Here is a 57,119-nt window from a genome sequence, read left to right on the forward strand (position 1 = left end):
GGGCGCGTCCTGGGCATCGTCGGCTGCGGCCGGATCGGCCAGGCGACCGCGCGGCGGGCGCTGGGGTTCGGGATGCGAGTCGTCTATCACAACTCGCGCCCGCTGCCGCCGGAGGTCGCCGAGCCCCTGGGCGCCACCTGGCGGTCGTTCGACGACCTGCTCGCCGAGTCCGACGTCGTCTCGGTGCACTGCCCGCTCACGCCCGACACCCGCCACCTCTTCGGGGCCGAGGCGTTCGCCCGCATGAAGTCCTCCGCGGTGCTGGTGAACACCTCGCGGGGTCCGGTCGTGGACGAGCTCGCGCTGGCCCAGGCGCTGCGGGCGGGGGAGATCTTCGCCGCCGGGCTCGACGTGTTCGAGCGGGAGCCCGAGGTCGAGGCCGAACTGCTCGACCTGGACTCGGTCACGCTCCTGCCGCACCTGGGCAGCGCGACCGTGGGCACCCGCGAGGCGATGGGCCTGCTGGCCGTGCAGAACCTGGCAGCAGGACTGGCAGGCGCCCGGCCGCGCAACCTGCTCAACCCGGAGGCCTTCACCGGCTGACCGGCGACCGGCCCGGGGCCGGGCCCGCACGGCCTGCCCCGGCCGGACGCCCGCCGGATGGCTCAGCGGGCGCGCGGCGGTGCTTGGCAGACATGCACGCCCGGATGCTGGCGATGCGCGCTGGGCGGCCACGGCTGCGACACCGGGTCGATTGCCTGGTGGCAGAACCCCAGGCTGACTGACCTGTCCGGTCGTCGCCGCGGCGGCTGGTGGCGCTGTTGGTGAGGTTCCCCAGGAGGTGACCGCGGACCGCCGATCGTGCTGGCTACCGCTGCCGGCCTGCTGGCCACCAGCAGGCTGATCCCGACAGTCAGCCCCTATCAGACACCGGTCATCGACAGATCAGCCGACAGCGGTCACGTGAGCCCGCTGACCGGCGGGCGGCGTCCGGTGGCGTCCGGTGGGGTGGACACCCCATCGGACGCCACCCAGTCGTCTACGCCGCCAACCGCCGGGACACGCTGATCCAGCGGTCCAGGAGGGCAGCGGCCGCGCCGGTGTCGATGGCCTCGGCCGCGCGCCCGTGCGCTGCCTCGAGGTCCGCGTGCAGGTCGTCCGACAGGCCGGTGAACGCCGCGATGGCGCCCGCGGCGTTGAGCACCACGGCCTCGCGCACCGGGCCCGGCTTGCCCGCCACCAGGTCGCGGACGACCGCGGCGTTGAACTCCGCGTCGCCGCCGCGCAGGTCCTCCGGCGCGGCCGGGGTGATGGCCAGGCGGGCCGGGTCGATGACGTCCTCGCGGACCGTCCCGCCCGAGACGGCCCACACCTTCGTGGTGGTCGTGGTGGTGATCTCGTCGAGGTTGTCGTCGCCGCGGACCACGAGCACGCTCGCGCCGCGCCCGGCGAAGACGCCCGCGATGACGGGGGCCAGGCGGGCGTTGGCGCAGCCGATGAGGCCCGCGCGGGGCTGGGCTGGGTTGGTCAGCGGGCCCAGGATGTTGAACGCCGTGGGGATGCCCAGCTGGGCCCGGGTCGGACCGGCGAAGCGCAGGGCGGGGTGGAAGGCGGCGGCGAAGCAGAAGCCGATGCCGACCTCGCGCACGCATTCCGACACCGCGGCCGGGCTCAGCTCGATCGCCACGCCCAGCGTCTCCAGGACGTCCGCTGTGCCGCACTTGGACGACGCCGCCCGGTTGCCGTGCTTGACCACCGGGACCCCGGCGGCGGCCGTGACCAGGGCGCTCATCGTGGAGATGTTCACAGTGTGGGCTTGATCGCCACCCGTGCCGACCACGTCGACGGCGTCGGGCACGTCCTCCACCCGGCGCGCGTGGGCGAGCATGCCCTCGGCCATGCCCGCGATCTCGGCGGGCGTCTCGCCCTTGGCGCGCAGCGCCACGGCGAAGCCCGCGATCTGCGAGGGGGTGGCCTCCCCGGACATGATCTGGTCCATCGCCCAGGTCGTGTCCTCGGCGGCGAGGTCCTCCCGGTCGATCAGGCGGCCGAGCAGGCCGGGCCAGGTCCTGGTCACCGAGCTCACCCCCGCAGGGCGGGCAGGCGCTTGGTGCGCAGGACGTCGGCGACGGTCTCGGCGGCGGTCAGCGGGTCGAGCGGGTGCACCACGACCGCGTCGGCCTGCGACCAGGTGGCCAGCCAGCGGTCGTCCTTGCGGCGCACCGCGATGACGATCGGCGGGCAGTCGGTGATCTCGTTCTTGAGCTGGCGGGACAGGCCGATGCCGCCGGTGGGCTGGGCCTCCCCGTCGAGGATGGCCAGGTCGATCTCGCCGGAGTCCATCGCCATCAGGACCTCGGCGACCGTGCCGACCTCGACGTACACCACCCGGCCGATGTCGGCGGCCGGACGGCGCCCGACGGCTGTGACGATCGTCTCGCGCACCTCGGGACGGTGGCTGAACACCAGGATCTTCAGGGGCTGCGCGGTCATGGCGTCCTCCACTTGGCAGGTCGGGCGTGCCGATGTTATCGGGCTCACCATGACCCGAACCAAGCCCTCCCGCCCCTCATTCCGTGCTTATTAACCACTCGGCCAAGCGGTCGGGAATCCCCAGTTCGGCACCCATTAGGTGATCAACAGCAGTGTGACCGGATGCACGCACGACCCGACCGGGCGCAGTACCTACCCGCAGGACATAATGCGTCGCGTGACAGCAGCAGCCCCCTCCATCGGACAGCGCATCCACTCGCTGAACCGGCCAAACATGGTCAGCGTCGGCACCATCGTGTGGCTGTCGAGCGAGCTGATGTTCTTCGCCGGACTGTTCGCGATGTTCTTCACGGTCAAGGCGCAGAACACCAGCGGTGTGTGGCCGCCGATCCTGGAGTCGACCGGCGAGCCGATCCACCTGAACCTGCCGTACGCGCTGCCGTTCACGATCATCCTGGTCGCGTCGTCGTTCACCTGCCAGCTCGGCGTGTTCGCCGCCGAGCGGGGCGACGTGTTCGGCCTGCGCCGGTGGTACATCCTGACGCTGGTCATGGGGGCGATCTTCGTCGGCGGGCAGGCGTACGAGTACGTGCAGCTGGTGCAGGAGGGCGTGACGATCCCGTCCGGGGCCTACGGCACGGTCTTCTACCTGACCACCGGCTTCCACGGTCTGCACGTGATCGGCGGGCTCGTCGCGTTCGTGTACCTGCTCATCCGCACGCGGCTGAGCAAGTTCACCCCCGCGCAGGCCACCTCGGCGATCGTCGTGTCGTACTACTGGCACTTCGTCGACATCGTCTGGATCGGTCTGTTCGCGGTCATCTACCTGGTGCCGTGATGACCCCGCGCTCCCACCACAGCTTCGCCGAACTGACAGCAAGGGTTGCCGCTAAATGATCAACAAACTCCGCAGCCGGACGAAGCTGCACAGGCGGGTGGCGGGCTTCCTCGCCCTGTCCTTCGCCCTGTTGTCGGTCGGGCTGCTCTACACCGCGCTGGCGCCCGAGCCCCCGGTCGCGCAGGCGCAGGCGGACCCCGCGCTGCTGCGCAAGGGCGAGCTGATCTACAACCGCACCTGCATCTCCTGCCACGGCGCGAACCTCGAGGGCGTCGAGGACCGCGGTCCCGCGCTGATCGGCATCGGCGAGGCGGCGGTGTACTTCCAGACCTCCACCGGCCGCATGCCGATGGTGCGCCAGGAGGCCCAGGCCGAGCGCAAGCCCCCGAAGCTGTCGCCGGACGAGATCGACGCGCTGATGGCGTTCGTGCAGTCCAAGGGCGGCGGGGTCGTCATGCCCGAGGGCGTCGGCGCCCAGCTGGTCGGCGACAACCCCGCGCGCGGCGGCGACCTGTTCCGGCTGAACTGCGCCTCCTGTCACAACTTCACCGGCCGCGGCGGCGCGCTGTCCTCGGGCAAGTACGCCCCGACGCTGGACGGCGTCACCGAGGAGCAGATCTACGCGGCCATGCTGACCGGCCCGCAGAACATGCCCAAGTTCTCCGACCGGCAGCTCTCGCCCGAGGAGAAGAAGGACATCATCGCCTTCGTCAAGTCGGTCACCGACGGCAACAACAACCCCGGCGGCAACGCGCTCGGCGGTCTTGGCCCCCAGTCCGAGGGTCTGATCGCGTTCATCGTGGGCATCGCCGCGCTGGTGGGCATCACCCTGTGGATTGGGGCGAAAGCATGAGCGCCAAGAACCCCGACGAGCTGCCTTCCGAGGCCGACCTCGCCGAGATGTCCCGCGACGACCTGGTCCGCCTCGGCGCCAAGCTCGACGGCGTCGAGCTCGTCGAGTACCCGGACCCGTGGCCGGTCAAGGGCACCCGCGCGGAGAAGCGGGCCGAGCGGCTGGTCGCGCTCTGGTTCGGCATCGCCGCGCTCGCGGGCCTGGCCTTCGTCGCCGTGTACCTCTTCTGGCCCGCCGAGTACGCCGCGTACAACGAGCCCGGCCACACGATGTACCTGCTCTACACGCCGATGCTGGGCGCCACCCTGGGCCTGTGCATCCTGGGCATCGGCGTGGGCGTGCTGATGTACACCAAGAAGTTCATCCCGCACGAGCTCGCGGTGCAGCAGCGCCACGACGGCGGCTCGTCCGAGCTGGACAAGGCCACGATCGTGGCCGAGCTGGCCGACGCCGGGAACCGCAGCACCATCACCCGCCGCCCGATGATCAAGGCGACGCTCGGCGCAGGCGCCGGGGTCATGGGCCTCGGCCTCGGCGTGTTCGCCATCGGCGGCCTGGTCCGCGACCCGTGGGCCGACAGCGACGGCAAGGAGTCGCTGTGGCACACCGGCTGGCAGGAGACCAACGGCGAGCGGGTCTACCTGCGCCGCGCCACCGGCAACCCGCACGAGGTCGTCCTGGTGCAGCCCGGTGACCTCGACGCGGGCGCGATGGAGACGGTCTTCCCGTTCCGCGAGTCCGAGCGCGACGACCACCACGCGCTGTCCATGGCGCTCAAGCGCTCGGACAACCCGGTCATGCTGATCCGCCTGCGGCCCGAGGACGCCGCCAAGGTGGTCAAGCACAAGGGCCAGGAAGACTTCAACTACGGCGACTTCTACGCCTACTCGAAGATCTGCAGCCACCTGGGATGCCCGACGTCGCTCTACGAGCAGCGCACCAACCGCATCCTGTGCCCGTGCCACCAGTCGCAGTTCGACGCGCTGCAGTACGCCAAGCCGATCTTCGGCCCGGCCACCCGCAAGCTGGCGCAGCTGCCCATCGCCCTCGATGAGGAGACGGGCTACCTTTACGCCAAGAGCGATTTCATCGAGCCCATCGGGCCCGCGTTCTGGGAGCGGAAGTCATGAGTGCGATCACAACTCCCACGAAGCCCCGGTCGATGGCCGCCCGCGCCGCGGGCGGGGCAGCCAAGTGGGCCGACGACCGGTACCACATGGCGGGCGGCCTGCGCCGCCAGATGAACAAGGTCTTCCCGACGCACTGGTCCTTCCTGCTCGGCGAGATCGCGCTCTACAGCTTCATCGTGCTGCTGCTGACGGGCACCTACCTGGCGCTGTTCTTCGACCCGTCCATGGTCGAGGTCGTCTACCAGGGCGAGTTCGTCCCGCTGCGCGGCCTGGAGATGTCGCGGGCGTACGAGTCCGCGCTGCAGATCACCTTCGAGGTGCGCGGCGGCCTGTTCGCCCGCCAGATGCACCACTGGTCGGCGCTGCTGTTCATGGCCGCGCTGGTCACGCACATGTTCCGGGTGTTCTTCACCGGCGCGTTCCGGCGCCCGCGCGAGGTCAACTGGGTCATCGGCGTCCTGCTGTTCATGCTCGGCGCGCTGGAGGGCTTCTCCGGCTACTCGCTGCCCGACGACCTGCTCTCCGGCGCCGGTCTGCGGATCATGTCCGGCCTGATCCTGACGATCCCGGTCATCGGCACCTGGACGCACTGGCTGCTGTTCGGCTCGGAGTTCCCGGGCACCGAGATCGTCCCGCGCCTCTACACGCTGCACATCCTGCTGCTGCCGGGCATCATCCTGGCGCTGATCGGTGTGCACCTGGCGCTGGTCTGGTACCAGAAGCACACGCAGTTCCCGGGCGTGGGCCGCAAGGAGACCAACGTCGTCGGCGTGCGGATCATGCCGGTGTTCGCGGTCAAGGCTGGCGGCTTCTTCGCCGTCGTCGTCGCGGTCTGCGCGCTGCTGGGCGGGCTGTTCCAGATCAACCCCATCTGGAACTTCGGCCCGTTCAACGCCGCGCACATCTCCGCTGGCACCGTGCCCGACTGGTACATGGGCTGGACGGACGGCCTCATCCGGCTCTGGCCAGCGTGGGAGGTCTACCTCGGGAACTACACGATCCCGGCGTCGTTCTTCCCGTTCATGCTGGGCCTGCCCCTGCTGACCGGTGTCGCGGCGGTCTACCCGTGGATCGAGCGCAGGTTCACCAAGGACTACGCGCACCACAACCTGCTGCAGCGCCCGCGTGACGTCCCCGTCCGCACGAGCCTCGGCGTCATGGCGATCACCTACTTCATGGTGTCGCTGCTGTCGGCGGCCAACGACGTGCTGGCGGAGAAGTTCTTCATCTCGCTGAACGCGACCACCTGGATGGGCCGCATCGGCCTGCTGGTGCTGCCGCCGCTGGCGTACTACATCACCTACCGCATCTGCCTGGGCCTGCAGCGCTCGGACCGCGAGGTGCTGGAGCACGGCGTGGAGACCGGCATCATCAAGCGCCTCCCGCACGGCGAGTTCATCGAGGTGCACCAGCCGCTCGGCCCGGTGGACGACCACGGCCACCCGATCCCGCTGGAGTACCAGGGCGCCCCGGTGCCCAAGAAGATGAACAAGCTGGGCTCGGCTGGCGAGCCGGTGCAGGGCTCGTGGCTCACCCCGGACCCGCCGGAGGAGACCGCGGCCCTGGCCAGGGCCCGCGCGGCCCAGCTGGGCCACGGCGCCTCCGGTGAGCTGGAGGCAGGCCAGACGGAGACCGGTAGGCACACCGCGCCGACCAGGGACCCGAGCAAGGAACTCTGATCGCCACGAGGGGCGGCACCCGACCCGGGTGCCGCCCCTCGCCGCGATAGCGTGTCCGGCGTGATGAGACGGGCCTGGGCGGCGGCGCTGGTGCTGCTGACCGCCTGTGGAACCACCCCGTCGACCCCTGTGGAGGCTCCCGCAGTGCAGAGCGCAGAGGCCTGTCCGTACCCCGAGTCGGGGTTCGACTGCGACTTCCAGCGGCGCTTCGACCAGGCCAGGCGCTACGCCGCCGACCGGCCGGGCGCGACGGCGCTGGTGGTGCGCGACCGCGAGCGGGACGTCGTGTGGCGCAACGAGCACGCGGGCGACATGGTCTGGACGGCGTCGACGATCAAGCTGGCGATGGCGGCCGACCTGCTGGTCCGGCACCGGTCCGGGGAGATCGAGCTCACCGCCGCCGACCGGGCCGACATGGACGCCATGCTGTTCGACTCCGACGACAAGGCCGCCACCGACCTGTGGATGCGGTACTCCGGGGACGACCACAGGCTGTTCAACGCCCACTTCCCCGGCCTGGGGCTGGCGACGCTGCGGCCGCAGCCGGGGTACGGGCGGGTGTTCCCGTACTGGGGCTTCCAGAAGTGCACCGCCGACGACCTCGACCGGCTGCTGGCGCACGTCCTGGGCGGGCTGGCGGCGGAGGACCGGGCGTACCTGGTCGACCGGATGCGGACGGTGGCGCCCAACCAGCAGTGGGGCGTGTGGGCCGCGGGCCCGGGCGCGCGGCCGGGGGCCAAGAACGGCTGGGCCGAGGAGGACACCGGCTGGGTGATGAACAGCATCGGCTTCGTCGGGCCCGCCGAGCGCTACACCGTCGTGATCCTCAACGACCTGCGCGGCGAGGGCGCCTACGACGAGGGCCGGGAGACGACGTCCGAGGTGGCGCGGCTGCTGTTCGCCGGTCGGTTCTAGCTCACCGCCGGTCGCCGATCACCACTTGTCCTCGTCGAAGACGCGGGTGGTCTCGCTGTAGTCCTCGGACTCCGGCGCCTTCGGGGCGGCGGGCGGCTTCTCCTCGGGCTCGTCGTCCACGCGCTGCACGATGGCGCGGTCCCCGCCCAGCGGGACGAAGGCCTCGGCGACGGTCGTCGCGGCGGCCTGGCGGGCCTTGCGCGCGGTGCGCAGGATCTCCGCGGCCAGCTCGGCGGCGGGCTTGGCGGTCGCGGCGTCGTCGAGCCGCAGGTCCAGCAGCGCGCCGTTGGGGGCGACGGTGACGGTGACGGTGCGGTCCTCGGAGGTCTGCGTGCTGCCCGCGGACTCCAGGTCCCGCTTGAACTCGGTGGCCTTCTGCTGGAGGTCGGCGACCTTGCGCTCGAAGTCGGCGAGCCACTCGTCCGGGGTCTGCACGCGCACAGGGTAGCGGGGTTTAGGGTTGTCGGACCGAGACTTTGGAGGACCGAGCCCATGATCACGGCGATCGTGCTCATCTACGCCGCCACGGACCGCATCCCCGAGACGGCCCAGGCGATCGCCGACATCGACGGGGTGACCGAGGTCTACTCCTGCGCAGGCGACGTCGACCTGATCGCCATGGTCCGCGTCAGCGACCACGAGACCCTGGCCGAGCTGGTGCCGGGCCGGATCGGGCGGGTGCAGGGCGTGCTCGACACCGACACCCACATCGCCTTCCGCTCGTACTCCAGCCGCGACACCGAGGCCGCCTTCGCCATCGGCGACGACTAGCCGCCGCTCACTTCCCCCAGTGGCCGAGCCGGGAGCGGGCGTGGTCGGCGCGTTCCAGCCAGTGCCGCCAGCTCGCGGCGGCGTGGGCGGGTTCCGACCACGGGGTGGACGTGCGGACCAGGCGGGTGCCCGGGCGGTCCAGCCAGCGCAGGATCACCGCGACCTCCTCGGGGGGCGCGCCGTGCAGGGGGCCGTCGCCGGTGAAGACCGTCTCGGCGCTGGCCACCAGCTGCTCGACCACGGGCATCGGCGGAACCCCGCGCTGGGCGACGCCCGCTGAGGCCAGTCGGCCGTGGCGGACGACCGCGAACTCCCAGCCGCCCGCGCCGTCCGGGCGGGCGGCGACCAGCTCGGCGATCCGCGCCAGGGCCGCGAGGCGCTGGCCGCGGTCCAGGGCGCGGATGAGGGTGCTCATGCGGTCGCGGTCGGTGCGCGCCTCCTCGTAGCGCTGGGCGGCCGAGAGGTCGAGCAGGCGGGTCTCCAGCAGCCGCAGCGGGTCGGTGAGCGCGCCCGCGACCAGGCCGGTGACGCCCGCGACGGCCGGGGCGTACTGGGCGGCGGTCTGCGCGCCTGAGCAGGGCGCGCCGCAGCGGCCGAGCTCGGCCAGCGCGCACGGGGTCGCCGAGGGGGAGCGGGCCGGGATGCGGACCGTGCAGGGGCGGATGCCGGTGGCCTGCTGCAGGGCGTGCATGGCGTCCTCGGCCAGCGCGCGGCTGCGCAGGGGCCCCAGCGCGCCGTCCCGGGGCCCGCGGACCAGGGACAGCCGGGGGAACGGCTCGTCGGTCAGCGCGACCCACCAGCCGTTGTGGGGGTTCTTGGAGCGGCGGTTGTACGCGGGCTTGTGCGCGGAGATCAGCCGCAGCTCGCGCACCTCGGCCTCCAGCGAGTGCGCGCACGTCACGTGGTCCACCCGGACCGCGAGGGCCACCATCTCGCGCAGGCGGCGGCGCGTCTCGCCCGCGGTGAAGTACTGCCGGACCCGGCGGCGCAGGTCGACGGCTGTGCCGACGTACAGCACCTCCTCCGAGGGACCGCGGAACAGGTACACGCCGGGCTCGTGCGGCAGGTCCTCGGCCAGCGTGCGCTTGCGGCGCTGGGCGTCGGTGACCTCCGGCAGGTAGCCCAGCAGCTCCTCCAGCGACTGCACGCCCAGCGACCCGACCCGCTCCAGCAGGCCGTGCAGGACGTCGACGGTCGCGCGCGCGTCGGCGAGGGCGCGGTGGATCGGGACGGTCTCGGCCCGGAACAGCGTGGCCAGGGCGGACAGCCTGCAGCTCGGCGCCTCCTCCCGGCTCAGCACCCGCCTGCCGAGCTTCACCGTGCACACCACGGTCGGCTTGGGCCACGGGTAGCCGAGGCGGGCGCACGCGGCCTTGACGAAGCCCACGTCGAACCCCGCGTTGTGCGCGACCAGGACCGACCCGGCGGCGAACTCCAGGAACGCGGGCAGCACCGTGTCGAGCCGGGGCGCCGCGGAGACCATGACCTCGGTGATGCCGGTCAGCGCGACGACCTCCGGCGGGATGCCGCGCTCGGGGTCGACCAGGGTGGCGAACTCGCCGAGCACCTCGCCGCCGCGGACCTTGACCGCGCCGAACTCGGTGATGGCGTCGGTCTCGTGGCTGCCGCCGGTGGTCTCCAGGTCGAACACCACGAACGTGGTCTCGCGCAGCGGCGTGCCCAGCTCGTCGAAGGTCAGCTGCCCAGTCATCGGCTCGAAGCTAGATCACGGCACTGACAGAAACGGCATGGTGCGCACACTGCGTCGTTACCGGCCCAGACTAATCTGGAGAAATGGCTCCGCCCGCCGACCCGCAGGCCAGCGCGGACCCCGACGCCGGGGTCCGCGGCTCCACTGTGGACTGGACCGGGCTGCCGGAGCCGGTCAGGGGCAGGCTGGCCGAGATCGCCGCGGAGGCGGTCGGCGCGCTGCCCGCCGTGGACGTCCCGCAGTCGCTGCGCGCGGTGGCCCGGTTCGCGCCCGCCAAGCGGGCCCGGTTGGGCGCGGGCGCGCTCATCGCCGCCCTGCGCGACCTGCCCGCCTTCCGCACGGCGGTGGTCAACTGGGCCAGGGAGCACCGGCCCGCCGCGCTCGACGTCGGCGGCGCCGACCCGGTGGCCGCGGCGGCGGCGGCCGTGCTGCTCGGCGAGGACTCCGCGGTGCACTACGTCGAGCTGATCGGCCGCCGCGTCACCGACTCCGCCCTGCGCACCGAGCGCGACGCGGCCGTGGCGAAGCTGCGCAAGGCCGAGGCCGAGCTGGCCCGCGTGCAGGCGCTGCTCGACGACTCGGCCGGGGCGGCCGACCGGGTCAGGGCCGAGAGCGAGGCCGAGCTGGAGCGGCTGCGCAAGCGCCTGCGCGAGCAGGGCGTCAAGCTGCGCGAGGCCAAGGACGCCGCCGCGGCCGCCGATGCCGAGATGGCGCGGCTGCGCGCCCGGGTCGATGCCGAGCTGGCCGCCGTGGTCGAGCAGCGCGACCGCGAGCGCGAGCGGGTCGAGCACGAGCGGGCCCGCGCCGAGCGCGCCGAGGCCGACGCCGAGATCGCCCGGCAGTCCGCGCGCGAGGCCCGCCAGGCCGACGAGGTGCGGCTGGCGCTGCTGGTCGACACCCTCGACGGGGCCGTCACCGGCCTGCGCCGCGAGCTGGCCCTGGGCGGCGGCGGCCCGCGCCCGGCCGACCTCGTGCGCGGCGCGACGGCGGCGCAGGGCGTCGCCGGGCGGGTGGAGGACCCGGCCGCGCTGGACCGGCTGCTGGCGCTGCCGTCGGTGCACCTGGTCGTCGACGGCTACAACGTCACCAAGACCGGCTATCCCGAGCTGTCCCTCGCCGACCAGCGCGACCGGCTCGTGCGCCAGCTCGCCGCGCTGGCCGCGCGCACGTCCGCCGAGGTGACGCTGGTCTTCGACGGCGCGGGCGTGGTCGCCGTCCCGGTCGCGGCGCCCCGGGGCGTGCGGGTGCTGTTCAGCGATCCCGGCGTGCTCGCCGACGACGTGATCCGCGCGCTGGTCACCGCGGAGCCGGAGGGCCGCCCGGTCGTGGTCGCCACGTCCGACCGCGCGGTGGCGGACTCGGTGCGCAGGCGCGGCGCCCATCCGGTGCCGTCCGCGGTGCTGCTGGCCCGGCTCGGCCGCATCTGAGCGGCGGACCCCGTCGTTGTCCAGGTCGATGTCGTTGTCCAGGTCGATGCTGTTCCGGGTGCTGGCCGCGCTGGTCGCGGTGTCGTCGTTGCTGATGCAGCCGGTGGCGGCCGCGCAGCAGAGCGAGCCGCCGCGGCCGGAGGCCGGGACCGGGCCGGGCGCGCCGGTGCCCGACCCGCGCCCGGGCGAGGCGTTCGCCGATCCGGCAGTGGCCGCCCTCCAACGCACCGCGACGGACGTGCAGCGCGAGCTCGCCGACCTGTCCGGGCTGGTCGAGGCGGCCGCGGTCGAGCTGGGCACGGCGACGCGGGCCGCCGACGCCGCCCGCGCCGAGCGCGCCGCGGCCGACGAGGTCGTGGCCGCCCGGCAGGCCGAGGTCGACGAGTTCGCCGCCGCCCTGCTGGCCACGCAGGCGCGCCCCGGCGGGCTGCACGTGCTGCTGACCGTCGACGGGCCCGCCGACTTCCTGCAGGGCAGCGCCATGGTCGAGCGGATGCGCGCGGACACCGACGCCACGCTCACCGCGGCGCTCGACCGCCAGGAGGCGGCGGCCGCCGCCGAGCGCGCCGCGGCCGACGCCCAGGACACCGCCGCCCAGCGCAAGGCCGACCTGGACCGCCGCACGGCCGACGCCACGAACCGGGCGGCCGCGGTGTCGAGCGAGATGCGCGGGCGCATCGCCGAGACCGACGCCGCCGTGGTCGCCGCGCAGCGCGCGCAGCGGGAGCGCAACGAGCGCACCGCGGCGAACTGGCGCGCCTACACCGCCCGGCTCGCCGAGGCGGGCATCACGCCGCCGCCCGCCGCCGCGCTGCGCGACCCCGCCCGGCTGCCGCCCGGCCTGCGCGCGCTGCCGGGTCGGGACGGACCGCAGGCGGGAGTCGCGGAGACGGTGCTGACCGGCGGTGAGCGGCTGCTCGTGCTGCCCGCGGAGACGATCGCCGCCGTGGACACCGCGATCGGCGCGCTCGGCAAGCCGTACGTGCCCGCCAAGGGGGAGGGGCCGGTCGCCTACTCCTGCGACGGGCTCGTCAAGGCGGCGTTCGGGTCGGTGCCCTCGGCGATCGGCGAGCAGTTCGCCACCCTCGCCCCGGTGCCCGCCGCCGACGCCCAGCCCGGCGACGTCGTGTTCATCGGGCCGACCCGGCTCGGCGTTCAGTCCGTCGGCGTCGTGCTGGACGGGCGCACGATGCTCGCCGCGGACGCGCGCCTCGCCGGGGTCGTGGTCACCGACCTGCCCGGCCCTGACACCGTCGTGGGCGTGGCCCGGCCCGCGCTCGGGCCGCGTCCGGCCCGGCCGGTGCCCTCGGCCGAGCCCGGCGGGCTCGCCTGGCGCTGCGGCAGCGTCCAGCTCCCGCCGCGCGGTCCGGGGGAGGCCGCTGGCGCGTGGGGCGGCTACCCGAACGGGCTGATCCCGCCCGCCGCGCTGTGTCGGATCGGGGTGGGCGCGCACGCGTTGCGGTGCGACGCGGCGATGTCCTACCGGGCCATGGCCGAGGCGTTCTCCGCCGCCTTCGGCAGGCCGCTGTGCATCACCGACTCCTATCGCACTTTTGCCGCGCAAGTGCGTCTCTACGGCGAGAAACCCGCGCTCGCCGCCGTGCCGGGGACCAGTAATCACGGCTGGGGACTCGCGGTCGATCTCTGCGGCGGAATCCAGTCCTTCACCTCGCCGGAATACCGCTGGCTCGCCGCCAACGGCCCCCGCTTCGGCTGGTCGAATCCGGCGTGGGCGCGGCCGGGCGGCGGCCGCGAGGAGCCCTGGCACTGGGAATACACCGGCTGAATTGTCGGTGGTCCGCTCTAGCGTGATCTTCGACGAGCGGGAAAGGGGTGTAATCGTGATCATCGACTGTGATCGGTGCGTCGCCCGCGTCGAGGACGCGTGCGGCGACTGCGTGGTCAGCGTGTTGCTGGGCGTTCCGCCCAGCGTCGAATTCGATCAGGTCGAGCGCGCGGCGATCGCGGCGTTGGCGGCCGCGGGCATGATCCCCCGGCTGCGGCTGGCGCTGGTGGAGAAGTCCGCCTGAATCCCGACACGCCCGGGTGAATTCCACGCCGCGCCGAGCGGTCGTGGTCGATCGGTGAGCGGTTCACCGATCGGGTGAACAGGGCTGTTGCGCTCATCACAGTGTGGAGTCGGCACTGCTCTGATGGGGGTTCGGCGCGAATCTCCCGGCGTTCACGGCACGGTCGGTGGACGCCATGGCTCACGTTTCGTAACCTGTCCGAGATTTCGCGGCTTCCCGTCACCAACCCCGAGGCGACGACGCGGAATCGCCGCCCCGCTCGACCCCACGAGGGTCGGACCGGTCCCCCGCGGTCGGCGCCAGCCGGCGTGGCGGTCAGAGGACGAAGGAGTACGCGCGACGTGGCGTCGCATCGACTCAAGAGAGCCCTGAAGGGCGCCATGGGCGTCACGGCTGTCGTCGCGGTGGTGAGCTTCTCCCCCTCACCGGCCATGGCACAGCCCCCCACAACCGCATCCGAGGCCGTCGAGCAGTACAAGAAGCTCAGCGAGCAGGCCGCGACCGTCAACGAGGACCTGCTCAAGGCCCAGGACGACCTCAAGGCCAGGAAGGCCGACTACGACAAGGCCACCAAGGACGTCGCCGCCGCCAAGGAGCTGGAGAAGAAGGCGCGCGCCCAGGAGGAGGCCTTCCGCGGCCAGGTCGACGACCTCGCCAGCGCCTCGTTCCAGGGCGCCCGGTTCAACAAGATCTCCGCCCTGCTGACCGGCGACTCGCCCGACGACTTCCTGGAGCGCGCCTCCGCGCTCTCGGTGCTCGCCGCCGACAGCGAGCAGGCCCTCTCGGCCTACACCTCCGCGGTCACCACCGCGGAGGAGGCCCGCAGGCAGGCCGAGGACGGCCAGAAGCGCGCCGCCAAGGCCAAGGCCGACGCCGAGAAGCTCACCGCGGACATCACCAAGAAGCGCGACGAGCTGCAGAAGCAGATCGAGGAGGTCGACGCCGCCCGCCAGCGGCTGACCGCCGAGGAGAACGCCGAGCTGCGCGGCCCCGCGGACACCGGCGTCTACATCGCCCCGCCCGGCGCGGCGGGCATCGCGATGAACACCGCCCTCGCCCAGCGCGGCGACATGTACGAGTGGGGCGCCGAGGGCCCGAACACCTTCGACTGCTCCGGCCTGATGGTGTACGCCTACCGCGAGGCGGGCGTGTCCCTGCCGCGGTCCAGCCGCGCCCAGTTCGGCGTCGGCGTGCCCGTCTCCCGCAGCGAGCTCAAGGCGGGCGACCTGGTCTTCTACGGCAGCAGCGCGGGCAGCATCCACCACGTCGCCATGTACATCGGCGGCGGCCGGATCGTCCACGCGTCGACCTTCGGCGTGCCGGTGAAGACCGACACGATCGACGGCGGCGGCAGCGACTACTTCGGCGCGCGCCGGGTCGCGGGCTGACAAGCGCGATCACGGGCCCGTAGCCGGTTGGCTACGGGCCCGTCGTCGTGTTCCCCTACGATTCCCGAATGGCCTCCAGGGCACGGGTACGCGCGTGGCTAGGCGCGATCGTGGCGGTGATCGCCGCCGCCGGTGTCGCCCTGGTGTCGCTGCCCGGGGACGAGTCGGGCCCGCTCGGCCAGTCCGGCCAGGGTCGGCCGATGGGCGCGGTGCCGCCCGCCGAGCCCTCCGCCGTCGACGTCCTGCGCGGCGACGCCGTGTCCGCCCTGCTGGAGCGCCGCGCGTCGGCCGTGCGCGACCGCGACCGGCAGGCCTTCCTCGCCACCGTCGACCCGCAGGCCGAGCCGTGGTTCCGCGAGGCGCAGCAGGACCTGTTCGACAACCTCGACGGCGTCCCGCTCGCCCACTGGTCCTACGCCGTCGACCCGGCCGACGTGCTCGACCTGGCGGGCCTGCCCGACGCCGACCGGACCGCCACCGAGCTGTGGGCGCCCGGCGTCGAGCTGCACTACGCCCTGCGCGGGGTCGACACCGTGCCCACCGCCCGCGACATGGGCTACCTCTTCGCCCGCCGCGGCGACGCCTGGTACCTGCACTCCGACACCGCGCTGTCCGAGCTGGGCAGGCGCACGTGGCGCGGGCCGTGGGACTTCGCGCCCTGCCAGGTCGTGGCCACCGACGCGGGCCTGGTGCTGGCGCACCCGGGCAGCCAGCCGATGGTCGACCGGCTGGTCCGCGAGCTGGACCCGGCCGTGCGCGCGGTCGCCGACGTGTGGGGCGCTGACTGGTCGGGCAAGGTCGCGCTGATCCTGCCGGACAGCCCGGCGGAGATGCGCGCGCTGGTCGGCCCCGACTTCCCGGTGGAGTCGGTGGTCGCCGTGGCCACCGCGGACCGGGTGGACACCGCGGCGAACCTGGCCGTCGGCCAGCGCGTCGTGCTCAGCCCGGTGGGCGCGCGGGCGCTGTCCGTCGCCTCGCTCAAGGTCGTCCTGCGGCACGAGATCACCCACGTCGCCGCGCGCGGGCGCACGGTGGACGGTTCGCCGATGTGGCTGCTGGAGGGCTTCGCCGACTACGTCGGCTACCGCGACAGCGGCCTCACCCTGGCCCAGGGCGCGCCCGACCTGGCCGCGCTGGTCCGCGACACGGGCGCGCCGCCCGGCCTGCCCGACGACCGGTCCTTCCGCGCCCGGGACAAGGAGCTGGACCTGGCCTACCAGCAGGCCTGGTCGATCGCCCGGTTCCTCGCCGAGCGCTTCGGCGAGCGCGAGCTGGTCGAGCTGTACCGGTCGGTGGCGGGCGCGGGCCCGGTCTCCGCGGCCGAGACCGACTCGCTGCTGCTGGCGGCCGTCGGCCTGGACCGGGCCGCCCTGCTGGACGAGTGGCGCGGCCACCTCAAAGAGGTGCTGGGCTAGTTTGGGCTGATGCGTCGGACCCTGCTGGTGACCAACGACTTCCCGCCCCGACCGGGCGGCATCCAGGCCTATCTGCACTCGTTCGCGACCCGCCTGTCCGATCTGGTGGTGTACGCCCCGGCATGGGAGGGCGCTGCCGAGTTCGACGCCCGCCAGCCGTTCCCGGTCGTGCGCCACCCCGGCTCGCTGATGCTGCCCACCCCGTCGGTCGCGCGGCGGGCCCGCGAGATCGTCCGGGCCGAGGGCTGCGGGACCGTCTGGTACGGCGCGGCGGCCCCGCTGGCCCTGCTGGGGCCGCTGGGCGCGGAGCGGACGGTGGCCAGCACGCACGGGCACGAGGTTGGCTGGTCGATGCTGCCCGTCGCCCGGCAGGCGCTGCGCCGGATCGGCTCGACGACCGACGTGATCACCTACGTCAGCCAGTACACCCGAAGCCGCTTCGCCGCCGCGTTCGGCCCGCGCGCGGCGCTGGAACTGCTGCCCTCGGGCGTCGACACGGACCTCTACAAGCCCGACGACGCCGCGCGCGCGGAGATCAGGGCCCGGCACGGCCTCGGCGACCGGCCGGTGGTGGTGTGCGTGTCCCGGCTGATGCCGCGCAAGGGCCAGGACGTGCTGATCCGCGCGCTCCCGCGCATCCGGGAGCGGGTCCGCGACGCGGCCCTGCTGCTGGTCGGCGGCGGCCCGTACCGCTCGTCGCTGGGGTCGCTGGCGGCCCAGGAGGGCGTGTCCGACCACGTCGTGTTCACCGGCTCGGTCCCGTGGTCGGAGCTGCCCGCGCACTACGCGGCGGGCGACGTGTTCGCCATGCCCTGCCGCACGCACGGCCGGGGCCTGGACGTCGAGGGACTGGGCATCGTCTTCCTCGAGGCCGCCGCGACGGGCCTCCCGGTCGTCGCAGGCGACTCCGGCGGCGCCCCGGAGACCGTCGACGACGGCCACACCGGGCACGTGATCGACGGCCGGTCCGTCGCCGACGTGGCCGACCGGGTGGGCGCGCTGCTCGCCGACCCCGTCCGCGCGCGGTCCATGGGCGCGGCGGGCCGCGAGTGGATGCGCAGGGCGTGGTCGTGGCGCGACCGCACCGCCCGTCTGGAGCGACTGCTGTCGGGGGAGACGGTCTACCGGCGCTCGTAGATGGCGGCGATGGTGTCGCCGTAGGTCTTGAGGATGGTGTCGCGGCGGAGCTTGAGGCTGGGGGTGACCTCGCCCGCCTCCTCGGTGAAGTCGCGGGGCAGGACCACGAAAGCCCGGATGGACTCCGCCTGCGAGACCGCCTTGTTGGCCTCGTCGACCGCGGTCTGGATCTCCGCGCGCAGCTCGGCGTCCTCGGCCAGCGCGTCGGGGGACTTGCCGCGCTCGGCCGCCCACGCGGTGGTGAAGTCGGGGTCCAGGGTGACCAGGGCGGCGATGAACGGCCTGCGGTCGCCCACCACCAGGCACTGGCTGACCAGCGGGTGCCTGCGGACCCGGTCCTCCAGCACCGCGGGGGCGACGTTCTTGCCGCCCGCGGTCACGATGAGCTCCTTCTTGCGGCCGGTGATGCGCAGGTAGCCGTCGGCGTCGAGGTCGCCGAGGTCGCCGGTGGCGAACCACTCGCCGGTGCGGTCACCGCGCCAGTAGCCCGCGGAGACCATCGGGCCGCGCAGCAGGATCTCGCCGTCCTCCGCGATCGCCACCCGCGCGCCCGCCACCGGGCGGCCGACCGTGCCCACGCGGAACGCGGCCTGGGTGTTGACGCACACCGCCGCTGCCGTCTCGGTGAGGCCGTAGCCCTCGTACACCGGCACGCCGACGCCGCGGAAGAAGTGGGCGAGGTGCTCGCCCAGCGGCGCGCTGCCGGAGATCGCCGCGACGCAGCGGCCGCCGAGGACCGCGCGCAGCCGGGAGTACACCAGCCTGCCCGCGAGCGCGTGCCTGATCCGCAGGCCCAGCGGGACCGGGCCCCTGTCGACGGCCTGGCTGTACTCCACGGCCAGCGCCTCGGCGATGTCGAAGACCTGCTCGCGGCCGGCGGCGCGCGCGCTCTGCCGGGCGCTGTTGTAGACCTTCTCGAAGACCCTCGGCACCGCGACCACGAACGTCGGCCGGAACGTCGACAGGTCCGCGACGAGCGTCTTCACGTCCGGCAGGTGGCCGAGCGTGGTGCGCGCGTACACGCAGCACAGCGCGATCGCGCGGGCGAAGACGTGCGCCAGCGGCAGGAACACCAGCATCGAGTTGCCCGGCCGCAGCAGGTGCGGGAACGCGGCGATGTCGGCGCGGATCTCGGCCAGCAGGTTGGCGTGGGTCAGCTCGACGCCCTTGGGCCGCCCGGTCGTGCCGGAGGTGTAGACCAGGGTGGCCAGGTCGGCCGAGCCGACGGCCCGGCGGCGGCGGTGCGCGTCCTCGTCGGGGAGGTCCGCGCCGAGCGCGGTCAGCTCCTCGATCGCGCAGTCGTGCCCCGGCTCGATCTGCCAGATCCGCACGACCTCGCCCAGCCGGTCGACGACGCTCTCGACGGTCCGCCGGTGCGTGTCGTCCTCCACGACGACCGCGCGCGCCCCGGAGTCGGCGAGGATCCAGGCCACCTGTTCGGCCGACGACGTCTCGTACACCGGCACGGTCACCCCGCCCGCGGCCCACACCGCGAAGTCGACCAGCGTCCACTCGTAGCGGGTGCGCGACATCAGGGCGACCCGGTCGCCGGGCCGCACGCCCGCCGCGATCAGGCCCTTGGCGACGGCCAGCACCTCGGCGGCGAACTCGCGGGTGGTGACGTCGATCCAGGTGCCGTCGACCCGCCTGCGGAAGGCGACGGCGTCGGCGAAGCGCTCGGCGTTGGCCCACACCATGTCGGTCAGGCTCTCGTCGGGCGCGACGGTGCTGATCGCGGGCACGCCGTATTCGCGCACGGGACCCCTCCGTGGATTCGGTGAGTTACCCAAGCAAGGTAGTCCGGGGTGTGCGGCCGGTGCGCGGCGGTCTGGCATCCTGCACCCCGTGCCGCAAGTGGATGTGGTTGACGAGACGTTCGTGGTGGCCCCGCCGGGCGCGGTGGCCGCCGTCTTCGCCGACCCCGCCGCCTGGCGGGGGTTCTGGCCCGACCTGCGGCCGAAGGTCTACGCCGACCGCGGCGACGAGGGCATGCGCTGGACCGTGACCGGGGCGCTGACCGGCACGATGGAGGTCTGGCTCGAGCCGGTGCTCGACGGCACACTCCTGCACTACTTCCTCCGCGCCGACCTGCCCGGCTCGCCGTCGCCGCGCAGGCTGCACCGGGAGAAGACCCGCCGCCAGCTCGCCGCCAAGGCCCTGGCGTTCCGGCTCAAGACGATCTTGGAGGACGGCCGGGCGCCCGGCTGCGCACCGTAAACTCGATCTGTGCGGGTTCATGTCGTCTCCGACGTGCACGGCAACGTCGAGGCACTCAAACGGGCGGGCGACGGCGCGGACGCGCTGGTCGTGCTGGGTGACCTGATCGATTTCGTCGACTACCACGACCACGGGGCGGGGATCTTCGGGCGCGTGTTCGGCCCGGACGCGGTGGGCGTGTTCGCCCGGCTGCGCCGCGACGGCAAGCCCGGCGAGGCGGGCGCCTACGCGCGGACGCTGTGGTCCGGGCTGTCCGACGCGCGCGTGACGGTCGAGGAGGCCGTGCGCGAGCAGTACGCGGCCCTGTTCGCCGCGCTGCCCGCGCCCACCTACGCCACGCCGGGCAACGTCGACCTGCCCGCGCTGTGGCCGGAGTTCGCAGGCGACGGCGTCCAGGTGCTCGACGGCGCGGTCGCCGAGATCGGCGGGCTGCGGTTCGGCTTCGTCGGCGGCGCGGTGCTGCCTCCCGGGATGCGGCCGCCCCCGCGCACCGCCGTGTTCCGCGCCTACCTGCGCGAGCCCGAGGAGTACGACGCCGCGGTGGCCGCGCTGCCGCCGGTCGACGTGCTGTGCAGCCACGCGCCGCCGGACCTGCCGGAGCTGACCTACGACGTCGTCGCCCGGCGCGTCGAGCACGGCTCGGCGGGCCTGGTCGCGCGGATCCTGGCCGACCGGCCGAGGTGGGCGCTGTTCGGGCACGTCCACCAGCCGCTGTGCCGCAGGCTGCGGTTCGCGGCGACCGAGTGCGCCAACGTCGGGCACTTCAAGCGCGCCGAGACCCCGTACGTGCTGCGCTGGTGACCGGGTAGCCTCTGGCCTCATGGCCGACGAGTCCACCCAGTCCATCGTCGTCGACGCGCCCGCGGCGCGGATCATGGCGGTGATCGCGGACTTCCCGGCGTATCCGGAGTGGGCGAACGCGGTGAAGTCGACCGAGGTGCTGTCGACCGACGCCGACGGCCGGGCCGAGCAGGTCACGTTCACCCTGGACGCGGGCGTGTTCAAGGACGTCTACACGCTGGCATACACCTGGGCCGACGACGGGCTCTCGGTGGACTGGGAGCTGGTCAAGGGCCAGATGCAGCGGTCCCAGCACGGCCGCTACCGGCTCGTCGAGCGGGACGGGCGCACCGAGGTCACCTACACCCTGTCGGTGCAGCTGGCCGTGCCGATGATCGGGCTGTTCCGGCGCAAGGCCGAGAAGATGATCATGGATATCGCGCTCAAGGAGCTCAAGCGCCGGGCCGAACAGGACTGATGCGCCTCCTGCTGTTCACCGGGAAGGGCGGGGTGGGCAAGACCACCCTGGCCGCGGCGACGGCCGTCCGGGTCGCCGACTCCGGCGACAAGGTCCTCGTGGTCTCCACCGACCCCGCGCACTCCCTCGCCGACGCCTTCGGGGCCAGGCTCGGGGGCGAGCCGTCCGAAGTGGACAAGCAGCTGTGGGCTGCGCACGTCGACGCGCGGGCGCTGGCCGACCGGCAGTGGTCCGGCCTGCGGTCCCAGGCGCGGTTGCTGTTCGCCCGGCTCGGGCTCGACGCGGTCGACGCGGAGGAGCTGGCGGTCCTGCCGGGCGTGGACGACCTGCTGGCGTTGTCCGAGGTCGTCCGGCTGGCGTCGGCGGGCCCGTGGAAGGCGGTCGTGGTCGACTGCGGGCCGACGGCGGAGACCCTGCGCCTGCTCGCCCTGCCGGAGGCCGCGTCCGGCTTCCTCGCCCGGTTCGGGGAGCTGCGCAAGCTGGCGGCCGAACTGGCCCGCCTGCGCTCCATCCTCGCCGACCCGACCGCGACCGGCGTCCGCCTGGTCCTGACCCCGGAACGCCTGGTGGTCGCCGAGACCCGCCGCACCATGACGGCCCTGGCGCTGCGCGGCATCCGCGTGGACGCCCTGATCGTCAACCGCCTGGTGCCCCGGGCGCGTCACTGGCCCGGCCCGGCGGCGGCCTGGCTGCGCACCCGCCGGTCCGAACAGGACGCGGTGCTGTCCTCTTTGGACTCAGCACTGCCGGTCAGCGTGGTCGAACACCGCGCGGCGGAGCCCGTCGGCGTCCCCGCCCTGCGCTCCCTGGCCGACGAGCTCTACGGCCCGGCGGACCCCCTGGACACCGGCCCCGCCGCCGACCGCCTCCTGTCCATCACAACCGACGGCGATGACCACCTCCTGACCATCGCGTTCCCCATAACCGACGACGCCACCCTCACCCTCGCCCGAATCGACGACGACCTCTCCATCACGGTCGACGGCGTGCGCAAACTCATCGCCCTCCCCCTGATCCTCCGCCACCACACCGTCACCGACGCCACAGCAAGCGCCACGGGCCTGGTCCTACGCTTCACCCCACCGACCGCCTAACGGGCGCCGACGGTGCTTGTGCAGAAAGCCGAGGGCTGGGGGAGCCTGCGCTGCTACTCACCTCCGACGGATCACGCCTGTCCCTGACCCAGTCGACCGTGGTCGATGGTCCCTGGCACGCCCTTGACCGCCGCCGACAGCCAGCGGTCCATCCTGCGCTGATCAAAGCCGCACCGCTCTAACCGGCAGTGCCCATGGCACCACCCAAGCGGCACCCACGGCACCACCCGCCGCCGACAGCCAGCGGTACATCCTGCGCTGATGAAAGCCGCACCGCCCTAACCGGCAGTGCCCATGGCCCCCGCTCAAGCGGCATCCACGGCACCACCCGCCGCCACTACCCGCCGCCCACCCTGCGCCCCAGGGCGCTACGCGCGCCATCCACCCCCGCCGCGCCACCATGCGCCGCCAAGGCGCTACCTGCCCCGCGCCATCTGCCGCCGCGCCACCATCCACTTCGGTTATGGACCGCCCCGGCGGTGGCGCAATGGTCGGGTCGGTCCAGGTGTTGGCCTCTGGCTGCGGTGGGCGGCCTCCCTGCGAACGGACGCGGGTGCGCGAGGGCGGGGTGCGTGGGGCAGGATGGGCGGGTTCCGGTGAGGTCGGGGAGGAGTGCGCGTGTCGTCTGACCCCGGCAGTAGGTTGGCCGAGGAGTTGTCGCTGTTGTTCGCCGCCGTCGCCGAGCAGGCGGGGCCGTGGCTGGATCGGGTGGCCGCGAGCGAGCATGAACCGGCGGCGTGTGACTGGTGTCCGCTGTGCGGGGTGATCGCCCTGATGCGGGGTGAGCCGTCGGTGTTGGCGGCGCAGAGTCTGGAGCGGATGGCCGATCTCGTCGCCCTGTTCCGCGCCGTGCTGGCCGATCGGTGGGCGCCGGAGGAGGGGCCGCACATGCCGGGGTTCACGCCGCCGCCCAAGCCGCCGCCGGAGTCGGGGCGGGTTCAGCGCATTCCCGTGCGGCGCACGTGAGGACGGTCGGGGTCGACGTCGGCGGCACCAGCGTGCGCGCGGGCGTGGTCGACTCCACCGGGCAGATCATCGACACCGCACGAGGGCAGACGCCGCCGGGGGAGCGCGCGCTCGAGGACGTCATCTGCGCGGTGGTCGGCACGCTTGTGGAACGCCACGACGTCAGCGCGGTCGGCCTCGCCGTCGCCGGGTTCGTCGGCGCGGACCGGGCGACGGTGCTGTTCGCCCCGCACCTGCCCTGGCGCGCCGCGCCCGTCGCCGACCGGGTGGCCGCCCGGCTGGGCCTGCCGGTGGTGCTGGAGCACGACGCCAACGCCGCCGCCGTCGGCGAACACCGCTACGGCGCCCTGCGCGGCGCCCGGGTCGGCCTGCTGGTCGCGCTGGGCACCGGCATCGGCGGCGCCCTCCTCCTCGACGGCGCCGTCTTCCGCGGCGCGCACGGCGTCGCCCCCGAACTGGGCCACCTGCGCTTGGTCCCGGACGGCAGACCGTGCGGGTGCGGCAAGTCCGGGTGCTGGGAGCGCTACTGCAGCGGCACGGCACTGGCCGCCACCGCCCTCGACCTCCTCGCCGCCGACCCCTCCGCCGCCCCGCTCCTGGCCCGCGAGGTCGCCGCCGACCCCGGCGCCCTCACCGGCCGCAAGGTGGCGGCCGCCGCCCGCGAAGGCGACCCGGTCGCCCAGCGCGCCGTCGCCGATCTCGCGCACTGGCTGGGCGAGGGCCTGGCCCTGGCCGCCGACGTGTACGACCCGGAGGTCATCGTCATCGGCGGCGGCGTCTCCGAATCCGCCGAACTCTTCCTCGACGACGCCCGCGCCCACTACACCCGCGCCCTCACCGGCGCGGGCCACCGCCCCCTGGCCCGCATCCGCCCCGCCCAACTAGGCGACGACGCGGGCCTGGTCGGCGCAGCCGCCCTGGCAACGGAATCCCACCGTTCCGCCTGACCCGGATGATCTCATCATCTCAGACTCGGATGATGAGATCATCCGAGCTACCGAGATGATCTGAACATCTCGATCAGATGGCGCGACCATCCGAATGCTGAGGGCGCGCGCAGGGATGATGTGCCCATGTGAAACCGAGATGACGACATCATCGGAAATGCAGATGACGTGACCATTTTAAAATTTGGGATGGTCAGATCATCTGCGTTCAAAATGGTCTGATCATCTGAGTGGTCAAGCTATTTGAGATGCTCAGAACATCTGGACGGGGCGGCTTTTCGGATGGTCAGAACATCTGAGGGGACGGCCGCCGGGGATTTCAGATGATCGCATCATCTGGGCGGGCGGACGCGGGGTCAGACCTCGGCGCCGTTGTCGCCGGGGTCCAGGCGGGAGGTGGGGCGGGCGCGGAGGAGGAGCAGGCCGATTCCAGCGCCCAAGCAGACCAGGCCGACGGGGGTGGCGAAGCGGCCGTCCATGGCGGTGATCACGGGCAGGAGCAGCAAGACCACGCCCACCACCAGCATCCCGATCGCCACCAGGGTCGGCCAGCGCAGGCGGGGCAGCGGCGGGGGCTCGGGCGGCTCGTAGTGCTCGTCAACGTTGTCGTCGAAGGCGTCGTACTCGTCCTGGTATCCGCGCCACGACTCGCCGGGGCTCACCGGCACGGCGGGTGCGGGCTCCGGCTCCGGCTCGGGCGCGGGCGGGTCGTCGGGGAGGGCGCGGCCGACGCCCTCGCGTTCCAGGTCGGCGACGATCTGGGCGAACGCCGCGTCGATGTCCTCGGGGCTGTCGCCCCGGCCGTCCCCCAGTCGTCCGCTCACGGCCCCTCCTCGCAGGCTCCGGGCCGCCGCTCGTGGCGCGTCGGCAGGCTCACACCCGGTCACCCGCCCCCAGGCGCCGCGCGAAGGCGATGCTGCGGTCGAAGATCAGGTCGGCGTCGTGGTCGAGCGTGGCGACGTGGCGGCTGTTCTCCAGCACGACCTCGGTGACGTCGGTACTGCTCACCTCGGCCAACACCACCTTCGAGTTCTCCGGCTCCACCACGTTGTCCACCGCCGAGTGCAGCAGCAGCAAGGGCTGCGTCACCGCGGGCAGGTCGGCGCGGACCGTAGCCCACAGCTTGGTCAGGCTGGCCAGCGCGCGCAATGGGGTGCGGGGGTATGCGTGCTCGGTCACGCCCGGCTTGGCGATGTCGTCGCTGATCGGCCGCACCGACGGCACCAGCCGCGCGAGCGCGGACACCAGCCGGATGTCGCGGCGCAGCGACAGCACCGACGGGTTCACCAGCACCAATCCCGCCACGTCGGACCCGTGCGTCTGCGCCAGCCGCAGGCACAGCGTCCCGCCCATCGACAGGCCGAAGGCGAACACCGTCGCGCACCGCTCGCGCAGCTCGAGGAACGACGACTCGACCTCGCCGTACCACTGCGGCCAGGTGGTGCGGTTCATGTCCTGCCAGCGGGTGCCGTGCCCGGGCAGCAGCGGCAGCCGCACGCTGAAGCCCTCGGCCACCAGCCGGTCGGCCCACGGCCGCAGGCTGAACGGCGAGCCGGTGAACCCGTGGCTGAGCAGCACGCCGATCTCGGTGGACCCGTCGTGCGCGAACCGCTCCGCGCCTGCGATGCCTGGCACCCGTCCTCACCTTCGACACGTCGTCGGACATGTCATGGTCGCACGAACAATGCTGGGGTTGACCGGACCATCTCCGCGATGCGGACCCGCGTTACCCGACGCAGTACCCTTGATCGCTGCTGAGGACGGAGGCCCGCGTGTACTGGCTGATGAAGCACATCCTGCTCGGCCCGCTGCTGCGGCTGTTCTTCCGCCCGAAGATCGAGGGCGCGGAGAACATCCCCGCCGCGGGGGGTGCGCTGCTGGCCAGCAATCACCTCGCCGTCTCCGACTCGTTCTTCCTCCCGCTCATGGTCGACCGCAGGGTGACCTTCCCCGCCAAGATCGAGTACTTCACCGAGCCGGGGATCAAGGGCCGGTTCAAGAAGTGGTTCTTCACCGGCGTCGGCCAGATCCCCATCGACCGCTCCGGGGCGAGCGCCGCCCAGGCCGCCCTCGACACCGCGGTCCGGTTGCTGCGCGAGGGCAAGCTGATGGGCATCTACCCGGAGGGCACCCGCTCCCCGGACGGCCGCCTCTACCGGGGCAAGACCGGCGTGGCCCGCATCGCCCTGCAGGCGGGCGTCCCGGTGATCCCGGTCGCGATGTTCGGCACCGACAAGGCGAACCCCATCGGCTCGAAGATGTGGCGGCCGTACCCGATCCGGATCAAGGTGGGCAAGCCGCTGGACTTCTCCCGCTACGAGGGCCTCGACGGCGACCGCTTCATCGAGCGCTCCATCACCGACGAGATCATGTACGCGCTGATGGAGCTGTCCGGCCAGGAGTACGTCGACATGTACGCCGCGAAGGCGAAGGAGGCCGTCCCGGACCGCCTCCCCGACGCGAAAGCGAGCTGACCTAGAGTCTCGACGTGCGGTTTTTCTACGACACCGAATTCATCGAGGACGGAACGACCATCGACCTGGTGTCGATCGGTGTCGTCGACGAGCAGGGCAGGGAGTTCTACGCGGTCTCCACGGAGTTCAACCCGGACAAGGCCGGGCCGTGGGTGCGCGACAACGTGCTCGACAAGCTCCCGCCCCCCAGCGACAAGGCGTGGCGGGACCGGGCGGCGATCCGCCGTGACCTGATGGCGTTCCTGACCGCGGGCAAGGGGCGGGTCGAGCTGTGGGCGTGGTTCGGCGCCTACGACCACGTCGCCCTCGGCCAGCTGTGGGGCGCGATGCCCGCCATGCCGAGGGAACTGCCGCGCTTCACCAGGGAGCTGCGCCAGCGCTGGGAGGACGCGGGCAAGCCCACGCTGCCCGCCCCGCCTGCCGACGCCCACGACGCGCTGGCCGACGCCCGGCACAACCTCGTGCGGTGGCGGGTCATCGACGAGCACTGGCGGCGGCGCACCGCCCGATGAGGTCCACCCCGTGGACCCCCTGGTTGCTATACCGATTCAGTCGATGGCAGGCTAGCCGGTGACGGCTGTCACTGAATCGAATTGCAATCGGAGGGATTCCCCATGCGGGTCGGCGTGCTCACCGGTGGCGGTGACTGTCCCGGTCTCAACGCGGTCATCCGGGCTGTGGTGCGCAAGGGCATCGAGGTCCACGGCTGGGAGGTCGTCGGGTTCCGCAACGGCTGGCGGGGACCGGTGGAGGGGATCAGCAAGCCCATCGGCCTCGACGACGTCGAGGACATCCTCACCAGGGGCGGCACGATCCTCGGCTCGTCGCGCACCAACCCCTACAAGGTCGACGGCGGCGTCGACAAGATCAAGGCCGTGCTCGCCGACCAGGGCGTGGACGCGCTGATCGCCATCGGCGGCGAGGACACCCTCGGCGTGGCCAAGAAGCTGACCGACGACGGTGTGGGCGTCGTCGGCGTGCCGAAGACCATCGACAACGACCTCGGCGCCACCGACTACACCTTCGGCTTCGACACCGCGGTGCACATCGCCACCGAGTCGATCGACCGGCTGCGCACGACCGCCGAGTCGCACCACCGCGCGCTCGTGGTGGAGGTCATGGGCCGCCACGCTGGCTGGATCGCGCTGCACTCGGGCCTGGCGGGCGGCGCGAACGTGATCCTGGTGCCCGAGCGGCCGTTCAGCGTCGACAAGGTCGTCGAGTGGGTCGAGCGGCGCTTCGAGCGCGAGTACGCCCCGATCATCGTCGTGGCCGAGGGCGCGCTGCCCGAGGGCGGCGACGAGGTGCTGCTGACCGGCGAGAAGGACGCCTTCGGCCACGTCCGGCTCGGCGGCATCGGCACCTGGCTGGCCGAGGAGATCGCCGAGCGCACCGGCAAGGAGTCGCGCGCGGTCGTGCTGGGCCACACCCAGCGCGGCGGCACGCCGACCGCGTACGACCGGGTGCTGGCCACCCGCTTCGGCCTGCACGCGGTGGACGCGGTCGCCGACGGCGACTTCGGCGTCATGGTCGCCCTGCGCGGCACCGACATCGTCCGGGTCAAGCTCGCCGAGGCGACCGCGGAGCTGAAGACTGTGCCGCTGGAGCGCTACGCCGAGGCCGAGGTCTTCTTCGGCTGATCGAACGTGCTCGCGCGCCCGCCTCCGTGATCACCTGGGGGCGGGCGCACTAGTGTCTGCGCCCATGGAACTGCTCTGGGCGGGGGCGGACGCGCAGGCGCGGGCGCTGCGGGCGGGATCGGTGCGGGCGCCGGAGCTGCTCGACGCGGTGCTGGCGCGGCTGCGCGAGGTCGATCCGGTGATCAACGCCTTCCGCGCGGTCGACGAGTCGGCGCGGGCGGCGGCGGAGGCAGCCCAGGCGCGGCTGGACGCGGGGGAGTCCACGCCGCTGCTGGGCGTGCCGATCGCGGTCAAGGACGACATCGACGTCGCGGGTGACGTGACCGCCGCAGGCGGGCGGCCGCAGTTCCCCCCGGCGACGGCCGACAGCGCCGCGGTGGCCCGGTTGCGCGCAGCGGGCGCGGTGATCGTCGGCCGGACCCTGACGCCGGACCGCTGCCTGTGGCCGTTCACCGAGAGCCTGACCTACGGCTCGACGCGCAACCCGTGGCACCTCGACCACACGCCGGGCGGCTCGTCCGGCGGGAGCGCGGCGGCCGTCGCCGCCGGGATCGTCGGCGTGGCGACCGGGTCCGACGGCGGCGGCTCGGTCCGGATGCCGTCCTGCGCCTCCGGGGTGTTCGGCCTCAAGACGAGCCGCGGGCTGATCCCGCTGGCCCCGCTCGGCGAGATCTGGCACGGGCTGGCAGGCCTCGGCGCGCTCGGCCGGGGCGTGGCGGACGCGGCCGCGATGATCGAGGTGCTGGCCGGGGAGCCCGGCTACCGGGCCGCGGTGGACAAGCCGCCAGCGCCGCTGCGGATCGCGCTGGCCTGGAACACGCCGGTCGGCCGTCCGCCGATGTCGGCGGAGTACCGCAGGGCGGTGGCCGACACCGCCGACCGGCTGCGCGACCTCGGCCACCGGGTGACCGAGGCGGACGTGCCGCTGGGCGCCCGGCCCGGCCCGCAGTTCATGGTCCGCTACCTGCGCGGTGTCGCCGACGACGTGGCCGGGCTGCCGCACCCGGAGTGGCTGGAGCCGCGCACGCGCATGCTGGCCCGCGCGGGCGCCCGCCTGCCCGACCGCGCCCTGGCCTGGGCGCGCACCGCGGAGGCGGGCCTGCAGGCGCGGATGGCGGGCTTCTTCACCGAGCACGACCTGATCCTGCAGCCGGGCTGGGTGCGCAGGCCGCCGCGCGTCGGGCGCTACCACGGCAGCGGGGCATCGATGACCCTCGCCGCCGTCGGCGCGCTCATCCCGTACTTCCCGACCTGGAACGTCCTGGGCTACCCGGTGGCCGCGCTGCCGGTGGGGCTGGACGACGGGGGCGTGCCGATCGGCGTGCAGGTGATCGGGCCGATGGGCAGCGAGCACCTGCTGCTGTCGCTGTCGGGCCAGTACGAGCGCGCCCACCCGTGGACCGACCGGCGGCCCGCGCTGTGAACCTGGCCGAGGTGGAGTGGCGGATGACCCGCCGGTACGGCGCCGGGATCGCCGACTGGCTCGCCCGTCTGCCCGCGCTGCTCGACCGCGTGGCCGCCGACTGGGGACTCGTGCTGGGCGAGCCGTTCGGCGGCGGCAACTCCGGGGCGACGGTGCGCGCGTGGCGCGACGGCGTGCCGGTGGTGCTCAAGGTGTTCCCGGAGCAGGCGACCGCCGCGCGGGGGCAGGCCGGGGTATTGCGCGCGTTCGGGCCGAGCGGACGCGTGCCGAGGCTGCTGGCCGCCGAGGACGGCGCGCTGCTCATGGCGCACGTCGACGGCGTCCCCGGCTGGCCGGAGCCCGCCGAGTTCGCCGCCCTGCTGGCCGACCTGCACGCGGTCGCGCCGATCGACCGCCCGGACCTGGTGGCCGGGACGACCGGGTTCCTGGGCCGGGCCCGCCCGGAAGGCCCGGTCACCGCCGACGACCTGGCCGCTGCCCGGACCGCGTGCGCGGCGATGGCCGCGACCGTCGACCGCGCCGTGCTCCTGCACGGCGACCTGCACCGGGACAACCTGCTGATCGGCGCGCGCCCGGTCGTCATCGACCCCTTCGGCACCCTCGGCGAGCCGGAGTTCGACGCCGTCGACTACGTCCTCGACGGCCCCGCGATCGAGGACCGCCGGGACGCGCTGCTGGCGGTGTCGGACCTGCGCCCGGACCGGCTGGACGGCTGGTGCCGGGCGGTGGCCGCCGTGGTGGCGATCGGCGCCTTCCGCAAGGGCATGCCGACCGACGAGCTGATGGACTACGCCCGCAGCGCGCCCAGGTCCAGGTAGGCGGCGAAGGTGCCGAGCCAGTGCTCGGCGGCGTAGCCGTAGCCGAAGACGTAGCGCAGGCCCGCCTCCCGGTGCGCCGCGGCGGCGTCGCGGGCGAGGTCGGCGTGCCGGTGGCCGTCGGGCAGCGCCTCGGCGATGCCGCGCCAGCACCACGCCCGGGACAGCGCCAGGCCGGACAGGTGCGAGCCGTACGGGTCGGCCGGGTCGTCCACCTCGACCGGGACGCGCAGGGCCGCCCAGCGGGGGCCGTCCAGGTCGGGGATGAACGCGGCCAGCCACTCGGCGAACGCCTCCGGCGCGCGGACGCGGCGCAGCAGGTCGGCCTCGACGAGGGCGGGGGAGAGGAAGTCGGCGGCGCTGGGCTCGAAGCCGCCGTAGCCCTGGTCGGCGCCGTAGAACCGCTCGGCGGCGTCGACGCACGCCTCGGCCAGCTCGGTGTCCCCGGTGGACCGGGCGGCGTCCAGGGCGAGGCCGATGGCGAACGCGCTGTTGGTGTGCGTGCCGACGCGGATGGGCAGGCGGGCGCCCTTGAGCCAGTCGAGCCAGCGGGACCGGAGCACGTCGGTCAGCGGGGCCAGCGCGGTGGACCACCGCTCGCCTTCCGGCCAGGCCCGCAGCTCGGCGTCCAGCGTCAGCAGCCACGCCCAGCCGTACGGCCGCTCCCAGAACGCGCCCTCCGGGCTGGCGAAGAAGTCGGCCTCGGTCCGCGCGCCGTCGGGGGTGACCAGCTCGTCGAGCGCGGCGCGGGCGGCGTCCGCGCCGGTCAGCCCGGGTAAGACGCGCAGCAGCCGGACGATCAGCCAGGTCTGGTGGACGCAGGAGTGCCAGTCGTAGGAGCCTGCGAACACCGGGTGCAACTCCCGTTGCGTCTTCAGGTCGTCCGGCGAGTCGATCAGGTGCATCCAGTGGACGGGGTAGTCCCTGCGGATGTTGGCGACGGCGGTGGCGAGAAGGCGTTCGGCGGTGGCCGAATCCAGGTCCGGGGTCACCACGGCCATGTTGCCGGGCGACCGTGGACGCGGACCAGTGGTGTACCAACCTGCAAGCGGTTGCGTCCACTTAATGGGACAGGTGTCCCGGTGTGCGGGCGATTCCGGCGACCTCCTACTCTGGACACCGTGAACTGGACCGTGGACGTGCCGGTGGACACGCTTCCCGAGCTCCCACCGCTCCCGCCTGACCTGCGCGCCCGTCTCGACGAGGCCCTCGCCCGCCCGGCCGCCCAGCAGCCGGAGTGGCCCGACGCCGAGCAGGTGCGCCAGGTGCGCACCGTGCTGGAGAGCGTGCCGCCCATCACCGTGCCCGCCGAGATCGACCGGCTGCACCGTCGGCTGGCCGAGGTCGCGCAGGGCCGCGCGTTCCTGCTCCAGGGCGGGGACTGCGCCGAGACCTTCGCCGACAACACCGAGCCGCACTTGCGCGGCAACATCCGCACCCTGCTGCAGATGGCCGTCGTGCTCACCTACGGCGCCAGCCTGCCGGTCGTCAAGGTCGGCCGCATCGCGGGCCAGTACGCCAAGCCCCGCTCGGCGGCCACCGACGCGCTCGGCCTGCCGGTCTACCGCGGCGACATCGTCAACTCGCTGGTCGCCACGCCCGAGGCCCGGGTGCCGGACCCGTCGCGGATGATCCGCGCCTACGCCAACTCCAGCGCCGCGATGAACCTCGTCCGCGCGCTGACCGGCGCGGGCATGGCCGACCTGGCCCAGGTCCACGACTGGAACCGCGACTTCGTCCGCACCTCGCCCGCTGGCGAGCGGTACGAGGCGCTGGCCACCGAGATCGACCGCGGTCTGCGCTTCATGCGCGCCTGCGGCGTCGAGGACACCTCCCTGCACACCGCCGAGGTGTACTCCAGCCACGAGGCGCTGCTGCTGGACTACGAGCGCGCGATGCTGCGCCTGGACAGCGGCGGCGAGGAGCCCAAGCTCTACGACCTCTCCTCGCACTTCCTGTGGATCGGCGAGCGCACCCGCCAGCTCGACGGCGCGCACATCGCCTTCGCCGAGCTGCTGTCGAACCCGATCGGCCTCAAGATCGGCCCCACCACCTCCCCGGAGATGGCGGTGGAGTACGTCGAGCGCCTCGACCCGCGCAACCAGCCCGGCAGGCTGACCCTGATCAGCCGCATGGGCAACGCCAAGGTCCGCGACGTGCTGCCCGCGATCGTGGAGAAGGTCGAGGCGTCCGGCCACAAGGTCATCTGGCAGTGCGACCCGATGCACGGCAACACGCACGAGTCGTCGACCGGCTACAAGACCCGCCACTTCGACCGCATCGTCGACGAGGTGCAGGGCTTCTTCGAGGTCCACAGGCGACTGGGCACGCACCCGGGCGGCATCCACGTGGAACTGACCGGCGAGGACGTCACCGAGTGCCTCGGCGGCGCGCAGGAGATCTCCGACGCCGACCTGTCCGGCCGCTACGAGACCGCGTGCGACCCCCGGCTGAACACGCAGCAGTCGCTCGAACTTGCCTTCCTGGTCGCGGAGATGCTGCGCTCCTGATTGGTTTCTCGCGCAATAGTTAATAACGCAAGAAACCCCGCGCCCTCTCGGCGCGGGGTTTCTCGTGCTGATTCCCCGATAGTGTTTTCTGCCTTGCCTACTCAGGTGATGTCACACATCTCGCCCGGCTGGTCACCTTCCGTTGCCTCTAGCGTTCGCGCTAACCGACGAAGGGTGCGGCTTCGATGGCATTTGCGCCGATCACTGAGGCGAGCGCGGTAGCGCGGTTTCCCGAGTTGGCCCAGCTCGCGGCCCTGCGGACGGCGGGGTGGCGGTTCCGGCCGCTGGCCGACGACCGGGGCGGGCTGCTGTGCATCGCAGGCTGCCGCTGCCACAGACTGCACACCGACGCCCTCTACGTGTTCGACCGCTTCCATGTCGTCGGTGTCCGGCTGCTGGAGGGCGACGGCGGCGGCGTCGTGTGGCTCAGGGACGGCTCCGACCTGACCGAGATCGTCCGGGACCTCATCGCCCTGCCCGCCCCCGGCGAGCCGGGCGCGCCGAACCTGGTGATGAGGCCCAACGCCCTGTGGTTGCCGTAGAACCCGTCCACAGCGGACGTCAGAACGCGAACACCTGGACCTTGCCGCCGCGCTGCACCCGGGTGCCCGGACCGGGCGACTGGGTGATCACCCGGCCGTTGCCGTTGGAGAACGGCTGCAGCTCGATCGACAGCCCCTGCTCGGCCAGCTTCGCCTGCGCCTCGGGCACGGTCAACCCGCTCAGGTCGGGCACCATCACCGCGTCGGAGACGACGACGGTGACCTGCTTGTTGCCCTTGGCGTCGATGGTCGTGCCCGCGGGCGGGTCGGTGCGGATGACGCGGCCGCCCTCGACGTCCGGGGAGAACTCGGCCGGCCCGTCGACGGGCTGGAACCCGTTGGCGGTCAGCTCGGCGAACGCCTCGTCGCGGGTCTTGCCGCGCAGGTCGGGGACCTGCTTGGGCGCGGGGCCCCGGCTGAGGATGATGACGACCCGGGTGCCGATGTCCAGCGACGACCCGGCAGGCGGGTTGAGCCGCACGACCCGGCCCTCGGGGACCTGCTCGTCGTAGACGTTGACGGCGTCGTCGCGCTGCGGCTGCAGGCCGTGGTCGCGGATCGCCGCCTCGGCGGCAGCGGGGTCGGCTCCGGGGGCGACGTCGGGCACCACCGGCCTGCCCGCGGACACCACCAGCGTGACCGGGTCGCCGCGCAGCAGCTCGGCGCCCCCGCCGGGATCGGTGCTGATGACCACGCCCTGCGGGACCTGGTTGTGCCGCTGGCGGTCCACCGACGGGGTCAGCCCGGCCTCGCGCACGGCCGCCTCGGCCGCGCTGACCTCCTCGCCCGCCAGCGACGGGACGACGGTGTAGCGGCCGGAGGAGAACCACCAGGTCAGCGTGCCGAGCAGGGCCAGGACGAGCACACCGGCGATGCCCATCAGCACATACCGGCGGGTCGCCGACCGCGGCGGTGGCGGGGGCGGCGGGGGGCCGGGCAGCGGCTGCGGGCCGGTCGGCGGGGGCGGCTGCTGGGCCGCCTCGATGACCTTCTCCAGGTCCGAGCGCAGCATCGCCCTGGTGCCCTGCGGGCCTGCCGCGCTGAACCCCTGCGGCGGCCGCATCACCGTCGCCTGGCCGATGCCCGCCGCGGCGAGCGCGCCGGTGCTGACCCGGACCGTGGCCTCGGGGTCGTGCACCGGGGCCACCGCGCGCTCGGTCGGCGCGTCGGCGGGGTCGGTGGTGACGGTCCTGTCCTCGTCGGGCTCCTCGGCGGCCGGGGTCTCCGGCCCCGGGTCCGGTTCCTGGACGACGGGGACCTCGACCGGCGGCGCGGGCGGCAGCGGGCTCGGCGTCGGCACCGGGATGCGCATCCTCGGCAGCGCCGACGTCGCGCGCACCTGCTGCAGCTCGGCGAGGAACGCCGCGCCGTCTGCGGGCCGGGCGGCTGGGTCGCGGCGGGTGGCGCGGGTGACCAGCTCGTCGAGGGCGGGCGGCAGGCCGCGGACGAGGGCGCCTGCCTGCGGCACGTCGTCGTTGGCGTGGCGGTAGGCCACCGAGAGCGGGTTGTCGCCCACGTACGGCGGGGCGCCCGTCAGCATCTCGTACAGCACGATGGCCGCGGAGTAGACGTCCCCGCGCGGCGTGGCCGTCCCGGTCGTCACCTGCTCGGGTGACAGGTAGGAGACGGTGCCCAGGATCACGCTGCTCTTGGTCGTCCCCGGGCTCGACAGCGCCCGCACCAGCCCGAAGTCGGCGACCTTGACCACGCCGTTCGCGCCGATGAGCACGTTCTCCGGCTTCACGTCCCGGTGCACGAGGTCGGCGGCGTGCGCGGCGGCCAGCGCGGCGAGCACCGGCTCCAGGATCGACACGGCCAGCGGCGGCGGCAGCGCGCCCCGCTCGATGAGCAGGTCGCGCAGCGTGCCGCCGTCGACCAGCTCCATCACCAGGTACACGTGGTCGCCGTCGAGGCCCTGGTCGTGCACGGCGACGACGTTCGGGTGGTGGATGCGCGCCGCGGAGCGGGCCTCGCGCTCGAAGCGCTCGACGAAGCTGGGGTCGGCGGCGAAGCGCTGGTCCATGACCTTGATGGCGACCGGGCGGTCGAGCCGGGTGTCGACACCCCGGTAGACCGCTGACATGCCGCCGCGCGCCAGCGGAGCGTCGACTCGGTAGCGCTGCTCCAGCAGCGCCCCGATCAGACCCGTCTCCCGCACAGTGGTCGATCGTACGGACGCGCGCGCCGCGCCGTGGCGAAGGCCGGGATTTTCACGGCTGCCTCACATGTCCGGTTGTGGCACAGTGGACAACCGTGAGTTCGATTCCCGCCGCCGCCGACGTGCTCGACCCCGAGGTGGAGGTCCTGCCGCTGCCGGACGTCGCCGCCCGCCTCGACCAGCCGGTCACCCGGGTCCACCAGGCGCTGCGCGACCACCACCTGCTGGCCCTGCGCCGCGGTGGCGTGCTGGCCGTGCCCGCCGACTTCCTCGTCGACGCCGAGGTGGTCAAGGGCCTGCCCGGCACGATCACCGTGCTGCACGACGCCGGGTTCACCCCCGACGAGATGCTGCGCTGGCTGTTCACCGCCGACGAGTCGCTGCCCGGCCGCCCGATCGACGCGCTGCGCGGCAACCGCGGCCGCGAGGTCAAGCGCCGGGCCCAGGCCCTGGCGTTCTGACCCGGGCGAGCAGGCAACGCGCCAGTCCCGGCGCGGCGACCGCCAGCCGCCTGCGCCGGGACACCACCGCGCGGCGGGTCAGCACGTCGTAGTCGGCGCGGGCGATCTCGTCGAGGATGCCCGCGTACAGCCGCGCCGCGGTGTCCACGCACGGGCGCGCCACCGGGTCCAGCAGCGCGATCCCGGGGACGGCCCGGCGGTACACCGCGCGCGTGTGCGCCACCAGGTGCGCGATGGCCCTGCGCACCCTCCGGTCGCCGCCGACCGCGCGGGTGGCCGCCAGCCGCTCCCGGTCGACGCCGAAGGCGGCCAGGTGGTCGGCGGGCAGGTACACCCGGCCGCGGTCGAGGTCCTCGCCGACGTCGCGCAGGAAGTTGGTGAGCTGGAACGCCTCGCCCAGCGCGGCCGCTGCCGGTTCGGCGTCCGCGCGCGGGCCGACGGTGCCCAGCACGGGCAGCATCATCAGCCCGATCACTCCGGCTGAGCCGTGCGTGTACTCGGCGAGCGCGTCCAGGTCCGGGTAGTCGGTGACGGTCAGGTCCATACGCATCGACTTGAGGAACACGTCGAACAGGCCGGGGTCTATGGCGAACCGGTCGACGGTGTCGGCCAGCGCGGCGAGCACGGGGTGGGCGTAGGCGCCGAGGAACGCCGCGTGGAGGTCGTTCTCCAGCGCGTCCAGGGCGGCGGTCGGGTCGGGGCCGGGGGAGTCGACGATCTCGTCCGCGAGCCGGGCGAACCCGTACAGCGCGTGCACGGCGGGCCGCCGGTGCGGCGGGAGGAGCCGGGTCGCGAGGAAGTAGGTGCGGCCGTGCTCGGCGTTGATGAGGCGGCAGGCCGCGTAGGCCGTCGCCAGGTCGGGGTCGGCGCGCATGGCCTGCGCATCCTCGCATAGGGCCTGTCGCGGCCCGTCGCCGTTGTGTCAGCGCTTACAGGCAGCCCACTGGCCTGCCGGGCATTCCTCGGCGACCAGGTCGCCCATGAGCCGGTACCCGGCCACCGCGCTGTCGGTCGCCGTGACGAGGTCCACATCGCACAGTGCCTTGGTCGCGGCGAGGCAGGCGGGGAGCTGGCGGCCAGCGTGCTCCTGCCACGAGTCGCCCGCGGCGACCCCGTACTTCCACACCTGGCCGTCGCCGTAGGCCAGGGCGTAGACGAAGTGGCTGCCCTCGGTCCGGTCCGACGCCGTCGCGGACTCCACCGCGGCCCGCTCCTGCAGCTGCGTCAGGTCCGGCGCGTCGGCCAGCACGAGCGTCGACCACTCGACGCTGTACGGGTGGTTGCCCGCCACGGAGTTCGCGCGCTGGTAGAACTGCTTCCACTGCGGGGTGCTGAGCGTGCAGCGCGCCTCGCCCTGCTGGCCCGGGGCGACCGGCCCCGCCTTGGTGTCGCAGGTGCCCAGCGGGGCGCCGTCGCCCTGCCAGGTCCCGCGCACGGACACCGTCACCGCGAGCTTGCTGGAGTTGGTGAACCGCACCACGATCGAGCAGCTGTCGGCGCCGCAGCCGTCGAAGTTGTGCTCGCCCTCGGTCACGGTGGTGAGCGCGTCGACCGGGGCGGCCAGGGCGTCGGCGTTCTTGGCGAACTCGGCGTAGAAGGCGGTCAGCTCGGCGGAGGCGTCCTTGATCTCGGCGGTCAGGTCCTCGACGCTGGTCGGGTCCGCGCGGCCGAGCCGGGGCGCCTCGACCTTGAGCAGCCCGTGCGGGGCCTCCTCGGCCAGGTAGAGCGTGCCGCCCTCGGTGGTGACCTTCACCGCGTCCACGCCCGCCACCGACTCCGTCCCGACCTCGGTGAACGGCTCGTCGCCAGCGGCCTCGGCGCCGCGCGCGAGCTGGTTGCTCAGCGCCTCCGGCGCGAACACCCCGCTGAACTCCAGGCCGAGCAGCCCGCTCGGGGTCTGCACCCAGCGGCCCGCGATCGCCGCGCTGCGGCCGGTGCCGCCGATGCCGGAGATCTCGTTCCAGAAGGCCGCCGCGCCCTTGAGGTAGATCGTGTCGTTGACGACCAGCACCGAGGCGGGCTGGCCGCCGATGACGACCTTGCCCTGGATCTCGCCCGTGCGGGCGGCGACGAGGTCGAAGTCGACCTTCTCGTTCGACGCGGTCATCGTGCCGACGTAGTGGACGGCGCCGGACTCGGCGAGGTCCAGCAGGGACTGCGCGGCCGTCTGGCCCGCCGTGGCGGGCATGACCCCGGCGGCCTGCGGGACGCCCCCGACCGCCGACGTGCACGCGGCCCCCAGGGTGAGCACGGCCCCGAGGGCGACCACCGCCCCGCCGCGCCGCCGTCCCCGCATCCGCATCCGCCGCTCCTACTCGCCGTCCGCCCGCGCCCCCGGCATTATCTCCGCCGGATTCCCCTGGGGCGCGCCCGAAAACTCACATTCCGCTTACAGATTCCCCGCGCCCGCGCGAGCGGCCCGCCGACTGGCCGGTTCCGGTCACGCGCTGCGCGGCCAGCCGTCCGGAGATCACCACCGGCGGGATGCCGACGCCGGGCGTGGTCCCGCTGCCCGCGAGCACCACGTTGTCGGCCCTCGGCACCAGATTGCGCGGGCGGAACGGCCCGGTCTGGGCGAAGGTGTGCGCCACGGAGAACGGCGTGCCCTCGGCCAACCCGGCCGCCGCCCAGTCCGCCGGGGTCACCAGGCGCAGGTCCGTGGTGTCCGCGCCGAACCCGGCCAGCCCGCGCCGGTCGAGCTCGGCGGCCAGCTCGTCGCGGTAGACCGGGCCGATCCGCCGCCAGTCCACCGGGCCGACCGCCAGGTTCGGGCAGGGCGCGAGCACCGACACCAGCTCCCGGCCGTCCGGGGCCAGGCCGGGGTCGGTCTTCGTCGGGCGGGTCACCAGCAGCGACGGGTCGCGCATCAGCCGCCCGCGCCGGGTGATCTCGGTGAAGGTCCGCTCCCACTCGCGGCCGAAGAAGATCGTGTGGTGGTCCAGCTCCGGCCAGGACCTCGGCGAGCTGGTGTGCAGCACGACCGCGGACGGCGAGTAGCGCAGCCGCAGCGGCCTGCGCGGGGTGATTCCCAGCAGCCGGTAGCTCGCGGCGAGGTCGGCGGTCAGCACGACGGCGTCGCAGGGCACCCGCTCGCCCGAGGTCGTGCGCACGGCGTGCACGCGGCTGCCGATGCGCTCCAGCCAGGCGGCGGCCGTGCCGTAGCGGAAGCGCACCCCCGCGCGCCCCGCGGCGGCGGCCATCGTCTCGGCCACCGCGCCCATGCCGCCGCGCGGGTAGTACACGCCCGCGACGGTGTCCATGTACGCGATCACCGCGTAGGCCGCGAGCGCCCGGCTCGGGGCGACGCCTGCGTACAGCGACTGGAAGGAGAACAGCCTGCGCAGGCGCTCGTCGGACAGGTGCCGGGCCACGGCGGGGCCGAGCCTGCCGAACCCGCCGAGCGCGGCGAGCCGGGCCAGCTCGGGCCGGGCGAGGTCGGCGGGGGAGTCGAAGTTCGCGCCGATGAACCGGTCCCGCTCCACCTGGTACAGCCGCGTCAGCCAGGCGCGCAGGCTGCGGTAGCCCGCCGCCTCGCGGGGCCCCGCGACCCGCCGGACCTCGGCCTCCATCGCCGCCGCGTCGGTGTGCACTGCGATGGTGCTGCCGTCGGCGAAGTGCGCGCGGTACGCGGGGTCGAGGCGGACCAGGTCCAGCTCGGCCACGGACGCCCCGACCGCGCTCAGCGCCTCGTCGATCAGCTCCGGCATGGTGAGCACGGTCGCGCCCGTGTCGACCCGGTGCCCGGCGATGACCTCCTGCCCGGCCCGGCCGCCGGGCGCGGCCGCGGCCTCCAGGACGGTCACCTCGCGGCCCGCGCCCGCCAGGTGCAGCGCGGCCGAGAGCCCGGAGAGCCCGGCGCCGACCACGACCACGTGGTCGGTCCGGCCGGTGATGGTCCGCATGGTCAGCTCGTCCTCCGCCCCGCGGCCACCGCCAGCTCGGCCAGCACCCGGTCGGCGGGTCCGGCCAGGTCGGCGCGGTCGAGCGCGGCCAGCGCGGTCGCGGTGAGGGCGTCGATGCGCCGTTCCACCTCGGCGACCGCGCCCACCTCCACCAGGATGCCGCGCACGTCGGCGAGGGTCGTGGGGGACAGGTCGTCGGCGCCGAGGGCGGCGCGCAGGACGGCGGCGCGGTCCCCCGCCATCGCCATGCCCAGGGCCATGAGCAGCGTGCGCTTGCCCTCGCGCAGGTCGTCGCCCGCGGGCTTGCCGGTGACCTCGGTGTCGCCGTACATGCCGAGCAGGTCGTCGCGCAGCTGGAAGGCCAGGCCGATGTCGGCGCCGAAGGCGCGCAGCGCGGCCACCGTCGGCGCGGGCGCGCCCGCCAGCGCCGCGCCCAGGTGCAGCGGGCGCTCGACGGTGTAGGCGGCGGTCTTCATCCTGGCCACGCTCAGCGCCGTCGCCTCGGACTCGTCGCCTCGGGCCTGGGTGAGCACGTCGAGGTACTGCCCGGCCAGCATCTCCGCGCGCATGGCCTGCCACGGCGGCAGCGCGGCGGCCAGGCGGCCCGCGTCGAGGCCGGAGGTGGCGAACATGTCGTCGGCCCAGGCCAGGGCCAGGTCGCCGAGCAGGATCGCGGTCGCGGCGCCGAAGCGGTCCGGCTCGCCGAGCCAGCCCGCCTCGCGGTGCCGGGCGGCGAAGTCCATGTGCACGGTGGGCTTGCCCCGGCGCATCGCGGAGGCGTCCATCAGGTCGTCGTGCACCAGCGCGCACGCCTGGATCAGCTCCAGCGCGCTGACCCCGCGCAGCACAGCGCGCGCGTCCACGCCCGCGCCCGCGCCGCCCGCGCCGCGCCAGCCCCACCAGGCGAACGTGGGCCGCAGCCGCTTGCCGCCGCCGAGCACGAACCCGGCCAGCGACGCCACCGCCGTGCCGAACGACGGCGCGGCCTCGGCCATGTCCGCGTGCCGCGTCGCCAGGTAGTCGGTCAGCGCCCGCTCGACGTGCGCGGCCACCGCGTCGTCGATGGGTGCCTCGGGATGGGGTCGGAGCGCCTGCTGCACCCCGCTATCGTCCGCTGTGACCGTGCTCCCGGTCGCGCCGGGGTGTCCCGGCTCGCACCGTTGTTCCGATTGGTGGAACCAGCAGTCCACGAGATGGGCGCTGTCCCGGTGGCTGGATACCCTTTAAACCATGACCACGGTGGTGGAGCGCATCAGATCAGGCCGTCCGGTCTTCTCCGTCGAGTTCATGCCGCCCCGCGACGAGGCCGACGAGCAGCGGCTGTGGCGGGCGATCCGCGAGCTGGAGGGCCTGGACCCGGCCTTCGTGTCCGTCACCTACGGCGCGGGCGGCTCCAGCCGCGACCGCACCCTGCGCACCACCGGCAGGCTCGCGCGGGAGACCGACCTGTGCTCGATGGCACACCTCACCGCCGTCAACCACTCCGTGGCCGAGCTGCGCAACGTCATCGGCTGGTTCGCCGAGCAGGGCATCCGCAACGTGCTGGCCCTGCGCGGCGACCCGCCCGGCGACGTGATGGGCGAGTGGGTCCAGCACCCGCAGGGCCTTGCCTACGCCGAGGACCTCGTGCGCATGGTCCGCGACCTCGGCGACTTCTGCGTCGGCGTCGCCGCCTTCCCCTACGGCCACCCGCGCTCGGCCGACCTCGACACCGACACCGACCACCTGGTGCGCAAGCTCAACGCGGGCGCCGACTTCGCCATCGCCCAGCTGTTCTTCGAGCCCGAGGACTTCCTGCGCCTGCGCGACCGGGTCGCCGCCCGCGGCTGCGACGCGGCGATCCTGCCGGGCGTGATGCCGATGACCACGCCGAAGGTGCTCGCCAAGACCATCGAGCTGTCCGGCTCCGACGTGCCCGCGCGCATCGCCGCCCGCCTCGACCCGCTCGTCGACGACGCCAAGGCCTTCCGCGCCGAGGGCGTCGACATCGTCACCGAGACCTGTCAGCGGCTGCTGGCCGAGGGCGTGGACGTGCTGCACTTCTACACGTTCAACCGCTCGAAGGCGACGCGCGAGGTGGTGGCCCGGCTGGGGCTGGTGCCCGCCAGGGCCTAGTGCCGCTGGACCTCGGGCCTGCGGTCGCGCCGGTGCGCGGCCAGGGCGAGCACCACGACCAGCAGCGCGACGCCCACGGCGCCTGCGCCGACGATCGCCACCCACTTCGTCCAGGACACGCCGGAGCGGTCGCTGTACTCGATCGTGGCCAGGAACTCGGTGACCGCGCCCGGCTTCGGCGTCCAGCTCACCGTGCCGTCCTCGTTCACCCCGTTGGTCTGGATCACCGTGCCCGGGAAGGCGACCCGCAGCCGCACGTCCGCCCGGTCGGCGGGCAGCTCGCTCAGGTCGGCGGAGCCCGCCATGGTGACCAGGTTGCCGGAGCGGCGGAAGCTCAGCCGGTACTGCCTGCCCGGGGTGAGCGTCTGGGTGAGCAGGCCGACCTCGGCGAAGGTCAGCTCCTGGAAGCTGACCGTGGTCCCGACGTAGCCGTCGGCGGTGTACGGCTCGGTCTTGACCTTCGCCATGAGCTCCGGCGGCACGGTCAGCTCCGGGCCCGTGTCCTCCTTGCGCAGCAGGACCGAGGCGATCACCAGCTGGCCGGACACGGTGTCGCGGTCGGACACCGCGAGGGCCGCCTGCACGCGCACGCAGCCCGACAGCGCGAGCGTGGCCACGACTGCGAGCACGGCCAGTAGGGCCTGCCTGCGGAAACGGGGACGGCTGTCGGTTTCGCGGGAGTGCACCCGTGTCATCCTGCCGTACCTGCCCGGACCGTTCAGCGGGGGAGGTGATGCGGTGCCGTGGGCGGTCACCCGACAGGTAGCGTGCCGGGCATGGCGTCCCCACATGACGGTGTGCACAAGATCAGCGATTCCTACGTCGACGACCTCGCGGCGCTGGACCCCATCCTGGCCACGTACGAGGGCATCGTCGGCTACGACGACCGCATGCCCGACCTCTCCCCGGACGGGGTGGCGGCCAGGGCGGAGCTGGCGCGCAGGGCGCTGGCGGCGATGGCAGCCGCCGAGCCCGCCGACAAGTCCGAGGCCGACGCCAAGGCGGTCTTCACCGAGCGGGTCGGGGTCGTCGCCGACCTCTACGACGCGGGCGAGCTGACCGCGCCGCTGAACGTCATCGCTTCGGCGCCGCAGGACATCCGCCAGGTGTTCGACCTGATGGCCACCGAGACGGCAGACGACTGGGCGGTCATCGCCAAGCGCCTCGCGGGCGTGCCGGACGCGCTCGCGGGCTACCGGGCCGCGCTGCTGGCCGCCGCCGACGCCGGGCAGGCCCCCGCGCTGCGCCAGGTCGTCAAGACCGCGGAGCAGTGCCGCGTCGCCGCCGACGGCCACTTCACCGGACTCGTCGCGGGCGCGTCCGTGACCAGCGACGCCCTGCGCGCCGACCTCGACGCCGCCGCTGGCAAGGCGGCCGCGGCGTACGGCGAGCTGGCCGAGTTCCTGACCGGCGAGCTGGCAGCGCGCGCCCCCCGGGAGGACGCGGTGGGCGAGCGGCGCTACCAGCTGTGGTCCCGCAACTTCCTCGGCGCGAGGATCGACCTGCACGAGGCCTACGAGTGGGGCTGGGCGGAGTTCAGCCGGGTCGAGGCGGAGATCAAGCAGGTCGCCGAGCGGATCGCGCCCGGCGCTGGCATCGCGGGCGCCGCGGCGGCCCTCGACGCCGACCCGCGCTACCGCATCGCGGGCAAGCAGGCGTTCCAGGACTGGATGCAGGGCCTGTCCGACCAGGCGCTCGCCGACCTGCGCGGCGTCCACTTCGACATCCCGGACCGGCTCATGGCCCTGGAGTGCCTGATCGCCCCGCCCGGCGGCGTCGTCGGCGCGTACTACACCGGCCCGACCGAGGACTTCAGCAGGCCCGGCCGCATGTGGTGGTCGGTGCCCGACGGCAAGACCGACTACTCCACCTGGCGCGAGGTCACGACCGTCTACCACGAGGGCGCTCCGGGCCACCACCTGCAGATCGCGACCGCGGTGTTCCAGGGCGACAGCCTCAACCGGTTCCAGCGCTCGATGGCGTGGGTGTCCGGGCACGGCGAGGGCTGGGCGCTCTACGCCGAGCGGCTCATGCGCGAGTTCGGCTACCTCGACGACGACGGCAACCTGCTGGGCATGCTCGACGCCCACCTCTTCCGCGCCGCCCGCGTGGTGATCGACCTCGGCGTGCACCTCGGCCTGGAGATCCCGCGCGGCACCGGCTTCCACGAGGGCGAGCGGTGGAACGCCGAGCTGGCCCTGGAGTTCCTGCGCACCCGCACGATCACCGACCCGGACTGCATCGCCGACGAGGTCGACCGCTACCTGGGCTGGGCGGGGCAGGCGCCTGCGTACAAGCTCGGCGAGCGGCTGTGGCTGGCCGCGCGCGACGAGGTCAAGGCGCGCAAGGGGTCGGCGTTCGACCTCAAGGAGTTCCACCAGCGCGCGCTGGAGATGGGCGGCATGGGCCTGGACACCCTGCGCGAGCGGCTAGCGCTCCTCTAGGGGCAGCACCCGGCCGAGGACGCCGAAGGGGCGCGGGTCGCCCGCGAAGCGGTAGTGCCGCAGGACGTCGGTGAAGCCGAGCCTGCGGTACAGCCGCCACGCGCGCGACGGGCCCTCCGGCGTCGACAGCAGCACGTGCGCGCTGGGGACGCCGTCCACCAGCCGGGCCACCAGCTCCGCGCCGGTGCCCCGGCCCTGGATCTCCGGGCGCACGTGCAGCTCGGTCAGCTCGAAGTAGTCCGACATCCACAGGTCGGCGACCGCGGCGCCGCTCTGCTCGGTGACCCCGCGGCGCACCTGCTCGTGCCACCACTGGCCGGGTGCGCCGCGGTAGCCGTAGGCGATCCCGGCCAGGCGGCCGCGGTCGTCGAGGGCGGCCACGCAGCGCCAGCCCTCGCGCATCATGTGCGCCAGCCACATCGGGGCCCGCTGCTCGGCCGTGCCCTGGGGGTAGCGCATCGCGGTGACGTAGAGGTCGAGGGCCTCGCGCAGCCGCGCGCGCAGCTCGTCGACCCGCAGTTCGACGAACCGTTGCACGTGGGGGGACGGGGCGGCGGTCACGGAATGGGATCATCCTCTCCCACGGCCACGACCGCAGCGGTGCCCCCGGTCAGGATCACCAGATCGGCGTAGGTGGTGGGGAACACCGACTTCGGGTGCCCGGCCGCGGCCCACACCACCGGGTAGTCGGCCAGAGCGGTGTCCACCAGGGTCGGCACGGGCGCGGGGTGGCCGACGGGGCCGACGCCGCCGATGGCGTGCCCGGTGTGCAGGCGCACGAACGCGGGCTCGGCGCGGCTGATGGCGTCCGCCCCGGTGAGGGCGGCCAGCTTGGCCGGATCGGCGCGGTGCCTGCCCGAGGTGAGCACGAGCAGCGGCCGCTTCTCCGCGCCGTGGTGGGCGGCGAACACCAGGCTGTTGGCGATCGCGCCGACCTCGATCCCCAGCGCGGCGGCGGCCGCGGCCGCGGTGCGCACGTCGTCGTCGAGCATCCGGATCCCGGCGGCGGCCCCGGCCATGCCCTTGGCCCGCAACTCCGCGGCGATCGTCAGCACCGCGGGGTGGTCGAGTGTGGTCACCGCTCCATCACATCACCTTCCGGATGCGGCGGTTGATAGGCCCCCTTCCTGCGGTTACGGTGGTACTATCGAACACAAGTTCGATACGGCTCGGCGGTGCGGCGGGGGAAGCGCCTCGCCGCCGAGCCCCGCCGGCTCCCCTCGGCGGCCCACCAGCGGTCCAGTCGAGGAGAGGAGTCCCCCGTGACCAGCACCCTGGACTTCCCCGTCACCCCGGCCGTGCCGCCCACCGCGGTGGCCTTGCTGCGCCAGGCCGAGGACGGCCTGACCGAAGCCGCCCGCCAGTCCCACCCCGCCTACCGCTTCGCCGACGCGTACCTGTGCGCCCTGCGCGCCGCCGCGGCGCTGCTCGCCGTGCGCGGGCGGCCGCACCGGGGGCGGGCCAAGCCCACCAGCGTCTGGACGCTGCTGTCGTCGGTGGCCCCGGAGATGCGCGAGTGGGCGGCGTTCTTCGCCTCCTGCTCGGGCACGCGGGCCGCCGTGCAGGCCGGTCTGGTCGACCGGGTGGGCCCGCGCGCCGCGGACGACCTGGCCCGCCAGGCCGGGCTGTTCGTCGCCCTGGTGCACCGCGCCGTCCACGGCTCCCGGCGGTGACCCGCGCCCTCACCCAGGACGACCTGCTCGACGTGGTGGAACGGGAGGGCACCCGCGCGGCCATGGCCGCCGAGGGCGCCGACCACGACCGCCCCGTGCCCGGCTGCCCCGGCCTGACGGTCGGGGAGACCGCCCGCCACCTCGGCAGCGTCTACCGCATGGTCGTGACCTGGATCCGCACCGGCACGCGTCCGGCCATCTGGCACCGAGAACCCGCCGACGGCGAGACGGTGGAGAACTACCTCCGCGACGGCCTCCGCGCCCTGCTGGGCGAACTGGCCGCGCATCCGCCGAACACCCCGTGCGCCACCTGGCACCCCGACGACCGCACCTACGCCTTCTGGCGCAGGCGCATGGCGCACGAGTCGACGATCCACCGCACGGACATCGAGGCCGCCCAATCCCGCGACCTGAGCCCGATACCGGACGAGGTCGCCCTGGACGGCATCGACGAGGTCATGACCCTCTGGTTCACCCACCGCCTGGCGGAGAAGGGGGTGGCGGGCACCCGCCCGGCCACGGTGGCGGTCCGCTCGGCCCACCGGACCTGGCTGGCCACAATGGACGCGACAGGCACGTCAACGGCCGAGGTGTCGCCCACAACCCCCGCCGACGCGGTGATCACCGGAGATCCGACCGAGCTGTACCTGTGGCTCTGGGGCCGCCGCGCCGTCTACGACCGAGCGATAACGCAATCCGGCGACTTCGACGCGATAGCGCAGTTCTGGGCACTGCTCCGCCTGGCCACCAAGTAGACACCGACCGGCACCCCCGTCTGGGGAGGACACGAGCCACCGTGTCCTTCCCACCTGCCTGTTCTCACCCCTTCTCCAGCGCAGCACCCCCTTCGTTTCTTGCGAGCCTTCTCTCGACTCCGTAGCCCCCGATCACGCCGCCTCATCCGATCCGGGGCCGCAGCACCCGACCGCCCCGTCACGCCGGAAATTGGCGCGACGGCGTCCTCGGGGTCGACTACGGTGCCGCCATGGCGACTCGTTTGGTGAGCGTGGTTGTCGACGCGGCCGACATGCGCGGGCAGGCCGAGTTCTGGGCGGCCCTGCTCGACTGGCCGCTGACCTTCGCCGACCACGAGGAGGTCGACGTCGAGCCCGCGGCCGGGGACGGGTGCCCGCTGGAGCTGGTGTTCGTCCCCGTCGCCGATCCGAAGGTCGCCAAGAACCGGCTCCACCTCGACCTCGCGTCCGCCACCGCCGATGCCCAGCTGGCCACCGTCGCACGCGCCGAGGACCTAGGCGCCCGCCGAATCGACATCGGCCAGGGCGCAGTGCCCTGGGTGGTCATGGCCGACCCCGAGGACAACGAGTTCTGCGTCCTCGACCCCCGCCCCGAGTACGCCGACACCGGCGCCCTGGCCGCGATCGTCGTGGACACCACCGACGTCGCCGCCTCCGCCACCTTCTGGCAGGCCGCGAGCGGCTGGAATCTCCTCCGCCAGACCGACGGAACAGCCTCATTGCGTCACCCCGAGACCCGCGGCCCCTGGCTGGAGTTCCTGCCCGCCGCCCCGAAGACGGTCAAGAACCGCCTACACCTCGACGTGGCCCCCTACCCCGACGACACCCTGGACGCCGAAGCCCACCGCCTCCGCGCCCTGGGCGCCACCGAGACCGACATCGGCCAAGGCGACGTCCCCTGGAAAGTCCTGGCCGACCCCCAGGGCAGCGAGTTCTGCATCCTCAGCCCCCGCTGATCCCCCGTGCCCCCCACCACCCCCGACGAGCCCGCCCTCCGCGCCCTGCTCGCTCGCCACCGCCTCCCCGTCACCACAGTGACGTACCTGGGCGAAGGCCAGGACAACATCGCCTACAAGGCCGACAACTACATCGTCCGCGTAGCCAAGCAGCCCGCCCCACCTGCCGACCCAGCCCCGCCGCCGCCCGCCCATGCCGCCACCCACGCCACCACCCAAGCCGCCTCCTCCAGCCGCGACTCCACACACGCCGACGCGCCTAGCCGCGCTGCCGGGCATGCTCACCCGCCCGACCGCGATGGTGGGCAGCCTGACTTACGCAGCCCCGCAGTCGGACACCACGAACACCGACCCGAAGCGGTCGGCGACGAAGCCGGTGTCGCCCCTGGCCAAGCCCTCCTGTCCGACTCACCCGGCCTGCCCGACTCGCCCAGCCGCGTCGCTGCGCAGAGCGCTGCGCCCGGCCGCGTCGCTGCGCAGGGCGCCTTGCGCGACGGCGTTGCCCGGCAGAGCGGCCTGCCTGGTCACGTTGTCGGGCAGGGTGGCTTGCCCGGTCACGTTGCCGGGCAAAGTGGCTTTCCTGACCGCGGTGTCGGGCAGGGTGGCTTGTCCGGCCTCGATGCTGAGCAGGCTGGTTTGGCTGCTCGTGCTGCCGCCACCAAGCGGGATGCGGACTTGCTTACGGCTGTTGGCGCGTTGCTTGCCGCGGGCGGGGTCGCGGTTGCCGTGCCTGTGCCGCTGGTGGTGGACGCCGAGGCTGGTGTCCTCGTCTACCGCGAGCTGCCGGGTACGCAGCTTCTCGATGTCCGCTTCGGGGACATCGACATCGAACCCGAGCTGAGGCGGGTGGACGATGCCGCGTTGGCGGGTCCGCTCGCCGAACTGCTCACCGTGCTCCACAACGCGCCCGTGGCAGAGTTCGGTGTGCTCGCGGGGGTGGACGACGAGTCGACCGGGGTCTGGCTGGCCGAGGCCGTCGAGTCGTATCGGTCCATCTCCTCCTTTCTGACACCGGCGCAACGCCGGGCCGTCGAGTCCTTCCTGGATAGTGAGCCGCCCGCCATGGCCGGGCCGCTTGTCTTCTCGCACAACGATCTCGGTGCTGAACATCTGCTCGTCGACACCGAGACCGGTGTGCTCACCGGCGTCATCGACTGGACTGACGCCGCCGTCACCGATCGCGCCCAGGACTTCGCGCGGCTGTTCCTCGACCTCGGACCGGCGGTGCACGACGCCGTCCTCAGCCACTACCGCGGTCCCTACGGCGCGGCCGACTTCGACCGCACGGTGTTCTACGCCCGCTGCACCCTCATCGAGGACGCCGCGTACGGGATCGAGACCGACAACCCGGCGTACTACCGGGCGGCCATCGCCCACTTCCCGCACACGTTCGACGCCTAGCCGCGCAGGCGTAAGCCCTTCGGCGTCGCGCGGAAGCCCGCCTCGCGTAAGACATCCGCCAGCGACGACGTGAGCGCCACCTCGCCATCGGCGCGCTGGACCGACAGCTCGCCTAACCAGCCGTCGCGCACCGCCCGGGACAGGCCCTCCGCGGCGGAGCGGAGAGTTGCCTCGGCCTCGGTGAACGACAGCAGCGTCCGCCCACCCCGCTCCACGTACAGTGCGGGCGTGCCGTCCACGAGCACCGCCAAGGCGCCCGCCTTGCGGGCCGGACGGTGGCCACCAGCGCCGACCGGGTCCGGCCACGGCAGGGCGGCCCCGTACGGCTGGGCCGGGTCGGCCGCGGCCAGGACCACCGCTTCCGCGTCGACCACCGCGTCATCCGAGCGGGACAACGCGCGCAGCCGGTCCACCGCGCCCCGACTGGCGAACTGCGCCGCGCCCAGCCCCTCCACGACGTAGCCGCGGATGATCTGCCCGGACTCCTCCATCGCCCGCAGTACCTTGTAGACCCCGCTGAACCCGCCCGTCACGCGCTCGGTGTCCAGCGCGCCCCTGGTCAGCACGCCGTGGCGTTCCAGGAACGCCTCGGCCCGGGCGTGCGCCCGCCGGGTGGTCTCCGTCTCGCGGTCGGGGACCAGCGACCACCTGCCCGCCACCGTCGGCGGGCCCGTCCGGCTCGGCATGCTCGGGCGCGCCGCGCGCATCCGGGCGTAGCGGCCGCGGGGCGCCGACCGACGCGGCCGGTGGGCGCCGCCGCCGGACAGCACCGCCCGCAGGGGCGCCAAGGTGTCGTTGGTGACCAGACCGCCCCACACGAGGTCCCACAGGGCGGCGATCACGTCGGCGTCGCCGGGCGCCTCGGCGCCCCCGTCGAGCAGAACGGCACTGGCACGGTCGGCCAACTGGCGGAAGAACAGCGCGCCACCGTCCAAAGCGGACAGCACCGCGCCGTGCAGCGGGGTGTCGGGCACCGCCTCCTCGACATCGGGCAGCAGCAGGTCGGCGACGTCGGACGGGGCCAGCGCGAGCCAGCCGTCGCCGCCCGCAAGCGACCCCGTGCCGCACCACGTCACCTCGCCCGTCGCGGTCAACTCGTCGAGGAGGGCCGGGCTGTAGCCCGGCAACCGGGCGGGCAGCACCAGCGATTCCAACGCGCTCGCGGGCAGCGGGGCCCCCGCCAACTGCTCGATCACCGACAGCACATCGTCAGCGGTCGGCAGCCCGCGCTGCTTGCGGCCCACGCCGTGCCACCCCGGCAGGAACCGCCCCAGCGCGGCCGGTTCGACCGGCTCGACCTCGGCGCGCAGCCGGGCCAGCGACGCGCGCCGCAGCCGTCGCAGCACGTCGGCGTCGCAGAACTCGGTGTGCGTGCCGCCGGGCCGCAGTTCGCCGCGCACCAGCCTGCCGGAGCCCGCCAGTCGTTCCAGCACGCCCGTCACCACCGACACCCCCAGCCCGAACCGCTCGGCGGCCTCCGCCGCCGGGAACGGCCCGTGCGTGCGGGCATAACGCGACAGCAGGTCGCCGAGCGGGTCAGGGACCGGCTCGGTGAACACCTCCGGCACACCGACCGGCAACGCGGTGCCCAGCGCGTCCCGAACCCGGCCCGCGTCCTCGATGGCGATGTACCGCTCCTCGCCGCCGATGCGCACCCGCAGCGCGCGCCGGGCCTGCTGCAGCTCGGCCAGCCACTCCGGCCGCACGCCCCGCTCGGCCGCCTCGGCCTCGCTGAGGTCGCCCAGGAAGCGCAGCAGGTCGGCGGCGTCCTCGGCGTGCCGGGCGTGCCGCTCCGGCGTAAGCCGCTGCAGCGAGCGCTCGACCTCGGCCACGATCTCCGGGTCGAGCAGCTCCCGGATGGCCTCTGACCCCAACAACTCGGCCAGCAGCGCGCTGTCCAGGGACAACGCGGCCGCCCGACGTTCGGCCAGGGGGACGTCCTCGCCGTAGAGGAACATCCCGATGTAGCCGAACAGCAGACTGCGGGCGAACGGCGACGCCGACTGCGTCTGGACCTCCACCACCCGCACGCGCCGCGCCCGCACGTCGGTCATCAGCTCACGCAGGCCCGCGACGTCGTACACGTCCTGCAGGCACTCGCGCATCGCCTCCAGCACGACCGGGAACTGCTCGTACTTCGAGGCGACCGACAACAGCTGCGCCGATCGCTGTCGCTGCTGCCACAGCGGGGTCCGACGGCGCGGGTCCCGCCGGGGCAGGAGCAGCGAGCGGGCCGCGCACTCGCGGAACCGGGAGGCGAACAGCGCCGAGCCGCCCACCTCGGCGACGATGACCTGCTCGACCTCCTCGGGCGCGAGGATCACGTCCTCGGCGCCCGCGACCAGCTCCCGCCCGGAGTCGTCGACCGTGTCGGGCAGCCGGACGACGATGCCGTCGTCGGAGTGCGCGATCTGCGCATCGACCCCGCGCGACTCGCGCAGCCGGGCGCCGATGGCCAGCGCCCACGGCGCGTTGACCTGCGCGCCGAACGGCGAGTGCACCACCAGCCGCCAGTCGCCCAGCTCGTCGCGGAACCGCTCGACCAGCAGCGTGCGGTCGTCGGGGATGTGCCGGGTGGCCTCCCGCTGCTCGGCCAGGTACGCCAGCAGGTTGTCGGTCGCCCACGCGTCGAGCCCGGCCGCGGCCGCCCGCTCCCGGGCCGCCGCGGGCTCGGCGGCGGCCAGCTCCCGCAGGAACGCGCCCTGCGCGCGGCCCAGTTCCAGCGGCCGACCCGGGGAGTCGCCCTTCCAGAACGGCATCCGCGCGGGCTCGCCCGGGGCTGGCGTGACGATCACCCGGTCGTGGGTGATGTCCTCGACCCGCCACGCGGACGTGCCCAGGAGGAACGTGTCGCCCACCCGCGACTCGTACACCATCTCCTCGTCCAGCTCGCCGACCCGCGACCCGGGCCGCCCCTCGTCGCCCGGGGTCATGACGGCGAACAGGCCGCGGTCGGGGATCGTGCCGCCGGAGGTCACCGCCAGCCGCTGGGCGCCCGGCCGCCCGCGCAGCTCCCCGGAGATCCGGTCCCAGGTGACGCGCGGACGCAGCTCGCCGAACTCCTCCGACGGGTACCGCCCCGCGAGCATGTCCAGCACCGCGTACAGCGCCGAGTCGGGCAGCGCCGCGTACGGGGCCGCCCGCCGCACGACCGACGCCAGCTCGTCCACCGTCCACGGCTCCACCGCCGTCATCGCCACGATGTGCTGGGCCAGCACGTCGAGCGGGTTGCGGGGGTAGCGCACGGCCTCGATCGCGCCCGCCGACATCCGCTCGGCGACCACCGCGCAGGAGACGAGGTCGCCGCGGAACTTCGGGTACATCACCCCGCGCGACACCGCGCCCACCTGGTGCCCGGCCCGGCCCACCCGCTGCAGCCCGGCCGCCACCGTCGGCGGCGACTCGACCTGCACCACCAGGTCGACCGCGCCCATGTCGATGCCCAGCTCCAGCGACGAGGTCGCCACCACGCACGGCAGGCGGCCCGCCTTCAGGTCCTCCTCCACCATCGTCCGCTGCTCGCGCGACATGGACCCGTGGTGGGCCCGCGCCACCACGGGCGTGGTCGTCCGCGCCAGCCCCGACTGCCCGATGGCCTCCGCGGGGAAGCGGTCCAGGTCGGGCACCTCCTCCTCGGCCAGCTCGTTGAGCCGGGCGGTCATCCGCTCCGCCAGCCGCCGCGAGTTGGCGAACACGATCGTCGACCGGTGCCCGCGGACCAGCTCCAGCACGCGCCGCTCCACCGACGGCCAGATCGAGTTCCTCGGCGGCGGCCGGATGCCGTCCTCCTCGCTCATGGGCGGCTGCTCGTCCAGCCGGGACATGTCCTCGACCGGCACCTCCACCCGCACCTCGATCGTCTTGGCCGACGCGGGCCGCACCACCGTCACCGGCCGCCCGCCGCACAGGAACGCGCTCACCTCCTCAACCGGCCGCACCGTCGCCGACAGCCCGATCCGCTGGGCCGGGGACTCCAGTAGGGCGTCGAGCCGCTCCAGCGACAGGGCAAGGTGCGCGCCGCGCTTGGCGCCCGCGACGGCGTGGACCTCGTCGACGATCACCGTCCGGACCCCGCGCAGCGACTCCCTGGCCGCGGAGGTGAGGATCAGGAACAGCGATTCCGGCGTCGTGACCAGCACGTCGGGCGGGGTCCGGGCGAACGCGCGCCGCTCGTCCGCAGGGGTGTCGCCCGTGCGCATGCCCACCGTGATGTCCGGCTCGGGCAGGCCGAGCCGGTGCGCGGCCTGGCGGATGCCCGCCAGCGGCGCCCGCAGGTTGCGCTGCACGTCCACCGCCAGCGCCTTCAGCGGGGACACGTACAGCACCCGGCACCGGTGCTTGGCCTCGGCGGGCGGTCCATCGGTCGCCAGCCGGTCCAGCGCCCACAGGAACGCCGCCAGCGTCTTGCCGGAGCCCGTGGGGGCGACGACTAACGCGTGCTCGCCCGCCGCGGCCGCCTGCCACGCCCCCGCCTGCGCGGCGGTGGGCGCGGCGAAGGCCCCGGTGAACCACTGCCTGGTGGCCGGGCTGAACACGTCGAGAACGTCGCTGCTCACCCGGCCATCTTCACCCAGCCCACCGACGGCCGTCGGAAGTTGTCCACAGGCCCCGGCTGTCCACAGCCTGCCGGGTCGCCCTTGACACGACCGCCACTTGCCAGGACCGCGACCATGGACGCGACCGGGCATGGCAGCATCACACCCGACATCCCGGGGGTGGCCGCGGCGAGCGCGGCTGGGGGTTGCTTGACGAGGGGAGAGCAGTGAACGTCCTGTCCGTGGATCTCGGCACGTCGAACACCGTCGCCGTGCTGGCCGCGCACGGTCGTCCGCCGCGGGTGGTGGACGTCGACGGGTCGTCGATGATGCCGTCGGCGGTGTTCGCCGCCGAGGACGGCGGGCTGGTCGTCGGCCGCGACGCCGAGCGGCGGGCCCGGCTCGACCCCTCCCGGTTCGAACCCAACCCCAAGCGCCGCGTCGACGAGGGCACCCTGCTGCTCGGCGACGTCGTCGTCCCGGTCACCGACGCGCTGGCGGGCGTGCTGCGGCGGGTCGCCGACGAGACCTCCCGGCAGCTCGCGGGCAAGAAGCCGGACGAGGTCCGGCTGACCCACCCCGCCCAGTGGGGCCCGGTGCGCCGCAACGTCCTGCTCTCCGCGGCCCGGCAGGCGGGCATGGGGTCCAACATCGTGCTGGTCCCCGAGCCGGTCGCCGCCGCCGCGCACTTCGCCTCCTTCCCCGGCCAGAAGCTGGCCCCCGGCCAGGCCCTCGCGGTCTACGACCTGGGCGCGGGCACCTTCGACGTCGCCGTCGTCGGCGCGACGCAGAAGGGCTTCGTCGTGCTCGCCGAGGCGGGCCTGCCCGACCTGGGCGGACTCGACGTCGACCAGGCGCTGCTGGAACACGTCGGCAGGCAGGTCTCCCACCGCGACCCCGCGGGCTGGCAGCGGCTGCTGCGGCCGGAGTCCACGGGTGACCGCCGCGCGCAGCGCGCGCTGCGCGAGGACGTCAAGGCGGCCAAGGAGGCGCTGTCGCGGCACCCGCAGACGGAGGTGCCGCTGCCGGAGCCGTTCGAGGACGTGCTGGTCACGCGGGTCGAACTGGAGGCGCTGATCCGCCCGGGCCTGCTGCGCAGCGTCGAGCTGCTGGCGGCGACCATCCGCTCCACCGGCATGAGCCCGGACCGGCTCGCGGGCATCTACCTCGTCGGCGGCTCCAGCCGCATCCCGCTGATCGCGACCCTGATCGCCGAGCAGCTGCGGGTCGTGCCGACCAGCCTCGACCAGCCGGAGACCGCCGTCGCCCTGGGCGCGCACCACGTGCCCCAGGAGGGCGTCACGATGCGCACCGGCGACATGAGCGGGGCCATCGAGAACGCCCAGCGCACCCAGGCGATGGTGCCGCGCACCGGCGGATTCACGGCGCAGCCGCAGACCCCGGCCCAGCCGTTCCCGCCCCGTGTCCCGGCGCAGCGGCCCGGGCCGCCGTCCACGCCGGTGCCCGCGCAGGGGCCGCCGTCGGCGCCGATCCCCGTGGGCACGCCCGGCCCGCCGTCGCAGCCCAACCCGCTGCCGCACTACCCGGCGCCGCGTCCGCCGCAGAAGGCCAACAGCAACAAGATGTGGTACCTGGCCACGGCGATCGTCGCGGTCGTGGTGGTCGGCGTGGTCAGCGTCATCATCGCCACGTCGGGCGGCGGCTCGGGCGACCTGGCCGCGGACTGCAGCGACCAGAACACCGACGCCTCGGGCTTCACCCCGTGCATGCGGGAGGTCGCGGGCGATGTCCTCACCACCGGGGACTGCGAGTCCGGCATCAACCTCGGCACCCGCTCGATCCCGACCCCGGGCGCGAAGTCGGCCACCTGCACGCTCGACGACGGCTACATCGCGCTCTACTACCACTTCGACTCCGCCGACCTGGTCGACCAGAACATCGACGCGGTGATCGCGGGGATGGGCAAGAACAAGTCCGACGCCCAGACCGGCGCCTGGAACGGCGGCAAGCTCAGCGGGACCTACTACGAGGTGGAGATCCTCGAGGGCGCGGCCATCCTGCTGTTCAGCGTGGACGACACCCCGATCATGGGGTCGGTCGCGAAGCTGACCCCGGGCGACGGGCCCGTCGACCTGACCGACTACTTCGAGAAGAACATCAAGCCGAGCGTGTCGGGCTGAGTCAGCGCCGGTTGCGGTAGTACAGCAGGCCGGTGATGATCGCGGCGACCAGGACGGCGATGATCCCGATGTCCAGGAGCATGGACTCGGTCTCCGACGGCGGCGAGAACTGCGTGAGCACGGCGCCAGTCTACGGACCCTAGACTGGCGCTGATGCGTATTACCGCTTTCCGCGCGCGGTTGGCCGAGGAGTTCGGCCCGCTCCGCGCCGACACGATCGCCCGCGACCACGTCTTCGCCGCTCTGGGCGGCCGCACGGTCGACCAGGCGCTGGACGCCGGGCTGTCGACGAAGGACATCTGGCGGGCCGTCTGCGAAGTGTTCGAGGTGCCGACCGAGCGCCGGTGACGGCGCGAGCATGTTTCAGTGCGCCGGTGACGGTGTGAGCATGTTCCAGTGCGCCGGCGACGGCGTGTCGTTATACACCCTCGAACACCTGTTCGCTACGATCCATCCACAGCGGGACCGGTTGTCCACAGGACGGCGATGTCTGCGGAAAATCGTCGGCCCCAGCCCGTAGCGTCAACGGCGTGAGCACGAAGCAGTCTCGAAAAGGTGGAACGACGATGCCAGCAGCCCCGGATCGGGACAAGGCCCTCGAACTGGCCTTGGCCCAGATCGACAAGAACTTCGGGAAGGGCTCGGTGATGCGCCTGGGCGAGGAGACCCGGGCGCCGATCCAAGTCATCCCGACCGGCTCCATCGCCCTCGATGTCGCACTCGGCATCGGTGGCCTGCCGCGCGGACGGGTCGTGGAGATCTACGGCCCGGAGTCCTCCGGTAAGACCACCGTCGCCCTGCACGCGGTGGCCAACGCCCAGCGCGCAGGCGGGATCGCCGCGTTCATCGACGCGGAGCACGCCCTGGACCCCGACTACGCCAAGAACCTCGGCGTGGACACCGACGCCCTGCTGGTCTCCCAGCCGGACACCGGCGAGCAGGCGCTGGAGATCGCGGACATGCTG

General features: G+C 73.6%; 53 protein-coding genes (2 of these 53 running past the window's edge). 36 read left to right on the forward strand and 17 right to left on the reverse strand.

Going from position 1 to position 57,119, the window contains the following annotated elements; genetic code table 11:
- On the forward strand, nucleotides 1-543 hold the 3' portion of the coding sequence (locus tag Actkin_RS07865; RefSeq protein ID WP_258906524.1) for a 2-hydroxyacid dehydrogenase. 438 nt of this gene lie to the left of the window's left edge; only the last 543 of its 981 coding nucleotides appear in the window; its start codon lies beyond the left edge, outside the window; it ends in the stop codon at nucleotides 541-543.
- A 436-nt stretch (nucleotides 544-979) separates the two neighbouring features.
- Here the strand turns inward: Actkin_RS07865 and trpD are convergent, their stop codons facing one another.
- On the reverse strand, nucleotides 980-2,026 hold the full coding sequence (gene trpD, locus Actkin_RS07870) for an anthranilate phosphoribosyltransferase (RefSeq protein ID WP_258906525.1): 1,047 nt from the start codon (nucleotides 2,024-2,026) through the stop codon (nucleotides 980-982).
- The gene (locus Actkin_RS07875; protein ID WP_189211955.1) at nucleotides 2,023-2,433 is read right to left on the reverse strand and encodes a hypothetical protein; all 411 of its coding nucleotides are present in this window, start codon (nucleotides 2,431-2,433) and stop codon (nucleotides 2,023-2,025) included. Before Actkin_RS07875 ends, trpD begins: the two co-directional genes overlap by 4 nt.
- A gap of 208 nt (nucleotides 2,434-2,641) precedes the next feature.
- On the opposite strand from Actkin_RS07875, the gene Actkin_RS07880 reads away from it, so the two are divergent.
- The 5 genes from Actkin_RS07880 (at nucleotide 2,642) to Actkin_RS07900 (ending at nucleotide 7,848) form a co-directional block, all read left to right on the forward strand.
- A complete protein-coding gene (locus tag Actkin_RS07880; RefSeq protein WP_189211954.1) occupies nucleotides 2,642-3,271 on the forward strand; it encodes an aa3-type cytochrome oxidase subunit III in 630 nt (209 codons plus the stop codon).
- A 55-nt stretch (nucleotides 3,272-3,326) separates the two neighbouring features.
- Nucleotides 3,327-4,124, forward strand: a complete 798-nt coding sequence (locus tag Actkin_RS07885; protein WP_189211953.1) for a cytochrome bc1 complex diheme cytochrome c subunit — start codon at nucleotides 3,327-3,329, stop codon at nucleotides 4,122-4,124.
- Nucleotides 4,121-5,254, forward strand: a complete 1,134-nt coding sequence (locus Actkin_RS07890) for a cytochrome bc1 complex Rieske iron-sulfur subunit (RefSeq protein ID WP_189211952.1) — start codon at nucleotides 4,121-4,123, stop codon at nucleotides 5,252-5,254. Before Actkin_RS07885 ends, Actkin_RS07890 begins: the two co-directional genes overlap by 4 nt.
- Entirely contained in the window at nucleotides 5,251-6,933 is a 1,683-nt protein-coding gene (locus tag Actkin_RS07895) for a cytochrome bc1 complex cytochrome b subunit (protein WP_309569124.1), read from the forward strand. The genes Actkin_RS07890 and Actkin_RS07895 overlap by 4 nt, the downstream gene beginning before the upstream one ends.
- Nucleotides 6,934-6,996: 63 nt before the next feature.
- On the forward strand, nucleotides 6,997-7,848 hold the full coding sequence (locus tag Actkin_RS07900) for a serine hydrolase (protein ID WP_258907881.1): 852 nt from the start codon (nucleotides 6,997-6,999) through the stop codon (nucleotides 7,846-7,848).
- 18 nt (nucleotides 7,849-7,866) lie between these two features.
- On the opposite strand, the gene Actkin_RS07905 is transcribed toward Actkin_RS07900, so the two are convergent.
- Nucleotides 7,867-8,283, reverse strand: a complete 417-nt coding sequence (locus Actkin_RS07905) for a YbaB/EbfC family nucleoid-associated protein (protein WP_258906526.1) — start codon at nucleotides 8,281-8,283, stop codon at nucleotides 7,867-7,869.
- A gap of 57 nt (nucleotides 8,284-8,340) precedes the next feature.
- On the opposite strand from Actkin_RS07905, the gene Actkin_RS07910 reads away from it, so the two are divergent.
- Nucleotides 8,341-8,619: an Lrp/AsnC family transcriptional regulator gene (locus tag Actkin_RS07910; protein WP_258906527.1), complete on the forward strand. Its 279-nt coding sequence runs from the start codon at nucleotides 8,341-8,343 to the stop codon at nucleotides 8,617-8,619.
- 7 nt (nucleotides 8,620-8,626) lie between these two features.
- Here Actkin_RS07910 and Actkin_RS07915 read toward each other — a convergent pair whose 3' ends face one another.
- A complete protein-coding gene (locus Actkin_RS07915; RefSeq protein WP_258906528.1) occupies nucleotides 8,627-10,330 on the reverse strand; it encodes a DEDD exonuclease domain-containing protein in 1,704 nt (567 codons plus the stop codon).
- A gap of 83 nt (nucleotides 10,331-10,413) precedes the next feature.
- Between Actkin_RS07915 and Actkin_RS07920 the strand changes: the two genes are divergently transcribed.
- The 6 genes from Actkin_RS07920 (at nucleotide 10,414) to Actkin_RS07945 (ending at nucleotide 17,727) form a co-directional block, all read left to right on the forward strand.
- Nucleotides 10,414-11,757, forward strand: coding sequence for an NYN domain-containing protein (locus Actkin_RS07920; RefSeq protein WP_189211947.1), 1,344 nt, complete (start codon nucleotides 10,414-10,416; stop codon nucleotides 11,755-11,757).
- A 34-nt stretch (nucleotides 11,758-11,791) separates the two neighbouring features.
- Nucleotides 11,792-13,543 carry a D-alanyl-D-alanine carboxypeptidase family protein gene (locus Actkin_RS07925; protein ID WP_396122946.1) on the forward strand — a complete coding sequence of 584 codons (1,752 nt, stop codon included), beginning with the start codon at nucleotides 11,792-11,794 and terminating at the stop codon, nucleotides 13,541-13,543.
- A 55-nt stretch (nucleotides 13,544-13,598) separates the two neighbouring features.
- The gene (locus Actkin_RS07930; protein ID WP_258906530.1) at nucleotides 13,599-13,787 is read left to right on the forward strand and encodes a hypothetical protein; all 189 of its coding nucleotides are present in this window, start codon (nucleotides 13,599-13,601) and stop codon (nucleotides 13,785-13,787) included.
- A 341-nt stretch (nucleotides 13,788-14,128) separates the two neighbouring features.
- Nucleotides 14,129-15,175, forward strand: coding sequence for a C40 family peptidase (locus tag Actkin_RS07935; protein WP_189211945.1), 1,047 nt, complete (start codon nucleotides 14,129-14,131; stop codon nucleotides 15,173-15,175).
- A gap of 68 nt (nucleotides 15,176-15,243) precedes the next feature.
- A complete protein-coding gene (locus tag Actkin_RS07940) occupies nucleotides 15,244-16,590 on the forward strand; it encodes a gluzincin family metallopeptidase (protein WP_258908102.1) in 1,347 nt (448 codons plus the stop codon).
- Nucleotides 16,591-16,599: 9 nt separating this feature from the next.
- Nucleotides 16,600-17,727: a glycosyltransferase family 4 protein gene (locus Actkin_RS07945; protein ID WP_258906531.1), complete on the forward strand. Its 1,128-nt coding sequence runs from the start codon at nucleotides 16,600-16,602 to the stop codon at nucleotides 17,725-17,727.
- Here the strand turns inward: Actkin_RS07945 and Actkin_RS07950 are convergent.
- The gene (locus Actkin_RS07950; RefSeq protein WP_258906532.1) at nucleotides 17,712-19,484 is read right to left on the reverse strand and encodes an AMP-dependent synthetase/ligase; all 1,773 of its coding nucleotides are present in this window, start codon (nucleotides 19,482-19,484) and stop codon (nucleotides 17,712-17,714) included. The two genes, Actkin_RS07945 and Actkin_RS07950, sit on opposite strands and share 16 nt — an antisense overlap.
- A 79-nt stretch (nucleotides 19,485-19,563) precedes the next feature.
- On the opposite strand from Actkin_RS07950, the gene Actkin_RS07955 reads away from it, so the two are divergent.
- From Actkin_RS07955 to Actkin_RS07980, 6 genes are all read left to right on the forward strand, one after another.
- Nucleotides 19,564-19,944, forward strand: a complete 381-nt coding sequence (locus Actkin_RS07955) for a polyketide cyclase / dehydrase and lipid transport (protein ID WP_189212459.1) — start codon at nucleotides 19,564-19,566, stop codon at nucleotides 19,942-19,944.
- Between the two features lie 9 nt (nucleotides 19,945-19,953).
- Nucleotides 19,954-20,745, forward strand: a complete 792-nt coding sequence (locus tag Actkin_RS07960; RefSeq protein WP_258906533.1) for a metallophosphoesterase family protein — start codon at nucleotides 19,954-19,956, stop codon at nucleotides 20,743-20,745.
- Between the two features lie 19 nt (nucleotides 20,746-20,764).
- A complete protein-coding gene (locus Actkin_RS07965) occupies nucleotides 20,765-21,202 on the forward strand; it encodes an SRPBCC family protein (RefSeq protein WP_258906534.1) in 438 nt (145 codons plus the stop codon).
- Nucleotides 21,202-22,296: an ArsA family ATPase gene (locus Actkin_RS07970; RefSeq protein WP_258906535.1), complete on the forward strand. Its 1,095-nt coding sequence runs from the start codon at nucleotides 21,202-21,204 to the stop codon at nucleotides 22,294-22,296. Before Actkin_RS07965 ends, Actkin_RS07970 begins: the two co-directional genes overlap by 1 nt.
- 618 nt (nucleotides 22,297-22,914) lie before the next feature.
- Entirely contained in the window at nucleotides 22,915-23,262 is a 348-nt protein-coding gene (locus Actkin_RS07975) for a hypothetical protein (RefSeq protein ID WP_229787076.1), read from the forward strand.
- Nucleotides 23,259-24,209, forward strand: a complete 951-nt coding sequence (locus tag Actkin_RS07980; RefSeq protein WP_258906536.1) for an ROK family protein — start codon at nucleotides 23,259-23,261, stop codon at nucleotides 24,207-24,209. The genes Actkin_RS07975 and Actkin_RS07980 overlap by 4 nt, the downstream gene beginning before the upstream one ends.
- 356 nt (nucleotides 24,210-24,565) lie before the next feature.
- On the opposite strand, the gene Actkin_RS07985 is transcribed toward Actkin_RS07980, so the two are convergent.
- Entirely contained in the window at nucleotides 24,566-25,033 is a 468-nt protein-coding gene (locus Actkin_RS07985; protein ID WP_229787075.1) for a DUF308 domain-containing protein, read from the reverse strand.
- A gap of 49 nt (nucleotides 25,034-25,082) precedes the next feature.
- Nucleotides 25,083-25,844 carry an alpha/beta hydrolase gene (locus Actkin_RS07990; protein WP_258906537.1) on the reverse strand — a complete coding sequence of 254 codons (762 nt, stop codon included), beginning with the start codon at nucleotides 25,842-25,844 and terminating at the stop codon, nucleotides 25,083-25,085.
- Nucleotides 25,845-25,993: 149 nt separating this feature from the next.
- On the opposite strand from Actkin_RS07990, the gene Actkin_RS07995 reads away from it, so the two are divergent.
- The 5 genes from Actkin_RS07995 (at nucleotide 25,994) to Actkin_RS08015 (ending at nucleotide 30,564) form a co-directional block, all read left to right on the forward strand.
- Nucleotides 25,994-26,683 carry a lysophospholipid acyltransferase family protein gene (locus tag Actkin_RS07995; protein ID WP_189212457.1) on the forward strand — a complete coding sequence of 230 codons (690 nt, stop codon included), beginning with the start codon at nucleotides 25,994-25,996 and terminating at the stop codon, nucleotides 26,681-26,683.
- A 14-nt stretch (nucleotides 26,684-26,697) separates the two neighbouring features.
- On the forward strand, nucleotides 26,698-27,195 hold the full coding sequence (locus Actkin_RS08000; RefSeq protein WP_258906538.1) for a polyadenylate-specific 3'-exoribonuclease AS: 498 nt from the start codon (nucleotides 26,698-26,700) through the stop codon (nucleotides 27,193-27,195).
- A 102-nt stretch (nucleotides 27,196-27,297) separates the two neighbouring features.
- Complete coding sequence (locus tag Actkin_RS08005; protein WP_258906539.1) at nucleotides 27,298-28,323, forward strand: 6-phosphofructokinase; 1,026 nt, start codon at nucleotides 27,298-27,300, stop codon at nucleotides 28,321-28,323.
- A gap of 64 nt (nucleotides 28,324-28,387) precedes the next feature.
- Nucleotides 28,388-29,746, forward strand: a complete 1,359-nt coding sequence (locus Actkin_RS08010) for an amidase family protein (RefSeq protein WP_258906540.1) — start codon at nucleotides 28,388-28,390, stop codon at nucleotides 29,744-29,746.
- Nucleotides 29,719-30,564, forward strand: coding sequence for a phosphotransferase (locus Actkin_RS08015; RefSeq protein ID WP_258906541.1), 846 nt, complete (start codon nucleotides 29,719-29,721; stop codon nucleotides 30,562-30,564). The genes Actkin_RS08010 and Actkin_RS08015 overlap by 28 nt, the downstream gene beginning before the upstream one ends.
- On the opposite strand, the gene Actkin_RS08020 is transcribed toward Actkin_RS08015, so the two are convergent.
- Entirely contained in the window at nucleotides 30,534-31,553 is a 1,020-nt protein-coding gene (locus Actkin_RS08020; protein ID WP_258906542.1) for a DUF2891 domain-containing protein, read from the reverse strand. The two genes, Actkin_RS08015 and Actkin_RS08020, sit on opposite strands and share 31 nt — an antisense overlap.
- Nucleotides 31,554-31,682: 129 nt before the next feature.
- Between Actkin_RS08020 and Actkin_RS08025 the strand changes: the two genes are divergently transcribed.
- Nucleotides 31,683-33,071: a class II 3-deoxy-7-phosphoheptulonate synthase gene (locus tag Actkin_RS08025; RefSeq protein WP_189211929.1), complete on the forward strand. Its 1,389-nt coding sequence runs from the start codon at nucleotides 31,683-31,685 to the stop codon at nucleotides 33,069-33,071.
- 185 nt (nucleotides 33,072-33,256) lie between these two features.
- Nucleotides 33,257-33,613: a hypothetical protein gene (locus Actkin_RS08030; protein WP_189211928.1), complete on the forward strand. Its 357-nt coding sequence runs from the start codon at nucleotides 33,257-33,259 to the stop codon at nucleotides 33,611-33,613.
- 19 nt (nucleotides 33,614-33,632) lie between these two features.
- Here the strand turns inward: Actkin_RS08030 and Actkin_RS08035 are convergent, their stop codons facing one another.
- On the reverse strand, nucleotides 33,633-35,771 hold the full coding sequence (locus tag Actkin_RS08035; RefSeq protein WP_258906543.1) for a Stk1 family PASTA domain-containing Ser/Thr kinase: 2,139 nt from the start codon (nucleotides 35,769-35,771) through the stop codon (nucleotides 33,633-33,635).
- Nucleotides 35,772-35,866: 95 nt separating this feature from the next.
- On the opposite strand from Actkin_RS08035, the gene Actkin_RS08040 reads away from it, so the two are divergent.
- Nucleotides 35,867-36,232, forward strand: a complete 366-nt coding sequence (locus tag Actkin_RS08040) for an Rv2175c family DNA-binding protein (protein WP_189211927.1) — start codon at nucleotides 35,867-35,869, stop codon at nucleotides 36,230-36,232.
- Here Actkin_RS08040 and Actkin_RS08045 read toward each other — a convergent pair.
- From Actkin_RS08045 to Actkin_RS08060, 4 genes are all read right to left on the reverse strand, one after another.
- On the reverse strand, nucleotides 36,201-37,106 hold the full coding sequence (locus Actkin_RS08045; RefSeq protein ID WP_258906546.1) for a phytoene/squalene synthase family protein: 906 nt from the start codon (nucleotides 37,104-37,106) through the stop codon (nucleotides 36,201-36,203). The genes Actkin_RS08040 and Actkin_RS08045 overlap by 32 nt on opposite strands.
- A 48-nt stretch (nucleotides 37,107-37,154) precedes the next feature.
- Entirely contained in the window at nucleotides 37,155-38,534 is a 1,380-nt protein-coding gene (locus tag Actkin_RS08050; RefSeq protein ID WP_258906547.1) for a hypothetical protein, read from the reverse strand.
- 76 nt (nucleotides 38,535-38,610) lie between these two features.
- Entirely contained in the window at nucleotides 38,611-40,134 is a 1,524-nt protein-coding gene (gene crtI, locus Actkin_RS08055) for a phytoene desaturase family protein (RefSeq protein ID WP_258906548.1), read from the reverse strand.
- A gap of 2 nt (nucleotides 40,135-40,136) precedes the next feature.
- A complete protein-coding gene (locus Actkin_RS08060) occupies nucleotides 40,137-41,234 on the reverse strand; it encodes a polyprenyl synthetase family protein (RefSeq protein ID WP_258906549.1) in 1,098 nt (365 codons plus the stop codon).
- A 130-nt stretch (nucleotides 41,235-41,364) separates the two neighbouring features.
- Here Actkin_RS08060 and Actkin_RS08065 point away from each other — a divergent pair, with 130 nt between their 5' ends.
- Nucleotides 41,365-42,249 (forward strand): methylenetetrahydrofolate reductase, encoded by an 885-nt coding sequence (locus Actkin_RS08065; protein WP_189211923.1) that lies wholly within the window; start codon nucleotides 41,365-41,367, stop codon nucleotides 42,247-42,249.
- Here Actkin_RS08065 and Actkin_RS08070 read toward each other — a convergent pair.
- Nucleotides 42,246-42,935: an LppM family (lipo)protein gene (locus Actkin_RS08070; RefSeq protein WP_258906550.1), complete on the reverse strand. Its 690-nt coding sequence runs from the start codon at nucleotides 42,933-42,935 to the stop codon at nucleotides 42,246-42,248. The genes Actkin_RS08065 and Actkin_RS08070 overlap by 4 nt on opposite strands.
- Nucleotides 42,936-43,025: 90 nt before the next feature.
- Here Actkin_RS08070 and Actkin_RS08075 point away from each other — a divergent pair, with 90 nt between their 5' ends.
- Nucleotides 43,026-44,693 carry a DUF885 domain-containing protein gene (locus tag Actkin_RS08075; protein WP_258906551.1) on the forward strand — a complete coding sequence of 556 codons (1,668 nt, stop codon included), beginning with the start codon at nucleotides 43,026-43,028 and terminating at the stop codon, nucleotides 44,691-44,693.
- On the opposite strand, the gene Actkin_RS08080 is transcribed toward Actkin_RS08075, so the two are convergent.
- Together Actkin_RS08080 and Actkin_RS08085 are read right to left on the reverse strand one after the other, a co-directional pair.
- Nucleotides 44,679-45,254 (reverse strand): GNAT family N-acetyltransferase, encoded by a 576-nt coding sequence (locus Actkin_RS08080; protein ID WP_189211920.1) that lies wholly within the window; start codon nucleotides 45,252-45,254, stop codon nucleotides 44,679-44,681. The genes Actkin_RS08075 and Actkin_RS08080 overlap by 15 nt on opposite strands.
- Nucleotides 45,251-45,772, reverse strand: a complete 522-nt coding sequence (locus Actkin_RS08085; protein ID WP_258906554.1) for a YbaK/EbsC family protein — start codon at nucleotides 45,770-45,772, stop codon at nucleotides 45,251-45,253. The genes Actkin_RS08080 and Actkin_RS08085 overlap by 4 nt, the downstream gene beginning before the upstream one ends.
- A 183-nt stretch (nucleotides 45,773-45,955) precedes the next feature.
- Here Actkin_RS08085 and Actkin_RS08090 point away from each other — a divergent pair, with 183 nt between their 5' ends.
- The 4 genes from Actkin_RS08090 (at nucleotide 45,956) to Actkin_RS08105 (ending at nucleotide 49,478) form a co-directional block, all read left to right on the forward strand.
- Nucleotides 45,956-46,366: an SAV_6107 family HEPN domain-containing protein gene (locus Actkin_RS08090; RefSeq protein ID WP_189211918.1), complete on the forward strand. Its 411-nt coding sequence runs from the start codon at nucleotides 45,956-45,958 to the stop codon at nucleotides 46,364-46,366.
- Nucleotides 46,363-47,121 (forward strand): maleylpyruvate isomerase family mycothiol-dependent enzyme, encoded by a 759-nt coding sequence (locus tag Actkin_RS08095; RefSeq protein WP_229787072.1) that lies wholly within the window; start codon nucleotides 46,363-46,365, stop codon nucleotides 47,119-47,121. The genes Actkin_RS08090 and Actkin_RS08095 overlap by 4 nt, the downstream gene beginning before the upstream one ends.
- 230 nt (nucleotides 47,122-47,351) lie before the next feature.
- Nucleotides 47,352-48,077, forward strand: a complete 726-nt coding sequence (locus tag Actkin_RS08100) for a VOC family protein (protein ID WP_258906556.1) — start codon at nucleotides 47,352-47,354, stop codon at nucleotides 48,075-48,077.
- Between the two features lie 78 nt (nucleotides 48,078-48,155).
- On the forward strand, nucleotides 48,156-49,478 hold the full coding sequence (locus tag Actkin_RS08105) for a phosphotransferase (protein ID WP_258906557.1): 1,323 nt from the start codon (nucleotides 48,156-48,158) through the stop codon (nucleotides 49,476-49,478).
- Here Actkin_RS08105 and Actkin_RS08110 read toward each other — a convergent pair.
- Nucleotides 49,475-54,034, reverse strand: coding sequence for an ATP-dependent helicase (locus Actkin_RS08110; protein ID WP_258906558.1), 4,560 nt, complete (start codon nucleotides 54,032-54,034; stop codon nucleotides 49,475-49,477). The genes Actkin_RS08105 and Actkin_RS08110 overlap by 4 nt on opposite strands.
- A 206-nt stretch (nucleotides 54,035-54,240) precedes the next feature.
- Between Actkin_RS08110 and Actkin_RS08115 the strand changes: the two genes are divergently transcribed.
- From Actkin_RS08115 to recA, 3 genes are all read left to right on the forward strand, one after another.
- Nucleotides 54,241-56,154, forward strand: coding sequence for an Hsp70 family protein (locus Actkin_RS08115; RefSeq protein WP_189211913.1), 1,914 nt, complete (start codon nucleotides 54,241-54,243; stop codon nucleotides 56,152-56,154).
- 153 nt (nucleotides 56,155-56,307) lie between these two features.
- Complete coding sequence (locus Actkin_RS08120; protein WP_189211912.1) at nucleotides 56,308-56,502, forward strand: DUF3046 domain-containing protein; 195 nt, start codon at nucleotides 56,308-56,310, stop codon at nucleotides 56,500-56,502.
- A gap of 218 nt (nucleotides 56,503-56,720) precedes the next feature.
- A protein-coding gene (gene recA, locus Actkin_RS08125) for a recombinase RecA (protein ID WP_258906559.1) crosses the window boundary here: on the forward strand, nucleotides 56,721-57,119 show its 5' portion. Its footprint extends 645 nt past the window's final position; the window shows 399 of its 1,044 coding nt (coding positions 1-399); it begins with the start codon at nucleotides 56,721-56,723; its stop codon lies off the right edge, out of view.

This window comes from Actinokineospora sp. UTMC 2448, assembly GCF_024760565.1.
In the GTDB taxonomy this organism is placed as follows: Bacteria; Actinomycetota; Actinomycetes; order Mycobacteriales; family Pseudonocardiaceae; genus Actinokineospora; species Actinokineospora fastidiosa.

Coding starts and splice junctions, on each gene's coding strand:
- Actkin_RS07875 (WP_189211955.1), bottom strand. CDS start 2,433: ATGACCGCGCAGCCCCTGAAGATCCTGGTGTTCAGCCACCGTCCCGAG.
- Actkin_RS07895 (WP_309569124.1), top strand. CDS start 5,251: ATGAGTGCGATCACAACTCCCACGAAGCCCCGGTCGATGGCCGCCCGC.
- Actkin_RS08100 (WP_258906556.1), top strand. CDS start 47,352: ATGGCGACTCGTTTGGTGAGCGTGGTTGTCGACGCGGCCGACATGCGC.
- crtI (WP_258906548.1), bottom strand. CDS start 40,134: ATGCGGACCATCACCGGCCGGACCGACCACGTGGTCGTGGTCGGCGCC.
- Actkin_RS08065 (WP_189211923.1), top strand. CDS start 41,365: ATGACCACGGTGGTGGAGCGCATCAGATCAGGCCGTCCGGTCTTCTCC.
- Actkin_RS07880 (WP_189211954.1), top strand. CDS start 2,642: ATGCGTCGCGTGACAGCAGCAGCCCCCTCCATCGGACAGCGCATCCAC.
- Actkin_RS08075 (WP_258906551.1), top strand. CDS start 43,026: ATGGCGTCCCCACATGACGGTGTGCACAAGATCAGCGATTCCTACGTC.
- Actkin_RS08030 (WP_189211928.1), top strand. CDS start 33,257: ATGGCATTTGCGCCGATCACTGAGGCGAGCGCGGTAGCGCGGTTTCCC.
- Actkin_RS07915 (WP_258906528.1), bottom strand. CDS start 10,330: ATGACTGGGCAGCTGACCTTCGACGAGCTGGGCACGCCGCTGCGCGAG.
- Actkin_RS08050 (WP_258906547.1), bottom strand. CDS start 38,534: ATGCGGATGCGGGGACGGCGGCGCGGCGGGGCGGTGGTCGCCCTCGGG.
- Actkin_RS07970 (WP_258906535.1), top strand. CDS start 21,202: ATGCGCCTCCTGCTGTTCACCGGGAAGGGCGGGGTGGGCAAGACCACC.
- Actkin_RS07945 (WP_258906531.1), top strand. CDS start 16,600: ATGCGTCGGACCCTGCTGGTGACCAACGACTTCCCGCCCCGACCGGGC.
- Actkin_RS08045 (WP_258906546.1), bottom strand. CDS start 37,106: ATGCGCGCCGACCCCGACCTGGCGACGGCCTACGCGGCCTGCCGCCTC.
- Actkin_RS07885 (WP_189211953.1), top strand. CDS start 3,327: ATGATCAACAAACTCCGCAGCCGGACGAAGCTGCACAGGCGGGTGGCG.
- Actkin_RS08120 (WP_189211912.1), top strand. CDS start 56,308: ATGCGTATTACCGCTTTCCGCGCGCGGTTGGCCGAGGAGTTCGGCCCG.
- Actkin_RS08010 (WP_258906540.1), top strand. CDS start 28,388: ATGGAACTGCTCTGGGCGGGGGCGGACGCGCAGGCGCGGGCGCTGCGG.
- Actkin_RS07900 (WP_258907881.1), top strand. CDS start 6,997: ATGAGACGGGCCTGGGCGGCGGCGCTGGTGCTGCTGACCGCCTGTGGA.
- Actkin_RS07965 (WP_258906534.1), top strand. CDS start 20,765: ATGGCCGACGAGTCCACCCAGTCCATCGTCGTCGACGCGCCCGCGGCG.
- Actkin_RS07920 (WP_189211947.1), top strand. CDS start 10,414: ATGGCTCCGCCCGCCGACCCGCAGGCCAGCGCGGACCCCGACGCCGGG.
- Actkin_RS07910 (WP_258906527.1), top strand. CDS start 8,341: ATGATCACGGCGATCGTGCTCATCTACGCCGCCACGGACCGCATCCCC.
- Actkin_RS07890 (WP_189211952.1), top strand. CDS start 4,121: ATGAGCGCCAAGAACCCCGACGAGCTGCCTTCCGAGGCCGACCTCGCC.
- Actkin_RS08005 (WP_258906539.1), top strand. CDS start 27,298: ATGCGGGTCGGCGTGCTCACCGGTGGCGGTGACTGTCCCGGTCTCAAC.
- Actkin_RS07995 (WP_189212457.1), top strand. CDS start 25,994: ATGAAGCACATCCTGCTCGGCCCGCTGCTGCGGCTGTTCTTCCGCCCG.
- Actkin_RS07940 (WP_258908102.1), top strand. CDS start 15,244: ATGGCCTCCAGGGCACGGGTACGCGCGTGGCTAGGCGCGATCGTGGCG.